The 56621-nt window shown below is 69.8% G+C and carries 54 protein-coding genes (2 of these 54 cut by a window edge); 36 read left to right on the top strand and 18 right to left on the bottom strand.

All coding sequences use genetic code 11. The features are described 5' to 3' along the window. The 4 genes from ACYQ78_RS31900 to hisG form a co-directional block, all read left to right on the top strand. Nucleotides 1–983, top strand: the 3' portion of a protein-coding gene (locus ACYQ78_RS31900) for a DEAD/DEAH box helicase (protein ID WP_459804662.1). It extends 859 nt beyond the left edge of the window; only the last 983 of its 1842 coding nucleotides appear in the window; the start codon falls outside the window, past its left edge; it ends in the stop codon at nt 981–983. A 155-nt stretch (nt 984–1138) separates the two neighbouring features. Then, nucleotides 1139–2488, top strand: coding sequence for an aminotransferase-like domain-containing protein (locus ACYQ78_RS31905; protein ID WP_459804663.1), 1350 nt, complete (start codon nt 1139–1141; stop codon nt 2486–2488). A gap of 123 nt (nt 2489–2611) precedes the next feature. Next, nucleotides 2612–2875 (top strand): phosphoribosyl-ATP diphosphatase, encoded by a 264-nt coding sequence (locus ACYQ78_RS31910; RefSeq protein WP_030452281.1) that lies wholly within the window; start codon nt 2612–2614, stop codon nt 2873–2875. A 62-nt stretch (nt 2876–2937) separates the two neighbouring features. Beyond that, the gene (hisG, locus tag ACYQ78_RS31915) at nt 2938–3783 is read left to right on the top strand and encodes an ATP phosphoribosyltransferase (protein ID WP_459804664.1); all 846 of its coding nucleotides are present in this window, start codon (nt 2938–2940) and stop codon (nt 3781–3783) included. A gap of 25 nt (nt 3784–3808) precedes the next feature. On the opposite strand, the gene ACYQ78_RS31920 is transcribed toward hisG, so the two are convergent. Next, nucleotides 3809–5065 (bottom strand): EAL domain-containing protein, encoded by a 1257-nt coding sequence (locus tag ACYQ78_RS31920; RefSeq protein WP_459804665.1) that lies wholly within the window; start codon nt 5063–5065, stop codon nt 3809–3811. Between the two features lie 121 nt (nt 5066–5186). Between ACYQ78_RS31920 and ACYQ78_RS31925 the strand changes: the two genes are divergently transcribed. The 5 genes from ACYQ78_RS31925 (at nt 5187) to ACYQ78_RS31945 (ending at nt 10750) form a co-directional block, all read left to right on the top strand. After that, on the top strand, nt 5187–5837 hold the full coding sequence (locus tag ACYQ78_RS31925) for an acVLRF1 family peptidyl-tRNA hydrolase (protein WP_459804666.1): 651 nt from the start codon (nt 5187–5189) through the stop codon (nt 5835–5837). Between the two features lie 114 nt (nt 5838–5951). After that, on the top strand, nt 5952–7550 hold the full coding sequence (locus ACYQ78_RS31930) for an ABC-F family ATP-binding cassette domain-containing protein (RefSeq protein WP_459804667.1): 1599 nt from the start codon (nt 5952–5954) through the stop codon (nt 7548–7550). Between the two features lie 114 nt (nt 7551–7664). Further along, complete coding sequence (locus ACYQ78_RS31935; RefSeq protein WP_030452286.1) at nt 7665–7880, top strand: helix-turn-helix domain-containing protein; 216 nt, start codon at nt 7665–7667, stop codon at nt 7878–7880. A gap of 143 nt (nt 7881–8023) precedes the next feature. Further along, nucleotides 8024–8830 (top strand): enoyl-CoA hydratase/isomerase family protein, encoded by an 807-nt coding sequence (locus tag ACYQ78_RS31940; protein WP_459804668.1) that lies wholly within the window; start codon nt 8024–8026, stop codon nt 8828–8830. Between the two features lie 39 nt (nt 8831–8869). Then, entirely contained in the window at nt 8870–10750 is a 1881-nt protein-coding gene (locus tag ACYQ78_RS31945) for an ABC transporter ATP-binding protein (protein WP_459804669.1), read from the top strand. Here the strand turns inward: ACYQ78_RS31945 and ACYQ78_RS31950 are convergent. Further along, the gene (locus tag ACYQ78_RS31950; protein ID WP_459804670.1) at nt 10728–11603 is read right to left on the bottom strand and encodes a sulfotransferase family protein; all 876 of its coding nucleotides are present in this window, start codon (nt 11601–11603) and stop codon (nt 10728–10730) included. The genes ACYQ78_RS31945 and ACYQ78_RS31950 overlap by 23 nt on opposite strands. A 31-nt stretch (nt 11604–11634) precedes the next feature. On the opposite strand from ACYQ78_RS31950, the gene ACYQ78_RS31955 reads away from it, so the two are divergent. Both ACYQ78_RS31955 and ACYQ78_RS31960 read left to right on the top strand, forming a co-directional pair. Continuing rightward, nucleotides 11635–12552 carry a S66 peptidase family protein gene (locus tag ACYQ78_RS31955; RefSeq protein ID WP_459804671.1) on the top strand — a complete coding sequence of 306 codons (918 nt, stop codon included), beginning with the start codon at nt 11635–11637 and terminating at the stop codon, nt 12550–12552. An 84-nt stretch (nt 12553–12636) separates the two neighbouring features. Beyond that, entirely contained in the window at nt 12637–13494 is an 858-nt protein-coding gene (locus tag ACYQ78_RS31960) for a hypothetical protein (RefSeq protein WP_459804672.1), read from the top strand. A 9-nt stretch (nt 13495–13503) separates the two neighbouring features. Here the strand turns inward: ACYQ78_RS31960 and ACYQ78_RS31965 are convergent, their stop codons facing one another. Further along, nucleotides 13504–15261: a glycoside hydrolase family 15 protein gene (locus ACYQ78_RS31965; protein ID WP_459804673.1), complete on the bottom strand. Its 1758-nt coding sequence runs from the start codon at nt 15259–15261 to the stop codon at nt 13504–13506. 4 nt (nt 15262–15265) lie between these two features. Beyond that, nucleotides 15266–15856 carry a membrane protein YczE gene (gene yczE / locus ACYQ78_RS31970; protein ID WP_459804674.1) on the bottom strand — a complete coding sequence of 197 codons (591 nt, stop codon included), beginning with the start codon at nt 15854–15856 and terminating at the stop codon, nt 15266–15268. Nucleotides 15857–16017: 161 nt separating this feature from the next. On the opposite strand from yczE, the gene ACYQ78_RS31975 reads away from it, so the two are divergent. Further along, entirely contained in the window at nt 16018–17745 is a 1728-nt protein-coding gene (locus ACYQ78_RS31975) for a macro domain-containing protein (RefSeq protein ID WP_459804675.1), read from the top strand. A gap of 60 nt (nt 17746–17805) precedes the next feature. Continuing rightward, the gene (yczR, locus tag ACYQ78_RS31980; RefSeq protein ID WP_459804676.1) at nt 17806–19221 is read left to right on the top strand and encodes a MocR-like transcription factor YczR; all 1416 of its coding nucleotides are present in this window, start codon (nt 17806–17808) and stop codon (nt 19219–19221) included. On the opposite strand, the gene ACYQ78_RS31985 is transcribed toward yczR, so the two are convergent. Beyond that, a complete protein-coding gene (locus tag ACYQ78_RS31985; protein ID WP_459804677.1) occupies nt 19205–19819 on the bottom strand; it encodes a trimeric intracellular cation channel family protein in 615 nt (204 codons plus the stop codon). The two genes, yczR and ACYQ78_RS31985, sit on opposite strands and share 17 nt — an antisense overlap. A gap of 81 nt (nt 19820–19900) precedes the next feature. Between ACYQ78_RS31985 and ACYQ78_RS31990 the strand changes: the two genes are divergently transcribed. The 3 genes from ACYQ78_RS31990 (at nt 19901) to ACYQ78_RS32000 (ending at nt 24497) form a co-directional block, all read left to right on the top strand. Next, nucleotides 19901–21724, top strand: coding sequence for an AMP-dependent synthetase/ligase (locus tag ACYQ78_RS31990; RefSeq protein WP_459804678.1), 1824 nt, complete (start codon nt 19901–19903; stop codon nt 21722–21724). A 157-nt stretch (nt 21725–21881) separates the two neighbouring features. Next, complete coding sequence (locus ACYQ78_RS31995; protein WP_459804679.1) at nt 21882–22844, top strand: hypothetical protein; 963 nt, start codon at nt 21882–21884, stop codon at nt 22842–22844. Between the two features lie 168 nt (nt 22845–23012). Continuing rightward, the gene (locus ACYQ78_RS32000; RefSeq protein ID WP_459804680.1) at nt 23013–24497 is read left to right on the top strand and encodes a PQQ-dependent sugar dehydrogenase; all 1485 of its coding nucleotides are present in this window, start codon (nt 23013–23015) and stop codon (nt 24495–24497) included. 3 nt (nt 24498–24500) lie between these two features. Here the strand turns inward: ACYQ78_RS32000 and ACYQ78_RS32005 are convergent, their stop codons facing one another. Then, nucleotides 24501–25274, bottom strand: a complete 774-nt coding sequence (locus ACYQ78_RS32005) for an alpha/beta fold hydrolase (protein WP_459804681.1) — start codon at nt 25272–25274, stop codon at nt 24501–24503. Nucleotides 25275–25439: 165 nt separating this feature from the next. Between ACYQ78_RS32005 and ACYQ78_RS32010 the strand changes: the two genes are divergently transcribed. After that, nucleotides 25440–26147, top strand: a complete 708-nt coding sequence (locus tag ACYQ78_RS32010) for a class I SAM-dependent methyltransferase (RefSeq protein WP_459804682.1) — start codon at nt 25440–25442, stop codon at nt 26145–26147. Here ACYQ78_RS32010 and ACYQ78_RS32015 read toward each other — a convergent pair. From ACYQ78_RS32015 to ACYQ78_RS32025, 3 genes are read right to left on the bottom strand one after another with little or no spacing between them, the layout of a single operon-like run. Next, entirely contained in the window at nt 26144–27160 is a 1017-nt protein-coding gene (locus ACYQ78_RS32015; protein ID WP_459804683.1) for an NAD(P)/FAD-dependent oxidoreductase, read from the bottom strand. The two genes, ACYQ78_RS32010 and ACYQ78_RS32015, sit on opposite strands and share 4 nt — an antisense overlap. Then, on the bottom strand, nt 27157–27672 hold the full coding sequence (locus tag ACYQ78_RS32020) for an isoprenylcysteine carboxyl methyltransferase family protein (protein WP_459804684.1): 516 nt from the start codon (nt 27670–27672) through the stop codon (nt 27157–27159). The genes ACYQ78_RS32015 and ACYQ78_RS32020 overlap by 4 nt, the downstream gene beginning before the upstream one ends. Further along, entirely contained in the window at nt 27672–28715 is a 1044-nt protein-coding gene (locus tag ACYQ78_RS32025; protein ID WP_459804685.1) for a type III polyketide synthase, read from the bottom strand. The genes ACYQ78_RS32020 and ACYQ78_RS32025 overlap by 1 nt, the downstream gene beginning before the upstream one ends. 153 nt (nt 28716–28868) lie before the next feature. On the opposite strand from ACYQ78_RS32025, the gene ACYQ78_RS32030 reads away from it, so the two are divergent. Beyond that, nucleotides 28869–29579, top strand: coding sequence for a UbiA family prenyltransferase (locus ACYQ78_RS32030; RefSeq protein WP_459804686.1), 711 nt, complete (start codon nt 28869–28871; stop codon nt 29577–29579). Here ACYQ78_RS32030 and ACYQ78_RS32035 read toward each other — a convergent pair. Then, on the bottom strand, nt 29576–30730 hold the full coding sequence (locus ACYQ78_RS32035; protein ID WP_459804687.1) for an RtcB family protein: 1155 nt from the start codon (nt 30728–30730) through the stop codon (nt 29576–29578). The genes ACYQ78_RS32030 and ACYQ78_RS32035 overlap by 4 nt on opposite strands. 138 nt (nt 30731–30868) lie before the next feature. Here ACYQ78_RS32035 and moaA point away from each other — a divergent pair, with 138 nt between their 5' ends. The 3 genes from moaA to ACYQ78_RS32050 all read left to right on the top strand — a co-directional run bounded on the left by moaA (nt 30869) and on the right by ACYQ78_RS32050 (nt 34327). Then, the gene (moaA, locus tag ACYQ78_RS32040) at nt 30869–31852 is read left to right on the top strand and encodes a GTP 3',8-cyclase MoaA (RefSeq protein ID WP_459804824.1); all 984 of its coding nucleotides are present in this window, start codon (nt 30869–30871) and stop codon (nt 31850–31852) included. Nucleotides 31853–32061: 209 nt separating this feature from the next. Further along, nucleotides 32062–32313, top strand: coding sequence for a DUF6457 domain-containing protein (locus ACYQ78_RS32045; protein ID WP_459804688.1), 252 nt, complete (start codon nt 32062–32064; stop codon nt 32311–32313). 112 nt (nt 32314–32425) lie between these two features. Beyond that, nucleotides 32426–34327 (top strand): WD40 repeat domain-containing serine/threonine protein kinase, encoded by a 1902-nt coding sequence (locus ACYQ78_RS32050; RefSeq protein WP_459804689.1) that lies wholly within the window; start codon nt 32426–32428, stop codon nt 34325–34327. Between the two features lie 210 nt (nt 34328–34537). Here the strand turns inward: ACYQ78_RS32050 and ACYQ78_RS32055 are convergent, their stop codons facing one another. Further along, complete coding sequence (locus ACYQ78_RS32055; protein WP_459804690.1) at nt 34538–34855, bottom strand: DUF3099 domain-containing protein; 318 nt, start codon at nt 34853–34855, stop codon at nt 34538–34540. A gap of 56 nt (nt 34856–34911) precedes the next feature. Here ACYQ78_RS32055 and ACYQ78_RS32060 point away from each other — a divergent pair, with 56 nt between their 5' ends. Further along, entirely contained in the window at nt 34912–35127 is a 216-nt protein-coding gene (locus tag ACYQ78_RS32060; RefSeq protein WP_030452318.1) for a dodecin, read from the top strand. A gap of 67 nt (nt 35128–35194) precedes the next feature. Here the strand turns inward: ACYQ78_RS32060 and ACYQ78_RS32065 are convergent, their stop codons facing one another. Both ACYQ78_RS32065 and ACYQ78_RS32070 read right to left on the bottom strand, forming a co-directional pair. Further along, the gene (locus ACYQ78_RS32065; RefSeq protein WP_459804691.1) at nt 35195–36562 is read right to left on the bottom strand and encodes a metallopeptidase TldD-related protein; all 1368 of its coding nucleotides are present in this window, start codon (nt 36560–36562) and stop codon (nt 35195–35197) included. Beyond that, the gene (locus tag ACYQ78_RS32070; RefSeq protein ID WP_459804692.1) at nt 36559–38052 is read right to left on the bottom strand and encodes a TldD/PmbA family protein; all 1494 of its coding nucleotides are present in this window, start codon (nt 38050–38052) and stop codon (nt 36559–36561) included. Before ACYQ78_RS32070 ends, ACYQ78_RS32065 begins: the two co-directional genes overlap by 4 nt. A 119-nt stretch (nt 38053–38171) precedes the next feature. On the opposite strand from ACYQ78_RS32070, the gene fabG reads away from it, so the two are divergent. Continuing rightward, nucleotides 38172–38876, top strand: a complete 705-nt coding sequence (gene fabG, locus ACYQ78_RS32075; RefSeq protein WP_459804693.1) for a 3-oxoacyl-ACP reductase FabG — start codon at nt 38172–38174, stop codon at nt 38874–38876. Between the two features lie 2 nt (nt 38877–38878). After that, nucleotides 38879–39643 (top strand): enoyl-ACP reductase FabI, encoded by a 765-nt coding sequence (gene fabI, locus ACYQ78_RS32080; protein WP_459804694.1) that lies wholly within the window; start codon nt 38879–38881, stop codon nt 39641–39643. Here the strand turns inward: fabI and ACYQ78_RS32085 are convergent. Beyond that, the gene (locus ACYQ78_RS32085) at nt 39640–40506 is read right to left on the bottom strand and encodes a hypothetical protein (RefSeq protein WP_459804695.1); all 867 of its coding nucleotides are present in this window, start codon (nt 40504–40506) and stop codon (nt 39640–39642) included. The two genes, fabI and ACYQ78_RS32085, sit on opposite strands and share 4 nt — an antisense overlap. Nucleotides 40507–40728: 222 nt before the next feature. On the opposite strand from ACYQ78_RS32085, the gene ACYQ78_RS32090 reads away from it, so the two are divergent. Continuing rightward, nucleotides 40729–41742 carry a cellulose binding domain-containing protein gene (locus ACYQ78_RS32090; protein WP_459804696.1) on the top strand — a complete coding sequence of 338 codons (1014 nt, stop codon included), beginning with the start codon at nt 40729–40731 and terminating at the stop codon, nt 41740–41742. Between the two features lie 40 nt (nt 41743–41782). Here the strand turns inward: ACYQ78_RS32090 and ACYQ78_RS32095 are convergent, their stop codons facing one another. Next, nucleotides 41783–42715, bottom strand: a complete 933-nt coding sequence (locus ACYQ78_RS32095; RefSeq protein WP_459804697.1) for an aldo/keto reductase — start codon at nt 42713–42715, stop codon at nt 41783–41785. Between the two features lie 43 nt (nt 42716–42758). On the opposite strand from ACYQ78_RS32095, the gene ACYQ78_RS32100 reads away from it, so the two are divergent. The 7 genes from ACYQ78_RS32100 (at nt 42759) to ACYQ78_RS32130 (ending at nt 48980) form a co-directional block, all read left to right on the top strand. Further along, nucleotides 42759–43577 carry an undecaprenyl-diphosphate phosphatase gene (locus tag ACYQ78_RS32100; RefSeq protein WP_459804698.1) on the top strand — a complete coding sequence of 273 codons (819 nt, stop codon included), beginning with the start codon at nt 42759–42761 and terminating at the stop codon, nt 43575–43577. Next, on the top strand, nt 43574–44254 hold the full coding sequence (locus tag ACYQ78_RS32105) for an MSMEG_4193 family putative phosphomutase (RefSeq protein ID WP_459804699.1): 681 nt from the start codon (nt 43574–43576) through the stop codon (nt 44252–44254). The genes ACYQ78_RS32100 and ACYQ78_RS32105 overlap by 4 nt, the downstream gene beginning before the upstream one ends. A gap of 9 nt (nt 44255–44263) precedes the next feature. Continuing rightward, on the top strand, nt 44264–44833 hold the full coding sequence (locus ACYQ78_RS32110) for a DUF3090 domain-containing protein (protein WP_459804700.1): 570 nt from the start codon (nt 44264–44266) through the stop codon (nt 44831–44833). Continuing rightward, nucleotides 44830–45576 carry an SCO1664 family protein gene (locus ACYQ78_RS32115; protein ID WP_459804701.1) on the top strand — a complete coding sequence of 249 codons (747 nt, stop codon included), beginning with the start codon at nt 44830–44832 and terminating at the stop codon, nt 45574–45576. The genes ACYQ78_RS32110 and ACYQ78_RS32115 overlap by 4 nt, the downstream gene beginning before the upstream one ends. Before the next feature lie 101 nt (nt 45577–45677). Continuing rightward, the gene (locus ACYQ78_RS32120; protein ID WP_459804702.1) at nt 45678–46418 is read left to right on the top strand and encodes an NRDE family protein; all 741 of its coding nucleotides are present in this window, start codon (nt 45678–45680) and stop codon (nt 46416–46418) included. A 9-nt stretch (nt 46419–46427) separates the two neighbouring features. Then, complete coding sequence (gene mshC, locus ACYQ78_RS32125) at nt 46428–47633, top strand: cysteine--1-D-myo-inosityl 2-amino-2-deoxy-alpha-D-glucopyranoside ligase (RefSeq protein ID WP_459804703.1); 1206 nt, start codon at nt 46428–46430, stop codon at nt 47631–47633. An 18-nt stretch (nt 47634–47651) separates the two neighbouring features. Continuing rightward, nucleotides 47652–48980: an LVIVD repeat-containing protein gene (locus ACYQ78_RS32130; protein ID WP_459804704.1), complete on the top strand. Its 1329-nt coding sequence runs from the start codon at nt 47652–47654 to the stop codon at nt 48978–48980. Here ACYQ78_RS32130 and ACYQ78_RS32135 read toward each other — a convergent pair. Both ACYQ78_RS32135 and ACYQ78_RS32140 read right to left on the bottom strand, forming a co-directional pair. Next, nucleotides 48958–50031, bottom strand: a complete 1074-nt coding sequence (locus ACYQ78_RS32135) for a GNAT family N-acetyltransferase (protein ID WP_459804705.1) — start codon at nt 50029–50031, stop codon at nt 48958–48960. The genes ACYQ78_RS32130 and ACYQ78_RS32135 overlap by 23 nt on opposite strands. Further along, nucleotides 50028–51080 carry a GNAT family N-acetyltransferase gene (locus tag ACYQ78_RS32140; RefSeq protein WP_459804706.1) on the bottom strand — a complete coding sequence of 351 codons (1053 nt, stop codon included), beginning with the start codon at nt 51078–51080 and terminating at the stop codon, nt 50028–50030. The genes ACYQ78_RS32135 and ACYQ78_RS32140 overlap by 4 nt, the downstream gene beginning before the upstream one ends. 93 nt (nt 51081–51173) lie before the next feature. Here ACYQ78_RS32140 and ACYQ78_RS32145 point away from each other — a divergent pair, with 93 nt between their 5' ends. The 4 genes from ACYQ78_RS32145 to ACYQ78_RS32160 are packed head-to-tail and all read left to right on the top strand — an operon-like array spanning nt 51174 to nt 55215. Beyond that, entirely contained in the window at nt 51174–52418 is a 1245-nt protein-coding gene (locus tag ACYQ78_RS32145) for a cytochrome P450 (protein WP_459804707.1), read from the top strand. Nucleotides 52419–52466: 48 nt separating this feature from the next. Next, a complete protein-coding gene (locus ACYQ78_RS32150) occupies nt 52467–53873 on the top strand; it encodes a GH39 family glycosyl hydrolase (RefSeq protein WP_459804708.1) in 1407 nt (468 codons plus the stop codon). After that, nucleotides 53870–54772: a glycosyltransferase family 2 protein gene (locus tag ACYQ78_RS32155; protein WP_459804709.1), complete on the top strand. Its 903-nt coding sequence runs from the start codon at nt 53870–53872 to the stop codon at nt 54770–54772. Before ACYQ78_RS32150 ends, ACYQ78_RS32155 begins: the two co-directional genes overlap by 4 nt. Continuing rightward, complete coding sequence (locus ACYQ78_RS32160) at nt 54730–55215, top strand: hypothetical protein (RefSeq protein WP_459804710.1); 486 nt, start codon at nt 54730–54732, stop codon at nt 55213–55215. Before ACYQ78_RS32155 ends, ACYQ78_RS32160 begins: the two co-directional genes overlap by 43 nt. Here the strand turns inward: ACYQ78_RS32160 and ACYQ78_RS32165 are convergent. Further along, on the bottom strand, nt 55212–56621 hold the end of the coding sequence (locus ACYQ78_RS32165) for a lipopolysaccharide biosynthesis protein (protein ID WP_459804711.1). 2358 nt of this gene lie beyond the right edge of the window; the window shows 1410 of its 3768 coding nt (coding positions 2359–3768); its start codon lies beyond the right edge, outside the window — the gene reads right to left on this strand; its stop codon occupies nt 55212–55214. The two genes, ACYQ78_RS32160 and ACYQ78_RS32165, sit on opposite strands and share 4 nt — an antisense overlap.

The raw sequence follows: 56621 nt of genomic DNA on the forward strand, positions 1-56621 counted from the left end.
TCGTGAAGCAGCTCGCCCGCGTCGGCGTGATGGCCGGTGGCCTCCACGGCGGCAAGCGGCAGAACCAGCGCACCCGCATCCTCGGCGAGTTCCGCGAGGGTGGCATCCAGGTGCTCGTCTGCACCGACGTCGCCGCGCGCGGCATCCACGTCGACGACGTGTCGCTCGTGCTCCACGTCGACCCGCCGGCCGACCACAAGAGCTACCTGCACCGTGGTGGCCGCACCGCCCGCGCCGGGGAGAAGGGCAGCGTCCTGACCCTGGTCATGCCGAACGAGCGCCGCTCGACCGACTCCATGGCCCGTCGCGCCGGCATCGCGCCGTCGCGTCACCGGGTCGTCCCGGGCGCCCCGGTGCTGGCCGACATCGCCGGCGCCCGTGAGCCCAGCGGTGAGTCGATCCCGGTCTGGGAGCCCGACATCCGCAAGCCGCTGCGCACCCGCAACGGTGGCGGCGGCCGCGACGAGCGTCCGTCCGGCGGCCGTGGCCGTGGCCGGTTCGAGGGTCGTCGCCGCAACGACGGCGACCGTCCCTTCGGCCAGGACGACCGTCCGCGCCGTGAGGGCGACGACCGTCCCCGCTACAACAGCGACCGCCCGCGTCGTGAGGGCGACGACCGCGCCCCGCGCCGTGAGTTCGGTCACACCGCCCCCCGCTTCGCCGCCCACGACGACCGTCCCCGCCGTGAGGGCGACGACCGTCCGCGTCGCGAGGGTGACCGTCCCCGCTACAACGACGACCGTCCGGCCGCCCGGGGTCACTTCCGTGACGACCGCGCGCCGCGTGCGTACAACAACGACCGCGCTCCCCGCGCGTTCAACAACGACCGCGAGCGTCCCGCCAGGGACGACCGCGCCGCCGAGCCCCGCACCTTCGGTGAGGACCGCGCCCGTGGCGGCGCCGGCGCCGGCAGCCGCGGCCGTTCCGGTGGCGGCTTCCGCGGCGGCCGCCCGAGCGGCGGCGGCCGGTTCAACGGTCGCTAAACGGTGTGAGGAAAGCGCCGGTCCCCTTCGGGGGGCCGGCGCTTTTCTCGTTCGTGGACGTCTCACGGCACGTCAAACGGCCGTTCCTTCGAATGGAACGGCCGGTGTCACGCCCAACGTGACAGAGATTCGCCGATACGACGGGGACACGAACCATGCGCAACCCACAAGGGCTCCGCGTGCCGATCCACCTGGGCCGCGCCGCCTCCGAACCCTTACCCGACCAGCTCGCCGGACAGCTCCGCCAGGCCATCGACTCGGGACAGCTCGCGGCGGGGATCCGCATGCCGTCCACGCGGACCATGGCCGTGGCGCTCAAGATCTCGCGGGGGGTGGCGCTGACCGCGTACCAGATCCTGCACTCCGAGGGGTACGTCACCAGCCGCCACGGCTCCGGCACCTACGTCGCCGCGCGGGCCCGGCAGACCGAGCGGGCGCCGCTGCGCCCGATGGCCCGGCCGAACACGGTCGACCTGCGGCCCGACCAGCCGACCGCCGACGCCTTCCCCCTGGCCGAGTGGCGGGCGGCCTGGCGCCGGGCCAGCCACCGGGTGCCCAGCGCCGCCGAGCCGCCGCGCGGCGGGCTGCCGGAGCTGCGCGCGGCCATCGCCGCGCACCTGCGTGACACCCGGGGGCTGGTGCTCGACCGCCACGAGATCGTGGTCACCACCGGCTGCGAGACGGCGCTCCAGCTCGCCCTGCCGCCGGGCCGACCGGTGGTGGGGATCGAGGACCCGGCGCTGCCCCGCCTCAGAGAGGCCCTGACGGGCCATACGGGTCATGTCGTGCCCGTCCCGGTCAGTTCCACCGGACCGCAGGTTCCGGCCGGTGTGGACGCTCTGGTGCTCACACCCGACCGGAACGAGCCGTTGGGGTACCGGCTGCCGACCGAGCACCGCAAGGCGCTGACGGCGTGGGCGGCCGAACGGGGGACGTACCTGATCGAACCCGCCTTCGACGGGCTGTTCACCACGAGCCTGAACCCGTATCCGTCGCTGCTGGCCCTGGGCGACCCGGACACGACGATCATGGTGGGCTCGTTCCGCGAGCTGCTGACGCCGGGGATGCGGCTGGCGTACCTGGTCGTGCCGCGCCATCTGGCCGACGGGGTGCGGGAGCGGGCCTGCGCGGTGCCGGAGACCTGCCAGCGGGCCGCCGCCGACCTGCTGAGCACGGGGGCGCTCACCCGGCGGGTCGACCGGCTCTCGGCGATCTTCGCCCGGCGCCGGATCATGGTCCGGCAGTCGCTGGCGGGCGTCCGGCGCGACACCAGGGTCATCGGCACCGAGACCGGCACCACGGCGACGCTCCTGCTGCCCAGGGCGATCCCGGCGCCGGTCATGGCCGAGCAGCTGCGGGCGCGGGGGGTGCGGGTGGCGACGCTCGCGTCCTTCCACCATCCGGCCGGGCGGGCCGGGAACGGCGTCGTGTTCGGGTTCGGCCACGTGGACGAGCCGGCCCTGCGCCGCGCACTGCGGATCATGGTCAGAACCCTCTCAGTGTGAGACCGGGAAACCCAGCGCCACTGGGCGCCGGGTCGGCCCCCGTAAGTGGCCCGGGGGCCGACACGGTCTCGCTCAGTGGACGCTGCCGTGATCCGACCGGTGGCCCCCATTAGGCTTGGGCGAGTGACGACGTTCGATGAGCTCTACGACGTGCTGTCCGAGAAGGCCCGCACCCGTCCCGAAGGGTCGGGGACCGTGAAGGCGCTCGACGCCGGGGTCCACTCGATCGGCAAGAAGATCGTCGAGGAGGCCGCCGAGGTCTGGATGGCGGCGGAGTACGAATCGGCAGACCGGACGGCCGAGGAGATCTCGCAGCTGCTCTACCACCTCCAGGTGCTCATGCTGGCCCGCGGGATCGGGCTCGACGAGGTCTACAAGCATCTTTAGGGCACCCCCGGGTGCCCGGACCTCGCTCCAGCCAGAGGCCATCCCGAAAGGTTCCAACGGAAATGCTCCGCCTTGCCGTACCGAACAAGGGCGTCCTGTCCGAGGCCGCCCAGGTCATCCTGAAAGAGGCGGGTTACCGCCCGCGCAAGGACAGTAAGGAGCTCGTGGTCGTCGACCCCGAGAACCAGGTCGAACTGTTCTTCCTGCGCCCCCGCGACATCGCCGTGTACGTCGGCGAGGGCACCCTCGACGCCGGCATCACCGGCCGCGACATGCTCATGGACTCCGGCGTCGAGGCCGAGGAGGTCGTGCCGCTCGGCTTCGGCCGCTCGACCTTCCGGTTCGCCGCGATCCCCGGCGTCTTCGCCAACGTCAAGGACCTCAACGGCAAGAGGGTCGCGACCTCCTACGCCGGCCTGCTCACCACCTATCTGGAGGAGCAGAGCGTCGACGCCCGCGTCATCAAGCTCGACGGCGCGGTCGAGACGGCGATCCGGCTGGGCGTGGCCGACGCGGTCGCCGACGTCGTGGAGACCGGCACCACCCTGCGCAACATGGGCCTGGACGTGTTCGGCGACCCGATCGGCACCTCCGAGGCGATCCTGATCAAGCAGGTCGGGGCGCCGGAGAACAACGGGTTTCAGCAGCTCATCCGCCGTCTGCAGGGCGTCCTGGCGGCGCGCGACTACGTGATGATCGACTACGACATCCGGGTCGAGCGTATCGACGAGGCCATCGAGGTCACTCCGGGCATGGAGGGGCCGACGGTCTCGCCGCTGCACCGCGAGGGCTGGGTGGCGGTCCGCGCGATGATCCGCCGCAAGGGCAACCAGCAGGTCATGGACAAGCTGTGGGATCTGGGCGCCAAGGCGATCCTGATCACCGACATCTACGCCTGCCGCCTCTAGGAACCACCGGCGCGGCCGGGCTCTCCTAGGAGCTCGGCCGGCTGGCGGCGACGTGCCTGATCAGGTCGCTGACGTGGACCGTGCCCAGGCAGCGGCCCACTTCGTCCACCACCACGAGGTCGTCGTAGACCCGCTTGGCGTCCTGCCCGGCGACCGACATGGCCGCTATGGCCGGCGTGGTCTTGGGCACCAGCCGGGCGCTGTCGGCGATCCGGTGGGCGGGCTTCTTGGCGTGCAGGGCGTGGCCGTACGCGCCGGCCATGTAGAGCAGGAAGCGGCTGCGGTCGATCATCGACTGGGGGCGCTGGTACTCGTCCACCAGGATCACGCTGCTGATCGAGTTCTCCGTGCCGAAGGCCTGCACGACCTCCTCCGACGTCGCCGTGATCGGCAGCGTCACGGCCGGCATCAGGAACTCCTGCACCCGCGGCCCCAGCAGGTGGGCGAGGTTCGGCGAGGTCTCGGTCGCCGGGACCGGCACGTGCACCCGCCCGTCGGAGGGACGCCAGTCGCCCGGCGCCAGCAGCGGCCCGGTGGCCAGCCTGACCCCCCACGCCCGTACCGCCGCGAGCTGCGTCTCGTCCTGGACGCCCGGCGCCAGGATGTGCGCCGCGACGCCCTTGGCCACGGTCACCAGCGCCTCGGCCACGGCCGCCCGGCGGGCGTCCCTGGGGGCGCGTTCCACGATGTCGGGGGAGATCACTATGACGTACGGCGAGGCGTCGGCCAGCACGTCGAGGGGGATGTTGCGGACCCCGCACCCGCCGAAGGCGATCAGGTAGCCGGCCGCGCGCAGGCCGTCGACCCCGGCCAGCATCCGCGACCGCTCGGCCGGATCGAGGTCGCCCTCGATGGCCAGGATGATCTCACGGGGGCGCCGTCCGGCCAGCCGCATCGCCTCGTGCAGCGGCGCCAGCCCCGCCGACCCCGCCGACACCGCGGCGATCGGGATGCCCAGCACCAGGGGGAGCCGCGCGTCGGCGTCCGCGGCGGCGCGCAGGCCCGCGACCGTGCCGCCGACGTCGGTGCGCTCCCCGGCGGGCGTCTCCGGGTTGACCTGGATGGCGATCACGCCGCCGGTGTCGAGGTCGACGACCGGGGCGAAGTTGGAGACGGGGCCGAAGACTCCGGGAGGCCCGCCGGTGAAGTGCTCGGTGGGGTGGGAAGGCGCGGCGGCCCACGCCGGCACGTACCCCGAAACGGTGAAGGGACCGGTCGTCGAGGACTGCTCACCCGGTGAGGTGGCCACGACCGGCGCCGGAGAGGGCATGGGAACCGACACGTTCTGATTCTTATGTGCGAGTCTCACCTCATTGGGTCCGGTGATTCGAAATTCACCCACATTTCCCCCTATCGACAACCGTGGACGCCTGCTCAGAGCACACCCGCTACGCTGAGCGTTCATGAGCGCACGCCCGGCCGCCGGGGGCGGACGGTGGGTGTCGATCCCCCCGTCCCGGCTGCCCCGCTGGCTCACCAATTTCGCCGCCCGCCACGGCGGCCCCCCGGCCGAAGACGGCACCCCCGACCTGGTGATCTTCACCGCTCCCGACGGCGCGGTGGCCGAGTGCCACGTCCCGTTCGGGCCGCTGCGCGGAACGCCCGGCGCCGAGCGGCTGATCGCCCACGTCTCCCTGGAACGCCGGATCGCCGTTCTCCTCGTGCGATTGGGCGGATACGCCGCCGGTGTGTTCGAGGGCGACCGGTTGGTCGCGTCCAAAGTGGGTTCACGGCTCGTTCACGGCCGCAGCGCGGCCGGCGGCTGGTCGCAGCACCGCTTCGCCCGGCGGCGGGAGAAGCAGGCCGACGAGGCGATGGGCGCGGCGGCCGACGTGGCGGCCCGGGTGCTGCTGCCGTCCCTGGAGAAGGGGCTCGCCGGCTTCGTCGTCGGGGGAGACAAGAAGGCGATCGACGAACTGCGGCCCGACCGGCGGCTCGCGCCGCTGTTCGCCCTGGAGACGGGGCCCTTCCTGACCGTGCCCGACCCCCGGCTGACCGTGCTGGAGAAGACGCCCGAGGAGTTCCGGGCGGTCCGCATCCGCGTCGTCGATTAAGACGTCGGGGATTTCGCCGGGCCCCCATACAATCGACTCATGCGCACTCCCGATTGATCGATTCCGTGTGCCCACGGTCCCCAAGCCATTTCTCAGCGGGAGTGTCCCCCAACCATGATCATCGCCACAGACATCGAACTCCGCGTGGGTTCCCGGCTCCTCATCGAGGGAGCCTCGTTCCGGGTCAACCCGGGCGACAAGATCGGCCTCGTCGGCCGCAACGGAGCGGGCAAGACCACGCTCACCAAGACCCTCGCCGGCGAGGGCGTGCCCGCCGGCGGCACCGTCACCATCACCGGCGCGGTCGGCTATCTGCCGCAGGACCCGCGCACCGGAGACCTCCAGGTCATCGCCCGCGACCGCATCCTGTCGGCCCGCGGCCTCGACGAGGTCATCCGCGACCTGCGCAAGGCCGAGCTGGGCATGACCTCGGCCGATGTGAAGACCCGCGACAAGGCCGTGAAGGCCTACGGCCGCCTGGAAGACCGCCTCCACGTGCTGGGCGGCTACGCCGCCGAGTCGGAGGCCGCCTCGATCGCCTCCAGCCTGGGCTTGGCCGACCGGGTGCTCGGCCAGCCGCTGGAGACCCTCTCCGGAGGTCAGCGACGCCGGGTCGAACTGGCACGCATTCTTTTCTCCGGATCGGAGACTCTCCTCCTCGACGAGCCGACAAACCACCTCGATGCGGACAGCATCGGCTGGCTTCGTGATTTTTTGCGTTCCCACCAGGGCGGCTTGATCATCATCAGCCACGATGTTGGTCTACTTGAAGCGACGGTAAACCGGGTGCTCCATCTCGACGCCAACCGGTGCGTGATCGACACCTACAACGTCGGGTGGAAGAACTACCTGCTCCAGCGGGAGACCGACGAGAAGCGCCGCAAGCGCGAGCGGGCCAACGCCGAGAAGCAGGCGGGCGTCCTGCTGGCCCAGGCCGACAAGATGCGGGCCAAGGCCACCAAGGCGAAGGCGGCCCAGGACATGCAGCGCCGGGCCGAGCGCCTGCTGCGCGGCATCGAGCCCGAGCGGCGCTCCGACAAGGTCGCCAAGCTGCGCTTCCCCGCCCCGGCGCCCTGCGGCCGCACGCCGCTGACCGCCGTCGACCTGTCGAAGTCCTACGGCTCTCTTGAGGTCTTCACCGACGTCGACGCCGCCGTCGACCGGGGCCACCGGGTCGTCATCCTGGGCCTCAACGGCGCCGGGAAGACCACCCTGCTGCGCATCCTGGGCGGCATCGAGACGCCCGACACCGGCGAGGTCCGCCCAGGTCACGGCCTCAAGATCGGCTACTACGCCCAGGAGCACGAGACCCTCGACCCCACCCGCACGGTGCTCGAGAACATGCGCTCGGCCGGGCCCGACATCCTCGATGTGGAGCTCCGCAAGGTGCTGGGCTCGTTCCTGTTCACCGGCGACGACGTCGACAAGCCCGCCGGAGTGCTCTCGGGCGGCGAGAAGACCCGGCTGGCCCTGGCCACGCTGGTGCTCTCCAGCGCCAACGTCCTGCTCCTCGACGAGCCCACGAACAACCTCGATCCGGCGTCCCGGGAACAGGTCCTCACGGCTCTGCGCTCTTACACAGGGGCGATCGTTCTGGTCACCCACGACGAAGGAGCCGTGGAGGCGCTGCAACCCGACCGTGTGATCCTGCTGCCCGACGGGGTCGAAGACGCGTGGAGCGAGGAATTTTCCGATCTCGTCGCCCTCGCCTGATCATAAATTTACCGGGTACGGATCTTTTCCCTGGGAGTAGGTAGCCGATCGAGCCGAAATGACTGATCATGGCGTGAGTAACGCTGCGGAAGTCTGGCACTACAGGAGGTACTCGTGGCCGAGACTCTGAAGAAGGGCACCCGGGTGACCGGGGCCGACCGTGAAAAACTGGCCAGCGATCTCAAGAAGCGCTATGCCGCGGGTGAGAGCATCCGCGCCCTGGCCGCTTCCACGGGCCGGTCGTACGGATTCATCCACCGCATCCTCAGCGAGTCCGGCGTGACTCTGCGGGGACGCGGCGGGGCGACCCGGGGCAAGACCAAGCGCTAGTTCCGCCTCGCTGAACCGCTGACCGCAGCCGCTCACGTACCTCAGATCCGGAGCGGTCCGCTCCCGGGCCGACCGGCCGGGGTCGGATAACCGAACAGGGTTCGGTAGGCTCGGGCGCTACCGCCAGGAAGGGGTTGCGCGCTGTGGAAGCGACACCAGGGGGGATAGCGGAGCAGATCTCTGCGAGCACGCTCGCCGAGGTCGGACTGCGCTACGAGGTGGACGGCGAGATCGCGACGATCACGCTGAACCGGCCGGACAAGCGAAACGCCCAGACGTTCGCCACCTGGTCGGCACTGGCCCGGATCGGGGACGACCTCCCCGAGGCCGTGCGGATCGTCGTCGTGAAAGGCGAGGGGCCGTCCTTCTCAGCAGGCATCGACCTGCGATTGTTCACATCCGAGGGTGTCCCCGGTGAGGGTTCGTTCGCCTCGGTGCTCGGTGAGGGCTTCGAGGAACGGATAGCCCAGGCGCAGAAGGCCTTCATGTGGCTGCGCCGACCGGAGATCATCTCGATCGCGGCCGTCCAGGGCCACGCGATCGGGGCCGGGTTCCAGCTCGCACTCGCGTGCGATCTGCGAATCGTGGCCGATGACGTGCAGTTCTGCATGAAGGAGCCGGCGCTCGGCCTGGTACCCGACCTGACGGGCACCAAGCCGCTGGTCGACCTCGTCGGCCTGCCCAGGGCCCTGGAATTGTGTGTCACCGCCCGGAAAGTCGGGGCGGAGGAGGCGCTGCGCCTCCGGCTGGCCGAGCTGGCCGTACCGGTTGAGGAGCTGGATACGGCCGTGGCCGACCTGACGGCGGCGCTGCTCGCCACGGAGCGATCCGTCGCGACCGCGACGAAGCGGCTGCTCCAGGGCGCGGGAGGCCGCACACTGGAGGAGCAGGCCGCCGCGGAGAGAGCCGAACAGGTGGTCCGCGTCAGGGCTCTGTTCGCCTCGGGCTGATGCTGGAATCGCCCTGTTCCGTAAAGGGTTGACCAGGACATGGCGATGATGGGTCCGAATTCGGGCTGGCAGATGATGCAGTCGATGCGGCGCGACGGCGACGTGATGAAGGAGCGTCTCGCGCCCGGCACGGTCCGGCGCATCGCCGGTTACGCCGCACCGTTCCGGTGGTCGATCGCCGGGTTCCTCGTCCTGATCATGGTCGGGGCGTTGATCGTGGTGGCCAACCCGCTGCTGATCAAGCAGATCATCGACGTGGCGATCCCGGCGAAGGACACCCGGCTCGTCATCTGGTTCGCGGTCGCCATCGCCGGGCTGGCGCTGTTCGACGCCGTGCTGTCGCTGGGCGAGCGCTGGTTCTCGGCCAGGATCGGCGAGGGGCTGATCTACAACCTGCGCACGGAGGTCTTCGACCACGTGCAGAAGATGCCCGTGGCGTTCTTCATGCGGGCGCAGACCGGCGCGCTGGTCTCGCGGCTCAACGGCGACGTCATCGGGGCGCAGCGGGCGATCACCAGCACCCTGTCGTCGGTCGTCTCCAACGTGATCAGCCTGGTCGTCGTGCTGGTCACGATGCTGGCGCTGTCATGGCAGATCACCCTGGTCGCGCTCGTGATGCTGCCGGTCTTCATCTTCCCGGCCAAATGGGTGGGCCGGCGGATGTCCCGCTACACCCGCGAGCAGATGGAACTCGGGGCCGAGATGAGCTCGGTGATGACCGAGCGGTTCAACGTCGCCGGCGCGATGGTCGCCAAGCTCTACGGCCGTCCGGCCGACGAGACGCGTCACTTCGCCGGACGCGCCGCGCGGGTGCGCGACGTCGGGGTCACGGTCGCCATGCTCGGCACGGTGTTCCGCGTCGCGCTGGGCCTGATCGCCGCGCTGGCCACCGCGCTGGTCTACGGGTTCGGCGGCGTGCTGGCGGTCGACGGCTCGTTCGAGCTCGGCACGCTGGTGGCCATGTCGGCACTTCTCATGAGGTTGTACGGCCCCCTCACCGGCCTGTCCAACGTCCACATCGACGTGATGACCGCGCTGGTCAGTTTCGACCGCGTCTTCGAGGTGCTCGACCTCAAGCCGATGGTCGACGAGAAGCCCGACGCCGAGGAGGTCCCGGCCGGGCCGGTCACGATCGAGTTCGACGACGTCCACTTCCGTTACCCGGCCGCCTCCGAGGTGTCGCTGGCCTCGCTGGAGTCGGTGGCCCGGCCCGACCAGGGCGAGTCGGCCGAGGTGCTCAAGGGCGTCACCTTCACCGCGCGGCCCGGCCAGATGGTCGCGCTCGTCGGCCACTCGGGCGCCGGCAAGACCACCACGACCTCGCTCGTCTCCCGCCTCTACGACGTCGACGCCGGCGCGGTGCGGCTCAACGGCCTCGACGTGCGCGACGCCACGATGGCCTCGCTGCGCGACACCGTGGGCGTCGTCATGCAGGATCCCCACCTGTTCCACGACACCATCGCCGCCAACCTCCGCTACGCCCGGCCCGAGGCCACCGACGAGGAGATCTGGGAGGCGCTGCGGGCGGCCCAGATCCACGACCTGGTCGCCTCGCTGCCCGAGGGGCTCGACACGGTGGTGGGGGAGCGCGGCTACCGGTTCTCCGGCGGCGAGAAGCAGCGGGTGGCGCTGGCCCGGCTGCTGCTGAAGGCGCCCCCGGTCGTCGTGCTCGACGAGGCCACCGCCCACCTCGACTCCGAATCGGAGGCGGCCGTCCAGCAGGCGCTGAAGGTGGCGCTGGCGGGCCGCACCAGCCTGGTCATCGCCCACCGGCTCTCCACCATCCGCGAGGCCGACGCGATCCTCGTCATGAACGAGGGCCGCGTGGTCGAACTCGGCCGCCACGACGAACTCATGGTCCTCGACGGCTCCTACGCCGAGCTGTACAAGACCCAGTTCACGAGTAGCCCAGCCGTTTGAGCTCCTCGCGGGCGACCTTGCCGACCAGTTCGGCGTCGCTGTAGGTGAGGCGGCGGTGGGCGCCGACCTTCGGGGCGCCGACGCCGTAGAGGGCGATCGTGGAGATCTTGGCGCCGAGGAAGTCGCCCACCTGGCCGAACGTCTCGGTGGGGGACTGGTGCAGGTCCTCGTACCGGATCGTCATGAGCTGGTCGGCGGGGAGCTCCTTGCGCAGCACCGCCGACAGGCGGATCGCGGCGCGCCAGCGCAGCGCGCTCTTGCCCGCGACGGGCATCTCCTTCCAGCGCAGCTTGTGCTCGGCGCTGTTGACGCCGAGGAACGGGCTGGGGAACTCGGTGTCGTCGCTCAGCATGTGGGGCTTGAACCAGGCCATCGTGGCCGGGTCGGCCAGCATGTCGGCCACGACGTCGCGGCCGTCGCGGATGACCTGGACGAACCGGGCGTCGGGGAAGGCCGCGAGCAGCACGGGGGCGGTGTAGAGCAGGTCGGGGCTGGCGTCGCCGAACCGGGTCAGCTCGGAGGCCGTCACGCACGGGCCCGCGCCGATGATGCCGCCGGCCTCCTTGCAGGTGCCGGAGCACTCGCCGCACGCGCCGGGCACCACCTGCCACGCCTCGGCCAGGACGTCGCGGATCACCCGGGGCGCCCCCGGGCTGCGCGCGATCGACGGCTTGCGCGCGAAGGCGTAGACGACACGGGAAACGGCGCCCCGGCCCATGGTGAGATGCACGCCGGGCGAGCGCTTGATGGCACGGGCGAGCAGGTCCGCGCCGGAGTGGGGGGCGGCGAGCACGAAGACCGGCTGACGGACCTTGACGCCGTTTACCACGAGAATGTGGGTCGGTGGTCGCATAGGTAGCGCCTAGTCTGACACTCTTTGGGGGGTGTCCGAACGAACTCCACCCCGCCTCCGGCACGGTGACACCGTGGCCGTCGTCGCGCCCTCCGGTCCGGTCGACCTCGACCGGCTCAACCGCGGCCGCCACGTGCTCACCGGCCTCGGCCTGAACGTCCGCTTCGGGGCCCGCATGCTGATCCGCCGCGGCTACCTCGCCGGACCCGACCAGGCCCGCGCCGCCGACCTGCAGGAAGCCTGGTGCGATCCGGAGATCGCCGCCGTGATCTGCGCCCGGGGCGGCTACGGCGCCACCCGGGTCCTCGACCACCTCGACTGGGACAAGATGGGAGCGGTCCGGCCCAAGCCGCTGCTCGGATCGAGTGACATCACCGCCCTCCACCTGGCCTTCCAGCGCCGTCTCGGGGTGGCCTCGCTGTTCGGCCCGATGCCGGCCTGCGCCACGATCAGCGACGAGGACGGGCCGGAACCCCGGTCGTTGTCGCACCTCAAGGCCTCGCTGATCTCCAGCCTGGAGCCCCGGCCGGTGAAGGGCGACCAGGTGCTGGTGCCGGGATCGGCCATCGGGCCGGTCACGGGAGGCAACCTGACCCTTCTCGCGGCGCTGTGTGGAACGCCCCATCAGATGGAGGCCCAGGGCCGGATCGTGCTCCTGGAGGACATCCGGGAGGAGCCGTACCGAATCGACCGTATGCTGACCCAGCTACTCCAGGCCGGGTGTCTCGACGGCGCCGTCGGCTTCGCGCTCGGGTCGTGGATCGAGTGCGGCGAGGCGCTCCCGGTGCTGGTGGAACGGCTCGGACCCCTGGGAGTGCCGATCATCGCGGGACTGCCGATCGGTCACGGGACACCACAGTTCAGTGTGTGGCTGGGGGCCGATGGGGTTATTGATACCGAATCGTGCTCTCTGACAGGCCTTATCGGCAACCAGGACAAGGCACCCTGAAGCTGGCAACACGCCACGTTTGTAAGGGGATGAGCCTTGGGTCTGTTGCGGCGACTCCGCAGCCGGATTCGGCCTGACCAGCCTGTGCAACCCGTAGCCCGGCCCGTCGAGGACGTCGATCTTGACTCTCTCCTCGCCCTGGTGGTCGAGACGATGGGGTACAGCTGCGCGTTCGAGGACGACGGCGCCACTCTGATCATGGGTGGCGATGAGATGTCCCGTACGGTCAACCTGGTCGGGCTCCGCCGAGAGGCGGCCCGCAGGACGCGCGAAGACTGGCCGATGCTGGTCTCCGAGCACCTGTCCCACGCCGTGTCGGGCGAACCTTTCGACGCCTGCAACCTGCCCCGGATCAAGCCGCTGCTGCGCACCCGCCTGCACGCGGCCGACGACCCGGCGATCCCCGACCCCTCGCGGATCATCGGCCGCCATCTGAGCGCCGACCTGATCGAGGTGCTGACGATCGGCGGCCGTCCGGTGCGGCCGGAGGAGGCCTTCTGCTGGCCGATCCCGCCCGCCGAGGCGCTCGACGTCGCCCTCGACAACGCGCTGTCCGACGAGCGGATCACCGCCGAGTACCTCCAGCTCGGCGGGGTGAGCGTGCGGATGATCAGCGCGCCCACCGCCGTCGCGCACCTGCGGCGGCTGCCCGGCCCGCCCGACGGCCTGCTTGTCGTGCTGCCCCACCCGGGCGCGATGGCGATCCACCCCATCGAGGGCATCGGCGTCGTCCGCGCCCTGGAGCGGATGCGGGTGTACGCCCAGCGCGAGTTCGACGACCGGGACGGCGGCCTGAGCCCCCACGTCTACTGGTGGCACCGCGACCGGCTGACCCGCATCCAGGCCGACCTGGTTCCCCAGGACGGCCAGGTCAGGCTCGTGGTGACCCCGCCCGCCGACTTCGCCAGGCTGCTCGCCCGGCTGGCCGGAGACGCGAACTAGCACCACGGGCTAACTGAGGGCCTGGGCCGTGTGGATCAGCGGCACGTGGCTGAACGCCTGGGGGAAGTTGCCCACCAGGCGGCCCTGCATCGGGTCGTACTCCTCCGACAGCAGGCCCACGTCGTTGCGCAGGCCGAGAAGGCGTTCGAACAGGTCGCTCGCCTCCTTGCGCAGCCCCATGCGGGCCTTGGCCTCGGCCAGCCAGAAGCTGCAGGCCAGGAACGCGCCCTCGCGGCCGGGCAGGCCGTCGACCGGGTTGCGCTCGCTGGTCGAGTAGCGCAGCACGAACCCCTCGGGCGTGGTCAGCTCCCGCTCGATGGCGTTGATGGTGCCGATGACGCGCGGGTCGTCGGCCGGCAGGAAGCCCATCGTGGGGATGAGCAGGGTCGCGGCGTCGAGCTCCTGCGACCCGTAGTACTGCGTGAAGGTGTTGCGCTCGGGGTCGTAGGCCTTCTCGCAGACCTCCTTGTGGATCTCCTCGCGCAGCGCCTTCCACTTGTCGATCGGCCCGCTGCGATGCTGGCGCTCCAGCGTCTTGATCGCGCGGTCGCAGGCGACCCAGACCATGACCTTGGAGTGGGTGAACTGGCGGCGCGGGCCGCGCACCTCCCACAGGCCCTCGTCGGGCTGGCGCCAGCCGCCTTCGAGGAAGTCCATCATCTTGCGGGTCAGCTTCCAGGCGTGGTCGTCGGGCGGCAGGCCGCCCTTGCCCGCGTGGTAGAGCGAGTTGACGACCTCGCCGTAGACGTCGAGCTGGAGCTGGCCGGCGGCGCTGTTGCCGATGCGGGCCGGCAGGGAGTTCTCGTAGCCGGGGAGCCAGTCGAGCGTCATCTCGGGGAGGCGGCGCTCGCCGGCGACGCCGTACATGATCTGGAGGTCCTGGGGACGGCCCGCGATGGCGCGCAGCAGCCACTCGCGCCAGGCCTTGGCCTCTTCGAGGTAGCCGCTGGTCAGCAGGGCGTCGAGGATCATGGACGCGTCGCGCAGCCAGCAGAACCGGTAGTCCCAGTTGCGGACCCCGCCGAGGTCCTCGGGCAGGCTCGTGGTCGCCGCGGCGACGATGCCGCCGGTGGGGGCGTAGGTCAGCCCCTTCAGCGTGATCATCGAACGGACGACGGCGTCGCGCCACTTCCCGGCGTGGGTGCCCTTGGACACCCAGTCCTCCCACAGCTCGCGGGTGTAGTCGAGCTCGTTCTTCGGGTCGATCTGCGGCGGCGCGGCGGCGTGGGAGGGGTGCCAGGCGAACACGAACGGCACCTTGTCGCCCGCCTCGACCCGGAACGTGCCCTTGTGGGCGTAGTCGCTGCCGTGCAGGTGGATCGGCGAGTGGATCCACACCGAGTCGGGGCCGCCGACGGCCTGGAGGCTGCCGTCGCGCTTGCGCACCCACGGGACGATGCGGCCGTAGTCGAACCGGATGCGGATCTCGCAGTTCATCTCGACCGACCCGGCCACGCCCTCGATGATCCGGACCAGGCGGGGATGTTCATGGCGTACCGGCATGAAGTCGATCACCCGGGCGGTGCCGGTCGGGGTGTCCCAGGTCGATTCGAGGACGAGCGTGTCGCCCCAGTAGCGGCGGCTGGAGGCCGTCTCCATCCCGGTGGCCCAGATCCGCCACGCGCCGTGGCGCTGGTTGCCCAGCAAGGCGGCGAAGCAGGCGGGTGAGTCGAAACGGGGCAGGCAGAGCCAGTCGACAGAGCCGTCACGGCCCACCAGGGCCGCCGACTGCATGTCGCCGATCAGCGCGTAGTCCTCGATCCGCATGTGATCAAGCTACCCACCGGGCCCTCATGAAGAACTGCGTGATCGGCCCGATCATCAGGGCGAACACCAGCGTGCCGACCCCGGCGACGCCGCCGAGCAGCCAGCCGACCGCCAGCACGGTGAGCTGGATGATCACCTGGGCGGACCGGATCGACAGGCCCAGCCGGTGGAGCCCGGTCATCAGGCCGTCGCGCGGCCCCGGGCCGTACCCGGCGCCGATGTAGAGCGCGGTCGCGCCGCCGACGGTGACCACGCCGACCAGCAGATAGGCCCACTGGACGATCCAGTGACCGGGCGTGGGGGCCAGCCAGACGGTCAGGTCGAAGAACCAGCCGAGCAGCAGGACGTTGCTGATCGTGCCCAGGCCGGGTCGCTGCCGCAGGGGGATCCAGAGCAGCATCACGGCCGCCCCGACGATGATCACCCAGGCGCCGATGCTGAGCCCGAAGTGGCGGGAGAGGCCCTGGTGGAAGACGTCCCAGGGGGCGCTGCCGAGGTTCGACTCGATCTGAAGGCCGGAGCCGGCGCCGTAGAGGAACAGCCCCGCGTAGAGCCGGACGAGCCGAGTAGAGGTAGGACGAGTGGATGTTTGCACCATAGTCGTCCCAGTCTGGCGACGGCCAGCCTAGGCGTACAGGGCCAATCTCGGAAATTGGCCTTACTTCGCGAGGTTGGTGAGTTTGATGGGTTGGATCGCGTCACTCGCGAATTCGGAGGTATTCTTTTCATCTGACCCACGTGATGAAAGTTCAATTCATGCGCATAACCTTGCGTGGCCTCGATATACGGATCGTCAGCCAGGCCGAAGTCTTCCATTCGATCACCGAAGCTCCTGGTGATCATGTAGTCCTTATGGGTGCAGGTGTTTCAAAGGAAGCCGGTGTTCCGCTGGCTCAGGAGATCGCCGAGGAGATCCGCGATAAACTCGCAGGTCACGAAGGGGTCACGGATGTCGCGGAATGGGCTCGACGAAACCTCGCATGGGACGACCCGAAACGGCGTTATCTAGTCAGCATCGAAAGCTACGGTTCGGTCGCTCAGCGACTCTCGTACTTCCGAAAGCTACTGGTAGGCCGTCGCCCGGCCTTCGCGCATCACGCCCTTTCCCTACTGATGGCCAAAGGTTTTCTGCATGGAACCGCCTTGACCATCAACTTCGACAAGCTGCTGGAGAACGCGTTCGTCGAGCAAGGTCTCAAAGAGTGCCAGCCCATCAGGGTTGAGGATGAGGTGCGACTGTGGCGCCCTGAGAAGGAAGTCGACAGTGTCTTCAAGCTGCACGGCGACTATGACACGCATAACATCGCCAACACTCGTGATGAGACCCGGAGCATAGAATCCTACTTCGCCAAGCCGACGGCCGACTTACTCCGAGGGCGTGGCCTGGTGGTCCTGGGCTCGGCCGGTCATGAGAAGAGCCTTGTGGACTTCATCCAGGGGTATCTCTTCTCTGAAGATCCGCAAGTGCTGGCGAGGGGGTTTCGCTGGGGGATACATCTTGGAGAGAGCATGCCTTCCGGGCTGACCCATTCCAAGTTGGAATCCCTAATGTTGGACGCCGTATCGAAGGGGGCGATCAACGCGGAGATTCTTACCCACATCGGCGATGCCAACAGAAGGTACCAAGATCGACGCCCGTGTGCTGTCTTCCCGATCTGGGGGGCCGGCAACTTTCTTCACGGACTCATCGGTGCCACCGGGGATCGTTGGCTCCAGGAGAGGGCCCACCTTTTCCTGGATCATGAGATGAGAGTCCGCGCCACTTTCGAGGCGCAGGGATTGACGGAGAAGGCGATCGAACGCCACCTCGAGCGGCTGAAGGAGGCCAGGCGCCGCACTTCTGCGATGGAGGAACCCCCCAAACGGCCAAGACTCGCGGTTACCGCTTCGCAGGGGCCGACCGAACTGCGGATGGTCTATGGCGATATCGGCAGCCAAACCATGATGGCTGACCCAGAGTTCTCCGGGCGTGTCCGTGCGGTCGTCAGCCCCGAGGACACCACGATCAGCGCCGGAGGCGGCGTCGCCTATGCGCTGCTGATGAAGGCCGGCCCTCGTTTCATTCTCAATGAGCTGGCCAAATATGGCCCCATCGACCACGGAACTTCAGCTGTGACCTCGGCTGGGGAGCTGCCGGTTCATTACATTTTTCACGCAGCCGCCTTGAAGGTCGACGCGCCGGGTGACTCCTATGTAGTGGATCCGGCAACCATCAAAGCGACCGTGCGGGACGTCCTCGACAAGGCCAACGCTCTGAAGGTCGAGACGATCTGGATCCCCTTGATCGGCGCGGGTGTTGCCTCCCTGCCGGCGCGTGACTCATTCGGCGCCATTGTCGATGCCATCGGTGCCGAGGCCAGGCCATGGCTGCGCACGATCATCGTTGTCGTGTACGACGAGGGCATCCTCAACCGCCACGCCGCTGCGGCTCAGGTGGAGTCTCTCCTGCCGGGCGCTTCGGTAAAGGTCAGCACCGTGGCCTGAAAGTGGTCCAATCCGTAGAATTGGCCTGATTGATCGAGGCCGCATGGAACGGTGCAAAACATGAGAACGAGTTCTAATGTGGTCGGCATGCCGCGCCACATCGCCCCGGAGCAGCTCGCCCGTCTCCTCGTCGTCCCGCCCGGGGCCCGTCCCTACTACCGCGCGCTGGCCGAGGCGCTGCGGGGCCGGCTGCACGACGGCGCCATCCCGGTGGGGGTGCGGCTCCCCGCCGAACGCCATCTCGCCGAAGTGCTCGGAGTCAGCCGGACCACCGTGACCGCCGCTTACGACCTGCTCAAAGAGCAGGGATACGTCACCGCGCGGCAGGGCTCCGGCAGCACGACCGCCCTGCCCGCCGGAGGTGACGTCCCGTGGACGATCCCGATCCCGGGCGACGGCATGATCCCGCTCCACGTCGCCTCGATGCCCGCCGCGTCCGGGGTCGCCTCCGCCGTGGAGAACGCCGCCGCCGGCTACCACCGCCACCTGCTCGGCATCGGCTACGAACCCGTCGGCCTGCCCGCGCTGAGGGAGGCCGTGGCCCGGCGCTACACCGACAGGGGAGTGGCCACCCGGCCGGAGCAGATCCTCATCACGCCCGGCTCCCAGCAGGCCATGCACCTGCTGTTCTCGCTGCTGCTGCGCGCGGGCGACCCCGTGCTGCTGGAGTCGCCGACCTACGCTCACGCGATCCAGTGCGTGCGGCTGCACGGCGCCAGGGCGGTCGCGGCGGGTCGGCTCATGGAGAGTTCGCTCGCCCAGGCCCGGGTCGCCTACGTGCTGCCCGACTTCCACAACCCGACCGGCGCCCTGATGGACGCCGAGGGGCGCGCCGCGCTGGTGGCCGCCGCCCGCCGGCACGACGTGACGCTGATCTGCGACGAGACCTGGGGCGAGGTGGCCGTCGACGACGTCGTGATGCCGCCGCCGCTGGCCCGCTGGGACACCGACAACCGGGTGATCACGATCGGCTCGGCGTCGAAACTGTGGTGGGGCGGCCTGCGCGTGGGCTGGCTGCGCGGGACCGCCGAGCTGGTGGAGAAGCTGTCGGTGCTGCGCGCGGGCGTCGACCTGGCCACGGCGGTGTTCGACCAGCTCGTGGTGGCCGACCTGTTCCCGCAGGTCGAGGAGTCGCGGGCCGAGCGCCGCGCCTGGCTGGAGACCTCCAGGAACGCCCTCATGACGGCGCTGTCGGAGCACCTGCCCGGCTGGACGTACCCGAAGCCGGTCGGCGGCGGGTCGATCTGGGCCAAACTCGACGTGCCCTCGGCCGCGCCGCTGGTCGCGGCGGCGGCCGCGCAGGGGGTCAGGCTCGCGCCCGGCCGGTGGTTCGGGGTCGACGGCGCCTGCGAGGGCCACCTGCGGCTGTCGTACTGCCACCCGCCCCACGTGCTGGCCGACGCCGTCAGGAAGATCGCCACCGCCCGGCCGGGGGCGGCGCCCGTGGCGGACAGCCGCCTCACGATGAGTCTGTGACGCCCCGCGCCAGCGGCGCCCGCCAGCCCCGCCGCATCGCCAGGAACCGGAACGAGAAGGCCAGGACCGCGGCGGCCAGGACGGCGAACGGGCCGCGTACACCGAACTCGAAGAGCATCGCGAGCACGGTCGCGCCCAGGAACGCGGGCACCGCGTAGAGCTGGCGGTCGTAGAGGAGTTTGGGCCGCTCGCCCGAGAGCACGTCGCGCAGCACGCCGCCGCCCACGGCGGTGACCACGCCGAGCAGGATGGCGTGCAGCGGGGACAGGCCGAACAGCAGCGCCTTCTCGGTGCCGGTCGCGCAGAACAGGCCCAGCCCGGCCGCGTCGAAGATCAGCATGCTCGGCATCACGCGGGCGACCTGCGGGTGCCAGAAGAACACGATCGCCGACGCCAGCAGCGGCACCAGCACATAGCCCGCCTCGTGGAGGGCGGCGGGCTGGATGCCGAGGAACACGTCGCGCAGGATGCCGCCGCCCACCGCGGTGAAGAACGCCAGCACGGCCATGCCCACGACGTCGAGACGGGTGTGGACCCCGGCCAGCGCTCCCGAGGTGGCGAAAACGAAGATCCCGGCCAGGTCGAGCACCCATGTCACCAGGACATCTTGTCAGCCTTGACTTACCGATGATGTGATGCGGGTCACTCTGTGCGTGAACACCCCTACAGGAGGCGCGGAATGGTCTTTGAAGAGCGGGCGGCGATCGAGGAGAGCATCGAGGGCCGGACCATCTGTTCGCAGCTCGACGAGACCGCCGAGAACCACCCCGACTCGCCGGCCTATTCCGACCCGGTGGAGGGCGGCTGGTCGACCCTCACCTACCGGGAGGCCCGGCAGCGGGTGCTGGAGATCGCGGCCGGGTTCGCCGCCCTCGGGGTCGAACCGGGCGACTCGGTCGCCCTGATGATGGTCAACCGCAGCGAACACGTCCTGGCCGACCTCGGCGCCGTGCACGCCGGCGCGATCCCGTGCTCGGTGTACGCCACCTTCGCCCCCGACCAGGTCGCCTATGTGGCCAACGACGTCGGCGCCAAGGTCGCCGTGCTGGGCGGCCCGGCCGAGCTGGCCCGCTGGGAGCCGGTCCTCGACCAGATCCCCGGCCTTGAGAAGATCATCCTGCTGACCGGCGCCACCGGCGACCAGCTCTCGTGGGACGACTTCGTCGCCTTAGGAGCGCAGGCGCTGGCCGCCGACCCGCAGTCGGTCGAGGAGCGCTGGCGCTCGGTCACCTCCGACGACACCCTGACCGTGCTCTACACCTCGGGCACGACCGGCATGCCGAAGGGCGTCCCGCTCACCCACCGCAACGTGCTCTTCGAGATCGGCGCGACCGACCGGATGACCTCGCTGCCCACTGAGGGCACCCAGATCTCCTACCTGACCTACGCCCACATCGCCGAGCGGGTGCTGAGCCTCTACCTGCCGCTGTTCAAGGTCTCCCACGTGCACTTCTGCACCGACCTGGCCAACCTCGGGCCGACCCTGGCCGCGGTGAAGCCGGTGCTGTTCTTCGGCGTGCCGCGCGTCTGGGAGAAGATGATGGCCCGCCTGTCGGCGCTGCTCGCGACGCAGCCCGAGGAGCAGCAGGAGAACGTGCGCAAGGCGATGACCGCCGGGCTCGCCTGGGTCGAGGCCGGTCAGGTCGGCGCCTCGATGACCCCGGAGGTCCAGGCCGCCTACGAGGCCGCCGACGCCGGGCTGCTGGCGTTCATCCGGTCGCTGATCGGCTTCGACAACGCGGGCTGGCTCGCCAGCGCCGCCGCGCCGATGCCGCTGGAGGTGCAGAGGTTCTTCGCCGGGCTCGGGCTCAAGGTCCTCGACGTGTACGGCATGACCGAGACCACCGGCGCCTTCACCGCCAACAGCCCCCATGCCTACAAGCTCGGCACCGTCGGCCGCGCCGAACCGGGCGTCGAGGTGCGCATCGCCGCCGACGGCGAGATCCTCACCCGCAGCCCGCTCAACACCACGGGTTACCTCAACCGCCCCGAGGCCACCGCCGACCTGTTCGGCGACGACGGCTGGCTGCACACGGGCGACGTCGGCTCGGTCGACGACGACGGGTTCGTCCGCATCGTCGACCGCAAGAAGGAGCTCATCATCACCGCCGGAGGCGAGAACATCTCCCCGGCCAACATCGAGAACTACCTGAAGGAGCACTCCCTCATCGGCCAGGCGCTCGCCTTCGGCGATTCGCGGCCCTTCCCGGTCGCGATCCTCACCCTCGACGGCGAGGTCGCCCCCGGCTGGGCCCAGGCCAACGGCATCACCTTCACCGACCTGGCCGACCTGGCCGCCCACCCCGACGTGCTGAAGGCCGTCGAGGCGGCGATCGAGACCGCCAACGAGAAGCTCGCCCGCGTGCAGCAGGTCAAGCGCTGGCGGCTGCTCCCGGTCGAGTGGACGGCCGAGACCGAGGAGCTCACCCCGAGCCTCAAACTGAAGCGCCGGGTCATCCACGCCAAGTACGCCGAGATCATCGAGGAGATGTACGCTCAGTGATCTTCTGACCCCGACGCGCGAGCGTTTGATCCCGTTGCCAAGTTGTGATCACTTTTTCCATGACTTACGCGCAACTTTTGGCCTCGATTTTCCGTCTATGACGTAGGCGCGCTTCATGCCGGAAGCGCGCGGTAACGGGGAGAGGAAGCACCCTCTTATGATCAAGCGCATTGCCACCGCTCTGGTGGCGGCCGCTGCGATGAGCGCCTCGGCGCTCGTCGGCGCGGCTCCCGCCTTAGCGAATCCGGGTCACGGACACGGTCACCACGACGGTCCCGACCCGAAGATCACGGGAATCGTGATCAACCCCAACCCGGTCGTCCTCAAGGGCAAGTGGGACTCCGAGGTCGTGTCCATCACGGTCAAGGGCGTCGACATCAAGCACGCCAAGATCGTGGTCGACCACAAGGGCAGCTGGGGCCGCGACGACTGGGACGGCCACGGCTGGGACGACAAGTCGGCGGACAGCACCACCTCCGACTCGTCGGACGAGGAGAAGAAGAAGCCCGAGTGGAAGCCCCAGTGGTTCTCCTACTCGGAGAGCGTCCGGATCGACACGAAGGACCCGAAGGGGTTCTACTCCGTGAAGGTCTTCGCGCGCGGCTTTGACGGCAAGCTCTACAGCAGCGCTTCGGGCTTCACCGTCAAGCACGACACGTACAACCCGCCGAAGCCCCCGAAGGGCCCCAAGGCGACGCGTATCGTCGACTTCAACGCCGGCCCCGAGCCGGTGAAGAAGGGCCGTAACCTCACCCTGACCGGGCAGCTTCAGGTCGCCCAGTGCTACGGCGACTGGTACTACGACTACAAGAAGCACGACCGCGCTTACGTCGAGCTCGACGGGAGCGTCAAGCCCGTCGACGACGGCTGGAGCGGCTGCTACGACTCCCGCGACTACTGGCACGGCTGGTACAAGCTGGGCTGGCAGGACATCGACGTCTACTTCCTCCCTGCGGGTTCGCACAAGTGGAAGTACGTGAAGACCATCGACACCAACCCCAACGGCTCCTTCTACACCAAGGTCAAGGCCTGGGGGAGCGGCACCTGGGGTGTCCGGTACGACGGTAGCCACGGTTTCGGCTCTTCTGAGGCGAGCGACTACGTGAAGGTCGTCAAGTAGTTTTCTCTACGAGCCCGGGCCTCCCCTCCACGGAGGCCCGGGCTTCCCCGTGCCGGGGGACGAAACGTTGCGGCTCACCGATGAAACTTTCCCTTTCAGTCGCAGGTCGGCACCCGGCGCGCCTGGTGATCGTTGTCAGAAACTTTCGGGCCTTCGTATGGTTCCGCAATGTCCAGACATGTCAGACACGTCATCGCCGCGGCGATCCTGCTCCTCGGAGTCATGATCGCCCTCCCGGCCCGGGCCGCCGTGGTCGGCGGCTTCGACTTCGACCGGGCCCAGGTGTCGGTCACCGGGCTGCAGGTCCCGTGGGGGTTCGCCTTCCTCCCCGACGGGAGTGCCCTGGTCACCGAGCGCAACACCGGCCGCGTCATGCAGGTGCGGCCAGGCCAGACCCCGGTCGCCGTGGCGACCATCAGCGGAGTGTCCGCCTCGGGTGAGAGCGGCCTGCTCGGCATCGCCGTCTCCCCGACGTACGCCTCCGACCAGTGGGTCTACGTCTACTTCACCACCGCCAACGACAACCGCCTGGCCCGCTTCCGCCTGAGCGCGCCCACGACCCAGAACGTGCTGCTGTCGGGCATCCCCCGCGCCACGATCCACGACGGCGGCCGCATCGCCTTCGGCCCCGACGGGATGCTCTACCTGGCCACCGGCGACGCCGGCACGACCTCCAACGCCCAGAACGCGAGCTCCCCCGCCGGGAAGATCCTCCGCATGAACCCCGACGGGAGCATCCCGTCGAGCAACCCGACCCCCGGGTCGCGGGTCTACAGCATGGGCCACCGCAACGTGCAGGGCCTCGCCTGGGACGGCCAGGGCCGCCTGTACGCCACCGAGTTCGGCCAGAACACCACCGACGAGGTCAACCAGATCGTGGCGGGCGGCAACTACGGCTGGCCGACGTGTGAGGGCGTGTGCAACAACCCGTCGTTCCGCAACCCGATCGTCACCTGGACGACCGCCGAGGCCTCCCCGAGCGGCCTCGCCTACGCCAACAACACCCTGTTCGTCGCCGCCCTGCGCGGCACCCGCGTGTGGGGTGTCTCGCTGAACTCCTCGGGCGGCTCGGCCGGCACCATCTCCCAGTTCCAGGGGCAGTACGGCCGCCTGCGCGCGATCGCCGTCGGCCCCGACGGCTGGCTGTGGATCGGCACCAGCAACCGCGACGGCCGGGGCACCCCGGTGGCGGCCGACGACCGCATCATCCGGGTCCCCCCGGTGAACGTGAACCCGTCGCCCTCGCCCAGCCCGTCGCCCTCTCCCAGCCCCTCGCCTTCGCCGTCACCCTCTCCTTCACCTTCCCCGTCTCCGTCTCCGTCGCCCAGCCCGCAGCCGGGCGGGCCGTGCTCGGCGACCGGGACCGTCCAGACCCAGTGGGGTAACGGCTACGTCGTGCAGCCGGTGACGGTGACCAACACCGGCACCTCGGCGCTGAGCGGCTGGCGGGTGACCTTCACGCTCCCGTCGGGTCACAGCATCTCGGGGTCGTGGAACGCCGCACTCACCGTCTCGGGCCAGACCGTCACGGCCACGAGCATGGGCTACAACGCCAACCTCGCCCCGAACGCGAGCACGACGTTCGGCTTCCAGGTCACCCGGCCCAACGGCAACACCTCGACGGTGAGCGGCTACACCTGCGCCTCGCCGTGACGATCAGTTCTTGAGGAACGCGGTCACGATCGGCCCGGTGATCTCCGGGTCGATCGTGTGGGTCTGGCCGTCGAGGGCGACCACATGGGCGCCGTCGACGGCCATGGCCAGCGCGCCCACCATGCCGCGCAGCCGGTCGGGGCTGGCGGCGCCGTCGAGGACCAGCGTGGGCGGCGGGCGCAGGGCGGCGAGCTGGCCGGGCAGGTCGCGGTCGGTGACCAGCAGCGCGTCGTAGACCGTCGACGGCGCCAGGGCCTCCAGAGCCTTCCAGAAGGGGGCGCGCTTGGCCTGCTCGATCATGGGGGGCGTCATGCCGATGATCTTCTGCTGGAAGTATTCGACCGCCTCTTCGCGCCGCTCCTGGGCGATCAGCTCGGTCAGGTGGCCCGCGTGGTCGGCGGGGGAGGGGTTGTCGTTCTGGTAGGGCGGCTCGTAGAGGGCCAGCCGGGTGATGGCGGCGCCGTCGATCACCGCTTTCAGCGCGAGCAGGCACCCCGAGGAGTAGCCGAACACCGCCGCCTCGCCGCCCGCGACCTCGATCATCGCCTTCAGGTCGTCGATCTCGTCGGCGATCTGGAAGGGCAGCGCCACCTCGCCGCTGCCGCCGCGCCCGCGCCGGTCGTAGGTGAAGACGGTGAAGTCGCGCGCCAGCGCCTCGGCCAGCGGGCGACCGGCCGCGCGCTCGTTGAACACGCCCACCACGACGATCACGGGCGGACCCTCGCCGACCTGGTCGTAGGCGATCGTGGTGCCGTCACGCGACGTCGTAATCATCATGACAACCGTTCTATCAGCCGGTACCGTCAGTTCCGGTTCGTCGAACCGTTCATCGAAACAGGAGTCGCCATGCCCGCCCACCCGGTGTGACCGGGGCGGTGGAACGCTGCCCCGGTCGAGACGCGAAGCAGGATCTTCCGTACTTCCGACTGGAGCATTTCTGACATGCCGTGGTACACGGATTTCTTCACCGAGCTGCCCAACACCTTCTGGCGGGCGGCCGTTCCCCAGGCGTCGACCGACGCCGAGATCGACTTCCTCATGAGGCTGCCGGGCGACCACGTCCTCGACGTGGCCTGCGGCAGCGGGCGGCACGCCCTCGAACTGGCCGCGCGCGGCCGCCGGGTGACCGGCGTCGACGTCTCGGCCGAGGCGATCGCCCACGCGACCGCCGAGGCCGCGCGGCGCGGCCTGGCCGCCGACTTCCGGGTCGGCGACATGGGGGCGCTGCCCGTCACGACCGCCGACACGGCGATCTGCATGGGCAACGTCTTCGGCTACCTCGACCACGACGAGACGCGGGCCTTCCTGGCCGGGCTCGACGTCCAGACGGTGGTCCTCGACTACGGCTTCGCGGCCGAGTCGTTCCTCCCGGGCGTGGCCCTGGAGGAGGAGCCGCTGACCATCGGCGGCGTCACCGCCGAGCAGATCAACGAATACGACGTGGCGAGGAGCCGCTGGATCACCCACTTCACCTTCACCCGAGGTGACGAGGTGCACCGGGGGACCTCGGTCCAGCACGTCTACACCGCCGCCGAGGCCGGCCGCATGCTGACCGAGGCGGGCTTCACGACCATCGAGATGTACGCCGGTCCCGACGGCGCCCCCTACGAGCTCAGGTCTCACCGCCTGCTCCTGGTGGCCCGCCGCTAGGCGAGAAGGGCGACGGCCGCGCGGAAGGCCCACGGGAGCCGCCGCGCGGCCGGCGCGATGAGGTCACCGGTGACCCGGTTGCCCCTGACGGCCACCAGCACCTCTGTGAGCGCCCGGTGGCGGCGGGAGAGGCGCCGCCAGTCACGTTGGTACATGTCTGGATTTCGCTGGCTTAGGGCGGAAATGAGGGCCTCGGCCGAGCGGACCGCCAATGAAATCCCCTCGCCGGTGAGCGCGTCGACGTATCCGGCGGCGTCGCCGACGAGCAGCACCCGCCCGGCCACTGGGGCTTTCGCGCTCTGCCGCAGGGGTCCCGCCCCTCTCACGGGGGTGCACGGTGGTCCGAGCCGCTCGCGTAACGCGGGGAAGGCGGCGAGATGGTCGTCGAACGGCACCCTCCGCGAACTCAGCACCGCCACCCCGACCAGCTCGGGCCCGACGGGGGTCACATAGGCCTCCGCGCCCGTCGACCAGTGCACCTCGACGTGGGGGCTCCAGGGGGCGACCGCGAAATGGCGGCGGAGACCATGGCGTCGTCCACGACCGGAAGTGACGGTCAGCCCCAGGGCGGCGCGCAGCGGGGAGTGCAGCCCGTCGGCCGCGACCAGCCAGCGGGCCCGGCCGAACCCGTCGGCCTCGACGGCGTCGGGGCCCTGCCGGAACCGGCCGACCCGCCCGGCGACCACCCGGACGCCCAGGTCGGCGGCCCTCTTGGCGAGCGCCTCGTGCAGGATCGTGCGGCGGACGCCGAGCCCCGACCGGCCACGCGGGAACGGCGCGGTCACCGATCCGGCGGCGTCGAGATAGGTGATGCCGCGTAACGGCCACCCCTCGGGATCCACGCCCAGCGACCGCAGCGCCTCGATGCCGGTGGGCATCAGCCCCTCGCCGCAGGCCTTGTCGACCGGGGCCGCCCGGGGTTCGACGACGACGGCCTCCATCCCGGCCAGCGCGGCGTGACAGGCGGTGGCGAGCCCGGCGGGCCCGCCTCCGGCGATCAGCACGTCGATCACGCGGTGCCCAGCCGGGCCAGCGCGGCCTCCTCACACCGGATCCGGACCACCATGAGCCCCGCGTTCAGCACGGTGAAGACCAGCGCGGTGACCCACGCCGAGTGCACCAGCGGGAGCGCCAGTCCCTCGACGGCGACCGCGACGTAGTTGGGGTGCCGCAGGAACCGATAGGGGCCGCCCGTCACCGCCGTCAGCCCCGGGACCACCACGACCTGGGTGTTCCACTGGTGCCCGAGGGTCCGGATGCACCACCACCGCAGCCCCTGGGAGGCGACCACGAGCGCCAGCATCGGCCAGCCCAGCGCGGGCACGAAGGGGCGGTCGGCGGCGTACACCTCGATCAGGCACCCGGCCAGCAATCCGGTGTGCAGGACCACCATGAACGGATAGTGGCCCTGACCGGCGACGAAGCCGCCTCTGGCCAGGCTCCAGCTCAGATTGCGCTTCGCGACGACGAGCTCGGCCAGGCGCTCGACCCCGACCAGGGCGACGAGAAGGGCGTACCAGCCCATCACCACTCCAGCAGGACGAGCTCTGAACAGAACCCGGGACCCATCGCGATCATCAGGCCCGGCGTGCCCTTCGGCGGGTCGAGGGCCATCGTGTCGGCCAGCACCCGCAGCACCGACGACGACGACAGGTTGCCCACCTCCGCCAGCGATCGCCAGGTCACGTCGAGGGCGTCGGGCGGCAGGTCGAGGGCCTCGATGACCGCCTCCAGCACCCGGGGGCCGCCGGGATGGCAGACCCAGGCGGTGATGTCCTTCCTGGTCAGGCCGTGATCGCCGAGGAAGCCGTCGACGTCGTCGGCCAGATAGGTGCGGACCACCGCCGGGACGTTGGCGTCCAAGACCACCCGGAAGCCGTTGTTGGTGATGTCCCAGCCCATGACCTGCTCGGAGTCGGGATAGAGGTGGGAGCGCGAGTCGATCACGCGGGGGCCGGGGCCCTCGGTCGTGGTGGCCACCACGGCGGTCACGCCGTCGCCGAACAGGCCGCCCGCGACCAGGTTGGCGATCGAACGGTCGTCGCGCTGGATGGTCAGCGAGCAGAACTCCACCGACAGCAGCACCGCCACCTGGGCCGACTTGTCGGACAGGTAGTCGTGGGTCCGGGCGACCCCGGCCGCGCCCCCGACGCAGCCCAGGCCGAAGATCGGCAGGCGCTTCAGGTCGGGCCGCATGCCCAGCCGGGACGCGATGCGGCTGTCGACCGACGGCGCCGCGATCCCGGTGACCGAGGTGAACAGGAACATGTCGACGTCACGGGGGGTGAGCCCGGCCAGGTCGAGCGCCTCGGCCACCGCCTGGGAACCCAGCTCGACGGCCGCCGCCACGAAGACGTCGTTGGACGCCCCGAAACCGTCGAGTTTGGCGTAGTCGTCGAGGGGCAGTACGAGATGCCGGAAGTCGACTTTGGCGTGCTGGTGGAGCCGTTCGAGGACCCGGCGTTCGGTGGAATCGAGGAAGCCGAACCGGGCGATCGCCTCGGTGATCTCGGCCTGCGCATAACGGTTCGGCGGCAGGACGCCCTGAACAGCGGCGATACGTGACATCGCACTCCCAGATCGGCAGAAGTTACCCCCTTCCGATCTCTGCCCACCCCTCACGGGTTCATGTGCGTCCCGCTGGGAACCCCAACCTCTGTGCTTCTCCTCGGCTTGGTACGGGCGTGTCATCCGGGGCCGACGCTGGCCGTCAGTGCTCTCGTGACCGCTTTGGCGGTGGGATCGGGCCGGGACGCGGCCGGGTGTCTGCTCGTCCTGGCGGCCGTGCTGGCGGGGCAGCTGTCGGTCGGATGGTGCAACGACGCGCTCGACGCGGGGCGGGATCTGGCCCTGGGGCGTACCGGGAAACCTGTGGTTTCCGGGCTGGTCACGACGCGGGCCTTATGGGTGGCGGCCGGGGTCTCCCTGGTGGCGTGTGTGCCGTTGTCGCTGGCCAACGGCCTGGCCGCGGGGGGTCTTCACCTGCTCGGGGTGGCGGGGGCGTGGTCGTACAACCTCGGCCTGAAGGCCACGGTCTTCTCGTGGGTGCCCTATGTGATCGGATTCGGGCAGTTCCCGGCGTTCGTGTCGCTCGGGCTGCCCGGCGCGCCGTGGCCGGCGTGGTGGTCGGTGCTGGCCGGGGCGCTGCTCGGAGTGGGCGCCCACTTCGCGAACGTGCTCCCCGACATCGACGGGGACCTGCGCACCGGGGTCCATGGACTACCCCAGCGCCTCGGCCCCCGCCGAACCCGCCTGCTCACCCCGGTCTTCCTGGTCACGGCCGTCGCCGTGCTCTGGTGGCCGATGGCCTTTCTCGCCGCGGTTCTGGCGCTGGCACCCCGTTGTGTGCGCCGTCCCGACGCCTCGTTCCTGAGTGCCATCGCCGTCGCCGCCTTGGCCGTTGCGCTGCTTCTCGTACGCGGAACCGGCTAGCCCTTGTAGTTGAAGATCTGGCGCAGCGTGTGCTGGACGGTCACCAGGTCGGTCTGGTCGGCCATGACCTGGTCGATCGACTTGTAGGCCTCCGGGTGCTCGTCGACCAGCGACGACGCCCGGTCGGCGTTCCAGGTCCGGCCCTCCATCGCCTTCTTCAGCGACGACGCCGTCAGGGTCCGCTTCGCCTGGCCGCGCGACATCCGGCGCCCCGCCCCGTGGGAGCACGAGTTGTAGGAGTCGGCGTTGCCCTTCCCGCGCACGATGTAGGACCGGGTGCCCATCGAGCCCGGGATGACGCCCTCGTCGCCGGTGTCGGCCTTGATGGCGCCCTTGCGGGTGATCCAGAGGTCCTTGCCCTGGTGCGTCTCTCGCTGGGTGAAGTTGTGGTGGCAGTTGATCGTCCGGACCCGGCGGCCCTTCCCGACCACCGAGAACAGCGCGTTCGACAGCACCGCGTCCATCCGCGCCCGCGAGGCCATCGCGTAGGCCTGCGACCACAGCATGTCGTCGATGTACGCCGCGAACTCGGGCGTCCCCTGGGTGAAGTAGGCCAGGTCGGGGTCCTCCAGCCCGATCGCCGCCTGCTTCATCGCCTTCTTCGCGTCGGCGATGTGGCGGGTCGCGAGCTGGTTGCCGATCCCGCGCGAGCCGGAGTGGAGCACCGTCCACACCCGATCGCGCTCGTCGAGGCAGACCTCCACGAAGTGGTTGCCCGACCCGAGGGTCCCGAACTGCACCGACACCGTCTTGTCCTGCTTCGGGGTCAGTTCCGTGTGCGGCCGCCCGAGCGCCTCCAGCGCCCGGTCGACGGTCCGGTCTTCGTGTCCCTTGCCCACTCCGGCCGGGATCCGCCGCTCGACCAGCGGCATCAGCGCTTCGAGGTTCTCGGGCAGGTCGCGGGCGGTCAGGTCGGTCTCGGTCGCGATCATCCCGCACCCGATGTCGACCCCGACGGCCGCCGGGATGATCGCACCCTGGGTGGGGATGACGGAGCCGACGGTCGCACCGATCCCGATGTGCGCATCGGGCATGAGCGCGACGTGTCCGGACACGAATCGCAGGCGCGCGGTCCTGGCCGCCTGCTCGATCGTTCCGTGGTCGATCTCGCTGGCCCAGGACAGCAGGTTGTGGGCGACTTCCTTCGGCATGATGATCTCCTGTTTCGGTGCGACCAGTGTGCCGAACCGAGGTGAAGCGTTCCCAATGGTTTTCGCCGGGAGGAATCCCCGTTGATCGGGGCTGGTTGTACGTGAATTAAGGTGGCATACAGAATGGGAGATGGTGACGTGCTGGTCGATTCGTTCGGGCGTGTCGCGACGGACCTCCGGGTCTCGCTGACCGACCGTTGCAACCTGCGGTGCAGCTACTGCATGCCGCCGGAGGGCCTCGACTGGCTGCCCAAACCCGAACTGCTGACGGCCGACGAGATCGTCCGCCTGGTCACCGTCGGGGTGCGCGACCTGGGCATCACCGAGGTCCGCTACACCGGGGGAGAGCCCCTGCTCCGGCGAGAGCTGGTCGACATCGTCGCCCGCACCTCCGCTCTGGGCGCCGAGATCTCCCTCACCACCAACGGCATCGGCCTGGCCCGCCTGGCCGCGCCGCTGGCCGAGGCGGGCCTCCACCGCGTCAACGTCTCCCTCGACACGATCGACCGCGAGACCTTCAAGACCCTCGCCCACCGCGACCGCCTCCCCGACGTGCTGTCCGGCCTGGAGGCCGCCGACGCCGTGGGCCTGCGCCCCGTGAAGGTCAACGCGGTACTGATGCGCGACATCAACGATCATGAGGCCGTCGACCTGCTGCGCTACTGCCTCGACCGCGGCTACCAGCTCCGCTTCATCGAGCAGATGCCCCTCGACGCCCAGCACGGCTGGAGCCGCAAGAACATGATCACCGCCGACGAGATCCTGTCGATGCTCGGCACCGAGTTCAAACTCTCCGACGCCGACCCCCACGACCGGGGCAGCGCCCCCGCGGAACTCTTCCTGGTTGACGGAGGCCCCGCGACGGTGGGCGTGATCGGCTCGGTCACGCGCCCGTTCTGCGGCGCCTGCGACCGCGTCCGCCTCACCGCCGACGGCCAGATCCGCAACTGCCTCTTCGCGACCGAGGAGTCCGACCTGCGCGGCGCGATGCGCTCGGGCGCGACCGACGAGGAACTGGCGGCGCGGTGGCTGGCATCGATCGCCCGCAAGAAGCCGGGCCACGGCATCGACAACCCCGAGTTCCTCCAGCCCGCGCGCCCGATGAGCGCGATCGGCGGCTGACCTCTCCGTGCCCTTTTCCTGTACGAGATCTCTGAGCCAGGGGTTGGAAATGGCTACCGGAACGGTGCCCGCGTGAGCCGATATGCCGAAATTTCGGGCGGCTGTAGCCGCCCGAAAGGGTTTGTGGTGGGGCGAGTAGGCAGTTCTTGATCGTTACGAAGCGCGATTGCTTGAAGGGCCGAAGGGCTCTGTTGTGACTGTGGCACCGGATGATCTGGAGGTTGCTGGTGAACGTGCTGGAGGAATGGACCGCGCTGGTCTGTCGTGAGCTGGGGATCGACCCGGCCGTCGTCGATCGGGACATGGTGCTCGATCTGACCAAGGACGTCGCCCACGGGGTCGCCCGCCCCGCCGCGCCGCTGACGGCCTACCTGCTCGGATTGGCTCAGGGCGCGGGCACCGCGCCGCCCGACGCGGCGGCGCTCCTTTCCGCCAAGGCGGCCGAATGGACGCGTGAATAGACGACCTCGCTGATCTTTTCGGGATACGGAGCGGGTCGTTTCTTGGAAGGATGCCGGGGACGGGCGCGAGCCAGGCCCTCGGATCGTTTCCGAGCTATTGCGAGAATTCACGATGGATGCCCTGCTGCCCGACGATCCCGACCGGATCGGCCCCTATCGGCTGGAGGGCCGCCTCGGCGCGGGCGGCATGGGTGAGGTCTTCCTCGCGCGCTCGCCGGGCGGCCGGATCGTCGTGGTCAAACGCATTCACGGCCACCACGCCACCGACCCCGAATACCGCGCCCGCTTCGCCCGGGAGATCGACGCCGCCCGCCGCGTCGGCGGCCACTTCACCGCCCAGGTGGTCGCCGCCGACCCCGACGCCGACCGCCCGTGGATGGTCACCGCCCACATCCCAGGCCCGTCCCTCCAGGCCTTTGTTTCGGGTCATGGCCCCCTAACGGCAGACACGGTCGTCGCGCTGGGGGCCGGTCTCGCGGAGGGGCTGGCGGCGATCCACGCATGCGGGCTGGTCCACCGCGACCTCAAACCGGCCAACGTCATCTGCGCCGACGACGGCCCCCGCATCATCGACTTCGGCATCGCCCGCCCGCTCGACGCCGGTCCCCTCACCGAGACGGGCGCGCTCCTCGGCACCTGCGCCTACATGTCACCGGAGCAACTCAACGGCCACCCGGCGACGCCCGCCGCCGACGTGTTCGCCCTCGGCTGTGTCCTGGGGTTCGCCGCGACCGGCCAGGGGCCCTTCCACGCCGTGTCGCTGCCTGCCATCGTCCGGCGGGTCACCAGCGAGGATCCCGACCTGAGCCGGGTACCCACCGCACACGGCCTCCGCGACCTCGTCGCCGCCTGCCTGGCGAAAACCCCCGCCGACCGCCCCGAGGTCACCGACATCCTGGCCCGGCTTGCCCGCTCGGGCGCCGGGCACCATCGGCCGGCCACACCCGATCGGCTCGAGTCCCCGACGCGCGAACCGGCCCGGACCGAGCAGGTGTCGAGCCGTTTACCCCGCCGCGCTCTGCTGACCGCCGGACTGGGCGTGAGCGGCGCGATCGCGGTCATCGCGATCTCCCACGCGTTCGGCGGCGAGAAGGCGGCGCCCAGCGCGACCCCGGTGGAAACGAAGGTGCAGGCCTACAACATCGGTGAGGTCGTGGCCCACGAGCAGGGGGTGTACGCAGTGGCGTTCGCCCCCGATGGGAAAGTGCTGGCCACCGGGGGCGGTGGGGGCGTGCGGCTGTGGGATACGACCGACCCGGCCCGGCCGGTCGCGCTCGATCCGCTCCGCTACGACGACTGGGTCGCCACCCTGGCGTTCAACCACGACGGCACCCTCCTGGCCACCGGCGCCCACGACGGGTCGCTGAGGTTGTGGGACGTCGCCGCCCGCGCGCCCGTGGCCGTCCTCGAAGGGCAGACCGGCCGGGTCACCACGCTCGCGTTCACCCGTGACGGCACCCTGCTCGCCTCCGGAGGCGACGACGAAACGGTGCGATTGTGGGATGTGGCGGGTCAGGCCGCCGCCGGCACGCTGCCCGGTCACCGGAGCGGGATCGACTCGCTGGCGTTCAACCACGACGGAACCATCCTGGCCTCGGCCAGCGGCGATCCGACCGTCTGGCTGTGGAACGTCGAGGAACGGGCCCGCCGGGCCGATCTCCTCACCACCGCGGGGATGTTCGCGGTGGCGTTCAACCCCGCCGGGTCGCTGGTCGCCGCCGGAGGCACCGATCCCTCGGTGCGCCTCTGGGACGTGGCCCGCCGCACCATCGTGGCCACGATGACCGGCCACACGAACGCGATCGGCTCCCTGGCCTTCAGCCCCGACGGCACCCTGCTCGCCTCCGGAGGCGACGACAGGACGGTCCGGCTGTGGAAGGTGGCCGACGGCGCTCTCGTGGACGTCCTCACCGGACCAGAAGACCGCGTCACCTCGGTGGCGTTCAGCCCGGACGGTCAGTTGCTCGCGGTCGGCAGCACCGACACGAAGCTACGGCTCTGGAAGATCGCCTGAAAAAATTTCGGCAAAGATCGGCGGAGTAAAGGCGCCGGGAAAAGGTCTGGGAATAGGGCGACGCCGGGTGGTTACGGGGGCAAACCACCCGGCGTCGCTTCATCGGCGTTCCGACGGGGGCCCGGAACGCCGGCACCAGCGCTCCGACGGGGGACCAGAGCGCTTGGCTAAACTGTACACCTACCACCCTTAGGATGCGTCAAGACTTAGTCACGACCCGATCTCGCGTCGATGCCGTGGTATCTCGTTTTGGTTAGCCTCACCCATGTCCTGAGGTGGCGGAAGGTCCTTTCCCCGCTCGTTGGCACCGATCACGGCAAGGTACGGCAAAAGGACCGCCCCGGCGATGAAGGCGACCCGTAGCCACACCGGCGCCCCGGGCCATGCCACGGCGAGGATGAGACAGACCACGCGGATCGACATCTTGATCACGTAGCTGATCTCGCGTTTGCGGATGTCGGCCGAAAGTGACGGTTGAGCGTCGGTCACCTGGTGGACGGTCGTCTTCCGCCGATGGAACAGGTTCACACCTCCACCCTAAGCCCGCGCGTTACGATCATCTTCGCGACGACAGGGGAGGCACGATGTCCGACCGCACCTACCGGGTGACCGAGATCGTGGGAACGTCAGGGGAGTCCGTCGACCAGGCCATACGCAACGGGATCAGGCGCGCGTCACAGACGCTGCGGCATCTCGACTGGTTCGAGGTGACGGAGGTCCGCGGCCACATCCAGGACGGCGAAGTGGCCCATTTCCAGGTGGGCATGAAGGTCGGATTCCGGCTCGAAGATTCCGAATAGCCCGCCCGATAGCACGGAGGGGCGGCCCCGCGCAAACGCGAGACCGCCCCTTGACAGCTCTGTCAGATCAGTTGGCCTGGCTCACGGTCGACATGTTGAAGTCGGGAACCCGCAGCGGCGGCATGATCGTCCGGGTGAAGTAGTCGTTCCACTCGCGGGGCAGGGTCTGCGCGGCCGCGCCGACCTCGGTGATACGGCTCAGCAGGTCGACCGGCGACTCGTTGAAGCGGAAGTTGTTCACCTCGCCCGTCACCTCGCCGTTCTCGACCAGGTAGACGCCGTCGCGGGTGAGGCCGGTGAGCAGGAGCGTCTGCGGGTCGACCTCGCGGATGTACCACAGGCAGGTCAGCAGCAGGCCGCGCTCGGTGGCCGCGATCATCTCCTCCAGCGTCCTGCCGCCCGCGGGGCCCTCCATGATCAGGTTGTCGATCGAGGGGGTCTCGGCCAGGCCGGTGACCTCGGCCGAGTGGCGGGTCTGGATCAGGTTGGCCAGCTTGCCGTCGGCGATCCACTTGGTCTGGCCCAGCGGGAAGCCGTTGTCGAATACCGACTGCTCGCGGCCGGAGGTGTGCGCGACGGTGAAGCCGCCGCACTCCACGCCCGCCCGAGCCGGGTCGCTGTAGAGGTCGATCGGCAGCTTGGCCAGCTCTTCGCCGACGCGGGTGCCGCCACCCGGTTTGGCGAAGACGGTGCGGCCGTCGAAGGCGTCGCGGGCGCCCGCCGACCAGTACAGATAGATCATCAGGTCGGCCACCGCGCCCGGGGGCAGCAGGGTCTCGTAGCGGCCGGGGGCCAGGTCGATCTTCCGCTTGGCCCATTCGAGGCGCTGCGCGAGCGTCGCGTCGAGGGCGGCGATGTCGACGTCGGTGAAGTCGCGGGTGGCCGCGCCGACCCACGCCGAGCGCTTCATGTCGGGCGACTTGGCGTTCAGTTCCAGGCGGCCGGTCGGCTGGTCGTGGCGGCGGCGCAGGCCGGTGCTGGTGCCGACGAAGACCGAGTTGACCAGGTGTTCGGCGAAGCCGTAGAGCCTGCGGCCACCGGCCTCGGCCGCCGCGAACGCCTCGCCCAGCGCCGGGGCCAGATCACGGAAGACCGCGATCGAGGTCTCCTCGGCCGGACGGTCCCAGTCGGGGGCCGTGTCACCGGCGACCAGCGGGCGGGCGTCTTCGGACGGCTGCGCGTCACGCGCCGCCCGGTCGGCCGCCGCGACGACGTCGGCGATCTGGTCGGGCGTGACGCCCGAACGGGAGACCACGCCGGTCGCGGCGCCGGCGATCGAGATGACGGTCAGCCGCGAACCCCGGGCGACGCCGTTGGTCGTCAGGGTGTTCCCGGCGAAGCGCAGGTTCGCGCTCGTGTCCTCGTCGACGATGACGACGCGCTCGTCGGCGCCCGGCAGCGCCAGGGCGCGCTCGACTACTTCCTGCGGGGTCACTTGCCGCCCTCCTGGACCGTGTTGAGGATCTTCACGCCGCGGAACCGGGCGGGTGGGCAGCCGTGGCTGACCGGGGCCACCTGGCCGGGCTGGCCCTTGCCGCAGTTGAAGGCGCCGCCGAGCACGTAGGTCTCGGGGCCGCCGACGGCGTCCATCGAGCGCCAGAAGTCGGTGGTGGTCGCCTGGTAGGCGACGTCGCGGAGCTGGCCCGCCAGCCGGCCGTTCTCGATCTTGTAGAAGCGCTGGCCGGTGAACTGGAAGTTGTAGCGCTGCATGTCGATCGACCAGCTCTTGTCGCCCAGGACGTAGATGCCGTCGTCGACGCCCGCGATGAGCTCCTCGGCCGACGGGCCGTTCTCGGCGGGCTGGAGCGAGACGTTGGCCATGCGCTGGATCGGCGGGTGACCGGGGGAGTCGGCGAAGGCGCAGCCGTTCGAGCGGCCCAGGCCCTTGAGCAGGGCCATCCGGCGGTCGAGCTGGTAGCCGACCAGGGTGCCGTCGCGGACGATGTCGAACCGCTGGCCCTGCACGCCCTCGTCGTCCCAGCCGACGCTGGCCAGGCCGTGTTCGGCGGTGCGGTCGCCCGTCACGTTCATGATCGGGGAGCCGTAGGTGAGCTTGTTCAGCTGGTCGAACGTGGCGAAGGAGGTGCCGGCGTAGGCCGCCTCGTAGCCCAGCGCCCGGTCGAGCTCGGTGGCGTGGCCGATCGACTCGTGGATCGTCAGCCACAGGTTCGAGGGGTCGACGACCAGGTCGTAGGTGCCCGCCTTCACCGAGGGGGCGGCCAGCTTCTCGGCCAGCAGGTCGGGGAGCTCGGCCAGCTCGGCGGGGAAGTCCCAGCCGGTGCCGGTCAGGTATTCGTAGCCCCGGCCGACCGGCGGCGCGAGGGTGCGCATGTCGTCGAACGCGGCGCCCTCGCTCTTCATCGCCGTCAGCGCCGGATGCACGCGGACCCGCTGCTGCGTGGTCACCGTGCCGGCCGAGTCGGCGTAGAACTTCTGCTCCTTGACCTGCATCAACGAGGCCGACACGTGGTCGACCCCCTTGGCCAGCAGGCCCGACGACCAGTCGGCCAGCAGCGCGACCTTCTCACGCAGCGGCACGTCGAACGGGTCGACGTCGTAGGCGGACACCCACACGCCCTCGTGGACCGGCTCGGCGGCCAGCTCGATGGGCTCGCGGTTCAGCGGCGCGCTCACCTCGGCCACCAGGACGGCCTGCGCCGTCACCTCGGCCACCGCCTCGGGCGTGAGCGTGATGCCGCCGGCGAACCCCCAGGTGCCGTTCTTGACGACCCGTACGGCGAAACCGAGGTCGTCGGCGTCGCTGGAGCCTTCGAGACGGGCGTCGAACAGGCGGAGCGTCTCGGCGCGGACCCGTTCGAGGCGGAAGGCGGCGAACTCGGCGCCCAGCTCGCGGGCCCGCTGGAGTGCCGCGTCGGCCAGTGGCCGCAGCGGCAGGGCGAGGAAGTCGGGATCGATCTGACGCATGGTGGCGATCCTAGTGCGCGGCGTACAAGATGATCTGGCGTAACCCCACCACGCCGCGGCCGCGATCTTGTGTCCGGCGGACAAGGGGCTACCCGGAAGTAACTAGTAACGTCGGGTACATGCCTCGTTCTGTACTCGTCACCGGCGGCAACCGCGGCATCGGCCTCGCGATCGCCCGGGAACTCTCGGCGGCCGGAGACCTCGTCGCCGTCACCCACCGATCCGGCCAGGCCCCCGAAGGGCTCTTCGGCGTCCCGTGCGACGTCACCAGCCAGGAGTCGGTCGACGCCGCCTTCGAGAAGGCCGAGGCCGAGCACGGCCCGGTCGAGGTCGTCGTGGCCAACGCCGGGATCACCAAAGACACCCTGCTGGCGATGATGAAGGAAGAGACCTTCACCGACGTCATCGACACCAACCTCACCGGTGCCTACCGCGTCGCCAAGCGCGCGGTCCGCCCGATGCTCCGCCTCAAGCGCGGCCGCATCATCCTCGTCTCCTCGGTCGTCGGCCTCCTCGGCTCCGCCGGGCAGGCCAACTACGCCGCGTCCAAGGCCGGCCTGGTCGGCTTCGGCCGGTCGCTGGCCCGGGAGCTGGGCTCGCGGAACATCACCGTCAACATCGTGGCCCCCGGTTTCGTCGAGACCGACATGACCGCCGCCCTCACCGAGGAGCAGCAGGCCGCGATCCAGAAGCAGATCCCGCTCGGCCGGCAGGCGAAGGTCGGCGAGGTCGCCCGCGTCGTCCGCTTCCTCGCGAGCGAGGACTCCTCCTACATCACCGGGGCCGTGATCCCCGTCGACGGCGGCCTGGGAATGGGGCACTGACCATGGGAATCCTCGAGGGCAAGCGCATCCTCGTCAGCGGCGTCCTGACCGACGCCTCGATCGCCTTCAACGTGGCCAAGCTGGCCCAGGAAGAGGGCGCCCAGATCGTCCTCACCGGGTTCGGCCGCCTCAGCCTGGTCGAGCGCATCGCCAAGCGGCTGCCCGAGCCGCCGCCGGTGCTGGAGCTCGACGTCAGCAACGTCGAACACCTCGACAGCCTGGCCGAGCGGGTCGGCGAGCACCTCGGCGGGCTCGACGGCGTCGTCCACTCCATCGGGTTCGCGCCGCAGACCGCCCTGGGCGGCAACTTCCTCAACACCTCGTGGGAGGACGTCGCCACCGCCTTCCAGATCTCGACCTTCTCCTACAAGTCGCTGTCGATGGCCTGCCTGCCGCTGATGAAGCAGGGCAGCTCGGTCGTCGGCCTCGACTTCGACGCCTCCAAGGCGTGGCCGGTCTACGACTGGATGGGCGTGGCCAAGGCGGGCCTCGAGGCGACCAACCGCTACCTCGCCCGCGACCTGGGCAAGCACGGCATCAGGGCCAACCTGGTGGCCGCCGGTCCGCTGCGCACGATGGCCGCCAAGAGCATCCCCGGCTTCAAGGAGTTCGAGGACTCGTGGCCGGCCAAGGCCCCGCTCGGCTGGGATCTGGCCGACACGATCCCGGCCGCGAAGGCGTGCGTCGCCCTGCTGAGCGACTGGTTCCCGGCGACGACGGGCGAGATCGTCCACGTCGACGGCGGCGTGCACGCGATGGGCGTCTAGGCGACGCTCTGGCGCCTGCGTGAGGTCGAGGGGAGCCCCGAGAGCGGAAGCGCCTCGGGGCAGAACTCTTCGAGCTCTTCGTGACGGGCCCGCTTGATCCACGCCACCCGGGCCGCCAGCACCGCCGAGACCAGCAGGATCGTGGTCAGGCCCGTCGCGACCGGGTCGTAGGCCTGCTTCGGCCGCACCTGCGGCTTGGGGACGTCGTCGCTCATCAGCTCGGGGATGAGCATGCCCGGCCACAGCAGCGGCGGGGCGATGTCGCCGACGCGCACCGGTTCGAGCTCCACGGGCTCGGCGGGCCGGGGCGTGGGCCCTGAGGCCGTCACGATCGGCTCGCCGGCGTCGATGAACTGGGGCCTGGGCTCGGGCCGGCGTTCCTTCCGCCTCTTGCGCTCCTCGGCCGTCGGGGTCGGCTTGACCCGCACCGGCTCGGCGTCGAGGGTGGGCACCGGGCTGTGGCCGCAACCGGTCGTGCAGACCTTCACCGAGTCGCCGCCGCTCACCCCGGTGTCGGCGCCCGAGACCGACGGACCGGCCGACGGCTGCTGCTGCGGGGGCGCGGAGGAGGACGAGGAGGAGGAGGGCGACGGCTTCGCCGAAGAGTCGCTTCCGGTGACCCCGCCGACCACCTTGTCGACCGTGTCGGTGACGTCTCCGAGGCCTCCGCCGGTCACGTCGTCGACCAGGTCGGTGGTGCCGTCGACGACCTTGCACAGGGTGTCGGTGATACCGGGAAGAAGGCCGCCCCGGTCGCAGTCGGCGGCCGTGGCGGCCTCGGCGGCCAGCAGGGGGAAGGTGGCGGCGATGGCCACGGCGAGAACTCCTGCTCCGAGGTTGGACGCGCGCCGTCCGATCCCCATGAGCCCTCCCCATTACCAGGCGCACCACTCCCGTTGGCGCGGTCCAGTGTCTCTCCAACGCGTGATGAATTTCGCGCTGCGTCGCCCTTCGGTATCCAGGTGTGATACGCGAGACCATTTCTCGTTCGGTTTGCTGAACCTTTCAAGGTCCACCTGCCCGGGGCCCGGCCCCTGAGGCGCCCTCGTTGACGGGGTACCCGGGCCGTCCGGACCATCGGAGCCATGCAGATCACCGCTGTGGTACTCGCCGCCGCTCTGCTCGTGGCCCCGGCGCCGTCGCCGGCGCCGTCGCCCACCGGGAGCCCCGGTCCGCTGGTGTGCCGGACCGGTCCGATCCCCCCGAGCCCGCCCGTCAACGCCCCGCCGACCGCGCCGGGCGCGCCGGTGGTCCTCTGGTCGTTCTTCAACGGCGCGTCACTGCGCTGGGAGCCGTCGACCGACGATCACGGCGTGGCCTGCTACGAGGTCTTCCAGGACGACGGCGGGAACGGGATCCTCCGGGCCGTCTTCCAGGGGGCCACCGAGGGCTGGGTCAACCTCCCGACCCCCACGGGGACCAGGATCTATCCCGTCTACGTGGTCGCGGTCGACCGCTACGGCGTACGCGGCCCCCGGTCACCGGTCACCCAGGTCCGCATCAGCAACGACATCGTGCAGCCGCAGCCGAGCCGCCCGATCGCCGCGCCGCTGAGCCCCACCAGCGTGCGCCTGTCCTGGACGCTGCCCTCCTACAGTGCACCCGCCTCGGCCTACCAGGTCATCTCGAACGGACAGCTGCTCACGACGGTCCCGGGCACCACCGCGACCCTCATCGGGCTGACGCCGGGCACCGAGTACTCCGTCACGGTCCGCCCCGTGTACCTGGACGGCAGCTGGGGGTACGACTCGCCGCAGGTGGTCTTCACCCCGAGCACGCCCGCCGTGTCGTGCCGGGTCACCTACTCGGCCGGTTCATGGGGCACCGGCATGAGCGCGAACGTCGCGATCAAGAACACGGGCGACGAGCCGATCGAGGACTGGGAACTCGCGTTCACCTTCCCCCACAGCGGGCAGCGGCTGGAGCGGGGCTGGTCGGCGGAATGGGCGCAGAGCGGCCAGCGGGTCACCGCCACGGGCGTGAACTGGAACAGGGACATCGCGCCCGGCCGGACCCTGTGGATCGGTTTCAACGGTGAGCACACCGGCGTGAACCCCGCGCCGGCGGACTTCACCGTCAACGGCTCCGCCTGCGCCTGACCCGCAGGCGGCGTTCACCCGAGGGGCCCTGGACGGTGTGTCAGGACGACACGTCGTCCAGGGCCTCGCGGATCTCCCACGGGAGCACGAGCTTCTCGCTCTCCAGCACGCCCAGCAGCTGGGCGTGGGTGCGCGCGCCCACGATCGCCGAGGCGACGCCGGGCCGGTCGCGGACCCAGGCCAGCGCCACCGCCAGCGGCGAGGCGCCCAGGCCCTCGGCCGCCGTCACGCACGACTCGACGATCCGGCGCGACCGCTCGTCGAGATAGGGCTGGATGAAGTCGGCGAAATGCGGCGTCGCGGCCCGCGAGTCGGCCGGGATGCCGGTGCGGTATTTGCCGGTCAGCACGCCCCGCCCGAGCGGCGACCAGGCCAGCACCCCCGCGCCGACGTGGCCGGCGGCGGGGATCAGTTCGTCTTCGGCCTCACGGGCCACCAGCGAGTATTCGATCTGCGCGGCCACGATCGGGGCCCGGCCCGCCGCCGAGCGCTGGTGCACCCCGGCCGCCGCGAGCTGCCAGCCCGCGTAGTTGCACACCCCGGCGTAGGCGGCCCGCCCGGTCGAGACCGCGATGTCGACGGCCGCGAGGGTCTCCTCCAGCGGTACGTCGGGATCGAAGGCGTGGAGCTGCCATAAGTCGACCTCTTCGACGCCGAGACGGTCGAGCGAGGCGTCGAGGGCGCGGATCAGGTGGCGGCGCGAGCCGTTCCTGCCACCGGGGGTGAGCACCCCTTTGGTGGCGATCACCAGGTCTTCTCTGGGGACGACCTCTTTGATCAACCGGCCGATCAGCCGTTCGGCGTCACCACCGGCGTAGACGTCGGCGGTGTCGATCAGCGTGCCGCCTTCGTCGGCGAACGTCATGAGCTGCGCGGAGGCCTCATCGGCCGACGTGTCGCGGGCCCAGGTCATCGTGCCCAGGCCGATGCGCGAAACGGACAGGCCGCTGCGCCCGACATATCGCTGATCCATTGTGAGTCAGAGTATCGTGTTCGAGGCTCTAAGCTGGCCGACCGTGAACGTCTTCGAGGCGGTCATCCTCGGCATCGTCCAGGGGCTGACCGAGTTTCTGCCGATCTCGAGCTCGGCGCACCTGCTCATCGTGCCGAAGCTGGCGGGCTGGGCCGACCCCGGAGCCGCGTTCACCGCCGTCATCCAGCTCGGCACCATGCTGGCCGTGCTGATCTTCTTCTGGCGCGACATCCTGCGGATCACCGCGGTGTGGCTGCGCAGCCTGACGAACAAGGAGCTGCGCGCCGACCTCGACGCGCGCATGGGGTGGTACATCATCCTCGGCACGATCCCGATCTCGGTCGCCGGCCTGCTGTTCTCTGACGCGATCGAGGGACCGGCGCGGAACCTGTGGCTCAACTCGGCCATGCTGATCGTGTTCGGCCTGATCCTGCTGGCCGCCGAGCAGTTCGGCAAGAAGGCCAAAGAGCTGTCCGATCTGGGGTTGAAAGACGGTCTCATCATCGGGGCCTGGCAGATGCTCCCGCTGATCCCCGGCGCCTCCCGGTCGGGCTCCACGATGACCGGCGCGATGTTCCTCGGCTACACCCGCGAGGCGGCGGCCCGCTACTCGTTCCTGCTGTCGATCCCGGCCGTGGTCCTCTCCGGCGTCTACGAGATGCGCCACGTCGGCGACGGCGGCGGGCCACCCCTGGTGGCGACCATCGTGGCCACCGTCGTGTCGTTCGTCGTCGGCTACGCCTCGATCGCCTGGCTGCTGAAGTGGGTGGCCAAGCACTCGGTGAACATCTTCGTGATCTACCGCGTCTTCGCGGGCACCTTGTTGCTGACCCTGCTCGGGCTGGGAGTGATCACGGCATGACGACCCTTCTGCTGCTGCGCCACGGGCTCACCCCGCTGACGGGGCCGGTCCTGGCCGGGCGCGCGCCGGGCGTCCACCTCGACGACCGGGGGCGCAAACAGGCCTCCGACGCCGCCGAGCGGCTGGCCGGGGTACGGCTCGACGCGGTCGTCTCCAGCCCGCTGGAGCGCTGCCGCGAGACCGTCGAACCTTTCAACGCCGAAACCGTCGAGATCGACGACCGATTCGCCGAGTGCGACTACGGCGACTGGACCGGCAGGAAGATCGGCGACCTCGCCAAGGAGCCCGAGTGGCGGGTGGTGCAGGCGCACCCCAGCGCGGCGGTCTTCCCCGGTGGCGAGTCGCTGGCCGCCGTGTCGGCGCGGGCGGTCGCGGCGGTCCGCGACTGGAACACCAGGCTGGGGGAGCGGGCGACCTACCTGGTCTGCTCCCACGGCGACGTGATCAAGGCGATCGTGGCCGACGCGCTCGGTCTGCACCTCGACCAGTTCCAGCGGATCAACGTCGATCCAGGATCGGTCACAGTAATCGAATACACCCCCATCCGCCCCTTTCTTCGCAGACTTAACGACACCCGAAATTTCGGGCTTCCGGAGCCGCCTCCGGAGCACAAAGATGGGGGAGAAAACATCGCCGGGAGCGACGCCGCCGTCGGCGGCGGAGCCGGGACCACGTAAGGTCGGGCTATGCCGGTCTTCGACTACGATCCGCCAGAGAGGTTCGTGGCCGGTGCCGTGGGGCAACCGGGCGCGCGCACCTTCTTCCTGCAGGCGAGGGCGCAGGGGCGCATCACCACGGTCTCGTTGGAGAAGTTCCAGGTCGCCGTTCTGGCCGACCGGCTCGACGAGCTGCTCGACGAGGTGCTGCGCCGCAGCGGCGGCCAGGCCCCCGTTCCGGCCGTGCCCGTCGGGGGGAGCTCCGACGAGGGGCCGCTCGACACCCCCATCGAAGAGGACTTCCGCGTCGGCACCATGGCCCTCGCCTGGGACCCGGACACCGCACAGGTGATCATCGAGGCACAGGAGGCCACCGCCGAAGAGGAGGAGGACCCCATCTTCGGCGACCCCGACCGCCCCGAGCCCGCCGTCCTGCGCGTGCGCATCAGCGCCGCCGCCGCGCGTGCCTTCAGCCGCCGCGCGCTCGACGTCGTGGCCGCCGGTCGGCCACCCTGCCCGCTGTGCGGGCAGCCCCTCGATCCCGAGGGGCACATCTGCGTCAGGCTCAACGGACACCACCCCGGGGGACTCACCGCATGACCGCTGAGAACGCGGAAGAGGGGACTCGACTCGACGACGCGGCGGCCATGCGCCTGCTGCGGGGCGGGCGGCTCGAAGTGGCCGGCCGTCTGGTCGAGGCCACCAACATGACCCTCTACTGCACGATCAGCCAGGGCGAACAGGTCGCGGCCTGCGTCTACAAGCCGGTGAAGGGCGAGCGCCCTCTCTGGGACTTCCCCGACGGCACGCTCGCCAACCGTGAGGTGGCCGCCTACGAGGTGGCCGTGGCCATGGGCTGGCGGCTGGTGCCGCCCACCGTCTACCGCGACGGCCCGTTCGGCCCCGGCATGGTGCAGCTCTGGATCGACGCCGACCCCGACGCCGACCTGATGGCCGTGATGCGCAGCCGCCAGCCCGCGCTGCGCCGCATGTCGGTCTTCGACGCCGTGATCAACAACGCCGACCGCAAGGGCGGCCACCTGCTGCCGCTGCCCGACGGCCACGTCTACGGCGTCGACCACGGCGTCTGCTTCTCCGTCGACACCAAGCTCCGCACCGTGCTGTGGCAGTGGAAGGGGCGCCCGCTCTCCCGGGAGGCGGTCGCCGTCCTGGTCCATCTCGACCAGGAGCTCGAGAAGGGGCGACTCGGGCGAAGATTGCGAGAATTGCTCACCTCCGCCGAGGTGGAGGCGACCTGGAACCGGGTACGCAGACTCCTGGACACCGGAATCCACCCTTACCCCTCGGGCGACTGGCCCGCGATCCCCTGGCCCCCGATATAACATCCCTGGAGCCTCACTGAGCTGGACGGAGCACATTATTTCCGGCACTCTGCATGAGTCTCTACCGATAGTGGAGGGAACGGGCATTGTGTACGGTCATCGTGAGCTTCGACCCCGATGCGGAGGCGCCGATCCTGCTCGCCGGGGTCCGCGACGAGTTCGTCGGGCGTCCCTGGATGTCGCCGGGCGCTTACTGGCCCGACTACCGGGGAGTTCTCGGCGGTCGTGACCTGCTGGCCGGGGGAACCTGGCTCGCCGTCAACCCTGCCGCCCGCCGCTGCGCGGCCCTGCTCAACGGCCAGGGCCTGCTGTCGACGGCCCGCAACCGCGCGACGCGCGGCGATCTTCCGCTGCTGGCCGCGTCCAACGGCGAGATGCCGCTGGTCGAGCTGGTCCGCTACGACCCCTTCCACCTCCTGCTCGCCGGGCTCGACGGCGTGCGGCTGTGGACCTGGACGGGCGACAAGCTGACCGAGGAGAAGCTGCGCCCCGGCACCTACGTCATCGTCAACGCCGGGCTGCCCGACGCCGACGAGAACCCCCGGGTCGACCGCTTCCAGCCCGCCTTCGCCAAGGCGCCCCGGCCCGGCCGCCCGACCGGCGGCAACCCCGAGCGCTACTGGGGCGACTGGCTCACCCTCGCCTCCGGCGACGGCCTGCCCTACGAAGACCCGGCCGCCCTGCTGGTCCGCCACGAGCTGAGCGACGGCCGGCTGTTCATGTCGCTGTCGGTCAGCCTGGTCGCGCTGGCCGAAGCGGGCCTGCGCTACGACTTCCTGCCGGCCCCCGACGACCCCGGGACCTGGCATCCCGTGGACATTCCGCGCGAGGCACGTGGATAGGCTCACACCATGCAATCGTGGTCTTCGTCGAACGTCCCCACCCTGCCGGGCCAAGGTCACCCGCTCCGCCTCTACGACACCGCCGCCCGCGAGATCCGGACCACGGAGCCCGGCCCGGTCGCGCGCATGTACGTCTGCGGCATCACCCCCTACGACGCGACCCACCTCGGCCACGCCAACACCTATCTGGCGTTCGACCTGGTGAACCGGGCCTGGCGGGACGCCGGCCACGAGGTGCACTACACCCAGAACGCGACCGACGTCGACGATCCGCTGCTGGAGCGCGCTGAGCGCGACGGGCAGGACTGGCGGGAACTGGCCGAAGAGCAGATCGAGCTGTTCCGCACCGACATGGCCGCGCTGCGCGTGCTGCCTCCGGCCGAATACGTCGGCGTCACCGAGGTCGTCGACCAGGTGGCCGCGCTGATCGAGCGGCTGGGCGAGGCGACCTACGCGATCGACGGCGACGTCTACTTCGCCCGCACCGCCGCCCCCAAGTTCGGCGCCGTCTCCGGCTACGACGAGGAGACCATGCTGGCGCTGTTCGGCGAGCGCGGCGGCGACCCCGAGCGGCCCGGCAAGCGCGACCCGCTCGACTGGCTGCTCTGGCGGGCCGAGCGTCCCGGTGAGCCGTCGTGGCCGTCGCCGTTCGGGCCCGGCCGTCCCGGCTGGCACATCGAGTGCACCACGATCGCGCTGAACAACCTCGGCCCCGGCTTCGACGTCTCGGGCGGCGGCAGCGACCTGATCTTCCCGCACCACGAGATGGGCGCCTGCGAGGGCCACGTGGCGACCGGCGAGTGGCCGTTCGCGAAGGCCTACGTCCACTCCGGCATGGTCGGCCTCGACGGCGAGAAGATGTCGAAGTCGCGCGGGAACCTGGTGTTCGTCTCCAGGCTGCGGCAGAGCGCCGACCCGATGGCGATCCGGCTGGCGCTGCTGAACCACCACTATCGCTCCGACTGGGGCTACACCGACGCCGACCTGACCGGCGCCACCGAGCGGCTGGCCCGCTGGCGCGCCGCCGCCGCCCGCCCGGCCGGTCCCTCGGGCGCCGAGCTGCTGGCGAGCGTCCGCGACCGGATCGCCGACGACCTCGACGCCCCGGGCGCGCTGGCCGCGATCGACGCGTGGGCCGCTTCAGAGGGCGACGACGCCGAGGCTCCGCGACTCATGCGGGATGTCGCCGACGCACTGCTCGGAATCGCACTTTGATGGATACGCTGCGTCGTAATGAAGCGGCTATTTGTTGCACTTCTCCTCATAGCGGGCTGCACGACCGCGCCGGCGCCCTCAACGTCCCCCGCGTCCCCGAAGAGCAGCGCTCCGGCGCCTGAGTTCACGATCACGCCCGGTCTGCGGCACGTCGCCAACGTGCCGCCCGGCGCCCCGTTCGACACCCCCGAGTCGTTCGGCACCGACCTGGCCTTCCAGGGGAAGTACGCCTTCGGCGGGAACTACGACGGGTTCACCGTCTACGACATCGGCGATCCGGCGAAGCCGTCGGTGGTGACCCGGGTGCTCTGTCCCGCCGGGCAGAACGACGTCTCGGTCTACAACAACCTGCTGTTCCTGTCGGTCGACGAACCCCGGGCCGGGGCCGACTGCTCCAGCGGGCCGGGCGACCCCGCGCAGGAGGCCTCGTTCGAGGGCATCCGGATCTTCGACATCACCGACGTCGCGCATCCGCGCTATGTCACGGCCGTCCGCACCCGGTGCGGGTCGCACACGAACACCTTCATCCCCGGCGAATCCGTCCATTACGTGTACGTCGCCTCGGCGGGACCGGCCCCCGGCACCGCCAACTGCCCGGCGCCGCACGAGATCATCTCGATCGTCGAGGTACCCGCCGCCGATCCGGCCGCCGCGAAGGTGGTCGCCACCCCGACGCTGTTCACCGACCGCGATCCCGGGCGGTTCGGCGGCTGTCACGACATCACCGCCTACCCGTCGGAGAACCTGGCGGTGGCCGCCTGCTACGGCGACGGCCTGCTGCTCGACATCACCGACCGGGTCGCGCCCAAGGTCCTCCAGCGGGTCACCGACCGCGAGAACTTCTCGATCTGGCACTCGGCGGCGTTCACCCCCGACGGCACGAAGGTCGTCTTCAGCGACGAACTGGGCGGGGGCACGACCGCGATGTGCGCGGCCGGGGTGCCGAGGAACAAGGGCGGCAACGCCGTCTATGAACTGAAGGACCGGAAGCTCACGCCGCTCGGGCTGTTCAAGATCCCGCGCGTGCAGACCGATGGCGAGAACTGTGTCGCGCACAACGGCAACGTGATCCCGGTCGAGGGCCGCGACCTCATGGTGCAGGCCTGGTACCAGGGCGGGGTCTCGGTGTGGGACTTCTCCGATCCCGCGCAGGCCCGCGAGATCGCCTCGTTCGACCGCGAGCCCCTGGAGCCGGGTGCCCTCGGTGGATCGTGGTCGGCCTACTTCTACAACGGCTACATCTACTCCAGCGACATCACCCAGGGCCTCGACGTGCTGCAGCTCACCGACCCCTCGGTCGCGGGGGCCAAGATGCTGCCGGGGCTCAATCCCCAGACGCAGGAGTAGGGCCGCGCCTGGCCGCGAGCCATTTGGCCGCGCGGTCGGCGGTGCCGTACAGGACCGGGGTGGAGAGCACCAGGTTCACGGCGCGGCGCCGCGGCTCGTGCGTCAGCCAGTGGCGGGCGGCGGTGAGGGAGGGCCGCGACAGGCGGCCCTCGGCGACCAGGAGATCGCCCGTTTTGAGGCTGTCCTTGTAGCCCTTCTCGCCCCGGCCCAGGTCCATCAGGGTCACGCCCGCCTCGGCGACGGCGCGGCACAGCCGCAGGCGGTGGATCAGGCCGGGGGAGTAGAACGCGAAGGCGGGGTCGTAGACGGGGAACCAGGCGATGATCGTCGTCTCGGTGCGGACCCCGAAGTTGCCCGCGATCAGGGTGTCCCCGGCGTAGAGCAGGCCGAGCGTGCCGGTGAAGACCGGGGTCCGCAGGTCGTGCAGGCGCTCGGTGACGGCGACGACCCACGGCTCGGCGAAGCGGTCGGGGCGGCCGGTGCGGCGATACTGCGCCGACTTCCACGCCTGGAGGGTGTGCAGGGCCGCGCGGTCGGGGGAGTCGAGGACGAACCGGACCTCGCCCACCTCACGGGCCAGCCGGCGCTCCTTCTTCAGGGTCGACTTGTAGATCTTGTTCGACCGCTCGGCCAGGCCCTTCGCGTAGACGTCGTAGCCGCCGGTCAGGTCGATGACCGGAGACGGGTGCCGCTCCTTCTGGCTCTGGACGAATTGAGCGGGGTCCAGATGGTCGAAGGCCCAGACCTTGAGGTCACAGGCCTTGAGCAGCGCCTTCGGGTCGGGGGAGAGGCCGGGTTCGGCCGCCATGCCCTGGAGGTCGGAGAGCACCGAGCCGATCGGGAGGCCGATCGCGCCCCGCTGCTCGAAGGGGAAGAAGCCCCGGCCTCCGTCGATCACCGCCACCCGGGCGTCGTCGCGGACCGCGCCGACGGCCTGGGTGTATTCGGGCGCCAGGAACGGGTTCGGGCGGCGGTCCAGCCGCTCCAGCGCCCGCCAGTCGCTCAGGTGCGACCCGGTCAGCTCCGACGGGCGCAGGACGTCGATCCTCACGCGCGGCCCCGCATCTTCAGCGCCCGGTCGGCGAGGGCGTAGAGCCGGGGGTTGCCGATGATCGTCTTCTTGATCCTGCGGGCCGGGGCGGTGCGCAGCCAGTGGAGGGCCGAGGCCGCGCCCGGCCGCCTCGCGACGCCCTCGGACAGGGGGAGGGTTCCGTTGCAGATGGTCTGCTTGTAGTCCCCGGCGGTTCCGGTGTCGATGTGCCGGATTTCTCGGGCGGCGGCGGCGTCGACCAGGCGTAAATGATGAATCAAACCAGGCGAATAGGACCCCAGTTCCGGATCATAAGCGGGGAACCAGCCCGCCATGACCCCCTCGCTGACCAGGCCGAAATGCGCCGCGACCGGGCGGTCGCCGATCTTCAGAACCGACAGCGGGGCGCTGAATTCCGGGGTCTGGACGTCGCGCAGCTTTTCGATCAAGGCGGCCACCCAGGGTTCGGTGGTGCGGTCGGCGCGGCCGATGCGGCGATATTGGTCGGACTTCCAGCGCAGCAGCGCGTCGAAATGATCATTTGACGCGTATTCGTAGGTCAGCGGGCCGAGGTCCCGCTGCAGCTTGCGCTCTTTGTAGACGATCGTCTTGTACGACTTCGGGGACGTCTCGCGAAAGAACTTGATATATCCGTCATATCCGGATTCGAGATCGAGCAGCATCGCCGTCCGATTCTCGTCCGTGCTGAACCAGGGCTGGCCGCCGACCAGATATTCGAACTCGAAGACGTCCAGACCACAGCCTTTCAGCAGGTCGGAACCGGCGCATTCGAATCCGGGACGGTGCACCACGCCCTGCGCCAGGGTGATCCACGCGGCCAGCGGACGGCCCGCCCGGGGGCCGCACGGCTCGAACGGCAGGAAGCCCGCCAGGTCGTTGTTATCCCAGATCACGGCCACTCTGGCGTCGTCGCGGACCGCGCCGACCGCCTGCGCGAACTCGGGTGCCAGCCACGGGCTGGCGAGGTGGGGCGAGGCCCGGCGCATCGACCGCCAGGCTGATAATTCCGGCTCGCCGAGATCACGGGGGCGTACAACATCGATCTTCATATGCGATGAATTCCGGTGACCTAGGGAGCGATGACCGCGCCATACTAATCACGCGAATACCGGCCCGTCCCCCGACCTGAGGTGCTGCTCCTTATGACCCTCGTGCAGAAGATCGACCTGGGCAGCCTCGACTTCTGGGGGCGGCCCCACCCCGAGAGGCTGGCGGCCTTCGAGCAGCTGCGGCAGATCGAGAAGCCGATGTACTTCGGGGAGCCGAGGGTGCCGGGCCTGCGGTCGGGCAAGGGGTTCTACGCGCTGGTCCGGCACCAGGAGATCACCGACGCGCTGCGCAACCCGGCCGTGTTCAGCAGCTATCCGTCGGTGTCGATCCCGCCGCCGCCGTTCTGGGCCAAATACATCTTCGGCAACTCGATGGTGAACCTCGACGACCCCCAGCACGGCCGCCTGCGCCGCATCATCGCCCGCGCGTTCACCCCCCGCATGCTCGACAAGAGCGAGCAGGACGTCACCGCCAACGTCAACCGCATCATCGACGGCGTCATCGCCGCAGGTCCGGGCGGTGACTTCATCACCCAGATCGCCAACCCGATCGCCTCGGGCGTCATCTGCGACATCGTCGGCGTGCCGGAACAGCACCGGAACCTGGTCATCGAACGGGTGCACACCTGGGCCGACTACACCGGCGTGCGGCCCGGGTTCGTGTCGTCGTTAGGGCTGGCGGCCAAGAACACGCTCGGCCTGGTGGGGCTGCGCCGCATGGTCATCGAGCTCGGCAAGGAGCGTCGGAAGGACCCCCGGGAAGACGTCATCTCGCAGCTCGTCACCGCTAACCTCGACGGCGAGAAGCTGACCAGCATGGAGCTCGGCGCCTTCTTCACCCTCCTGGTCACCGCCGGGATCAACACCGCCAGCAACGCCATGGCCCACGGCCTGCGGCTGCTCACCACCCACCCCGACCAGCGCGAACTGCTCGTGAACGACTTCGACAAGCACATCGGCACGTTCATCGAGGAGATCGTCCGCTACGTGACGCCGGGCATGCGCACCGGCCGCACGATCAAGGTCGAGCACGAGGTCGGCGGGCAGGTCTTCCAACCGGGCGACAAGGTCGTCCTCTACTTTCTGTCGGCCAATCGCGACGAAACGGTCTTCGCCAATCCCGACACGTTCGACATCACCCGTGACCCGAATCCACATGTCGGGTTCGGTGCACCGGGTATCCACTTCTGCCTCGGTGCGAATCTCGTCCGGAAAGAACTCACTGTCGCGTTCAGGGAACTTTTCCAGCGACTTCCGGAGATCCACGCCATCGGCGAAGGCCGCCAACTGCGTTCCAACTTCGAGAACGGCCTGACCGAGTTGCGATTCGGCTTCTAGATTCCGGGGTATCGGGCGATTCTTTGTTTCGCCCGATATCGTGACCGGGTGGCTCGAGAGAATCGGCGGCACTGGCGGCACGCACGCCGTTCCCTCCGCACCAGGCTCGTCATGCTCTTCGCGATCGTCACGGTCGCCGGCGCGGTCGGCGCCCTCATCATCGCGATGTCCGGGCCCCCGGCCGTCCCGTGGCAGCCGTTAGGCGACCAGGGGGAGTCGGCACCCGAAGCGGTCGCGGGCCCCGCGGCGGCCAAGCCGATCATCGTCGGCGGGGGGGCGCCCAACGGGTTCCCGGTCTGGGGCTTCTCGCACACCCGGTTCAGCGTCGACTCGGGCCCGCCCGAGGTCACCGCGATCGCCGAACGCAGCCTGGCCAAGGGCCGGATCATCCAGAACCAGCACATCATGGGCTTCGGCACCCTCAACCCCGAGCCCTCGCCCGGCAAGTACGACTGGGACACCATGGACAGCCGGATGGCCGCCATCAGGCGCTCGGGCGGCCTGCCGGTCATCACCCTCTGCTGCGCCCCCGACTGGATGGTCGGCGGCAAGCCCGGCGAGACCGACTGGGAGAACAACTTCACCCAGTCGCCGCTGCGCAAGCACTACAAGGACTTCGCGAAACTGGCCGCCGCCGCGGCCAAGCGCTACCCCTACGTCCGCCACTTCATCGTGTGGAACGAGTTCAAGGGCTTCTTCAACGAGGGGCTCAAGCGGTGGGACTACGAGGGCTACACCGAGATGTACAACCTCGTGTACGACGCCCTGAAGAAGGTCAACCCGAAGATCCAGGTCGGCGGCCCCTACATCAACGTCACCGACCGGCCCGGCTGGAAGTCCGAGGTCTCCGGCCCCTGGGGGAGCCAGGACCAGCGCGGCCTCGACGCCATCAGGTTCTGGCTGAAGAACAAGCACGGCGCCGACTTCATCGTGGTCGACGGCACCTCCGAGTCGTCCAAGGGCATGTATCCCGACGAGTTCAAGGCCCTGGCCAAGTTCTCGGCCGTCAACGCGTGGCTGAAGAAGCAGACCCGGCTGCCGATCTGGTGGGCCGAGTGGTACTTCGAACCCGCCGAGTCCGACTGGACGACCGGGCGCCGCCTGGCCGTCCAGGCCGCCGCGATGATCGAGTTCGCCAAGAGCGGCACCGCCGCCGCCCTCTACTGGTCGCCCCAGGGCGAGGGCCCCGAGTGCGACGGCTGCCTGTGGACCAACCTCGACCAGCCGAAGGCCGGTCAGCCGCTGCCCGCGCTGACCATGCTCCAGGAGTTCGCGCGGTCGTTCCCGGCCGGAACCCGGCTGGCGAGCGTGCCCGCGACGCATCCGGCGGTCCGGCTGCTGGCGTCGTCCAAGAAGCTGGTGGTGGTCAACACGCGCGGCGAGGAGACCAAGACCACGGTCGACGGCAAGCAGGTCACCCTCAAGTCCTACGAGGTCCGGTGGATCAACCGATGACGTGGCCCGCGGTCAGCGTGGTCGTCTGCACGACCGGCAACCGGCCCGAGATGCTCCGCGAGGCCCTGGCCTCGGTGCGCGCGCAGGACTACGAAGGTGACATCACCGCCGTCATCGTGTTCGACCGGTGCGAACCCGACAAGGAGGTCCTGTCGGACGACCCGCACCGCCGGGTGACCTGGACGACCAACGAACGGGTCCCCAACGTGGCGGGCAGCCGCAACAGCGGCATCCTGGCGGCCCCCGACGACCTGGTGGCCTTCTGCGACGACGACAACACCTGGCGCCCGTCGAAACTCCGGCTCCAGGTCGAGGCGCTCCAGGCCAACCCCGACGCGGCGCTGGTCTCCTGCGGGATGGTGTCGACCCAGGAACGCCTCTGGCCCGCCTCCCACATCACCTTCGACGACCTGCTGCGCTCCCGCATCCCGGCGGCGACGACGTCGTCGTTCCTGATGCGCAAGCCCCTGCTGACCGGGCCGGTCGGGATCTTCTCCGAGGAGATCCCGCGCGGTTTCGCCGAGGACTACGAACTGCTGCTCCGCTGCGCCCGGCACGCCCCGATCCCGTATGTGCCGGAGATCCTGGTCGAGGTGCCCCCGCACGAGGGCTCCCACTTCTACGGCCGCTGGTCGATGATCGCCGACTCCCACGAGTGGCTGCTGGAGAACTACCCCGAGTTCCGGCGCGACCGGCGCGGCTACGCCCGGCTGGCGGGCCAGGTGGCCTTCGAGAGCTCGATGGCGCGGAACTGGGGCCGGTCGTTGAAGTGGGCACGCCGGGCGTTCTTCACCTCACCGATGGAGCCTCGCACCTACGCCGCTCTGGCGATCACTTCTCGGCTAGTCTCCGGCGAGTGGATCATCAAGAAGGTGCAGGCGAGGGGGAGCGGAACTTAAAGCCCCTCTTCTGGTTCTGGGTCGTCGTCATCCTCGGCGTCGCCGGATGCGGCGTGTACGTGGTCGCGAATTTCGGCGACAAGGTCGTGGCCGTCGATGACTCCGTCCGGGAGGAGATCTCGGCCGGGCTCGGCATCGTCGACATGTACGAAGGCGGTCTCAACGGCGCGGGCAACGTCTTCTACGAGGGTGAGTTCATCGTGCTCAAGACCACCGTCGGCCGGCAGATCGACGCGATGAAGAAGTCCGGCTGGACCCAGGAGAGCCCCCAGCACGACCTGGTGTCCCACCGGCTGGAGGCCTGGGCCTCGGTCGAGCCCCTGACGGCGTTCATCGCGGCGCACAGGGAAGACTTTCTCGGGTATGGGCAGGCGGCAGACCGGTTCGCCGGGAGCATCGCCGATCCGGAGAACCACATCGTCGTGTCGCTCAGCTCGACCTAGACGCTGAGCAGCATGAACCTCTCCAGAATGACCCAGCCCGCCAGGAGCAGGAACGGGATCGACAGCCAGGCCAGTCTCCGGCTCCAATACCAGGTGCCCGGCCGGTCCCTGATCCGGATGACCTCCCGTGTGATCACCAGCAGGACGAAGATCCCCAGAGCGATCAGGCCGTAGGGCGTCCACGGGGTCTCGCCGATGCGGAACGGGGTGCCGCGCAGTTGCGGGGCGATCCGGCCGGTCGGCTGTTCCTTCAGGGCGTAGACGGCCGCGTCGTCGTTCCAGACCAGGGTCTTCAGGTCGGGGTGCTGGGCGAGGGACACCCGGATCTTCGGGCCCCAGTCGGCGGGGTAGTTGGCGTCGATCTCCAAGGACGCCTCCTGACTGCGGGTTGCCAGGATGAACGAACCCGGGCCCGCGTCGCGCAGCTGTTCCACCACGTTGTCGACCTTCAGCGGGTCGCGTCCGGCCGTCGCCCTGATCTGGCGGACCCGTTCGACCCCGGTCAGGCTCCACGAGATCGACGAACCGCCGTCGCCCTCGGGGACCAGGTAGAGGATGCGGGTGGTCTCCAGTTTCTGGTCGTAGATGTAGTCGATGGCGGCGCGTTCGGAGGGGGACGTCCACTCGTACTTCTCGTTGCCGAACCTGGCGAGCAGGAACGCGCCCGCGAGGCCGAGCACCAGGACGCAGGCGACGACCGGGCGCAGCTTCGTGAGCTTGGGGAAGCGGCGCTTCGGCGGGACCTTGCTCGGCAGGCCGGGGTAGAAGAGGTAGGCGACCAGGATGCTGGTGGCCGGCAGGGTGAACAGGTAGACGCGCAGGCCGAGTTCGCCGCCGTAGCTGAGCATGGCCAGCGACAGGACCGGTACGACCATCATCACGAAGACGACCCGGTCGCCGATGCCCTTCTTCAGCCGGCGCAGCAGGCCCAGCCCGGCCAGGCCGAGGATCACGCCGGTGATGGCCAGGCGGGTGTAGAGCACGACCAGGCGTTCGGGGTTGGTGGAGCTGATCCTGCCGGTGGTCTGCGAGGTGAGGTTGCCGCCGACCTGGCCGACCGAGCCGACCATCGCGTCGAGGTGGCCCGACCAGTAGGCGACGGCCATGTAGTTGACGTACGCCGCCACGATCGCGCCGAACAGCACGACCATCATGAAACTGAGGCGGGTGCGCCGGAACACCACGAAACCGAGCAGCACCCCGCACATCATGAACGGCGTGATCTGATGGGACGTCGCGGTCGCCACGAAGATCAGCACGACCAGGACCAAGATGATGATCTTGTCGGTGGTCGTGGTCTTCCGCGGCGCCCGCTCCCCGGGCCGCAGGGTCCAGCGGCGTTTCCAGAACGACGAGACCGGATCGACCCGGACGAACCAGGTCAGCAGGATCGCCACGAACAGCAT

The organism is Herbidospora sp. RD11066 (assembly GCF_054661255.1).

Excerpts from the sequence above, each read along its gene's own strand:
- ACYQ78_RS31925 (WP_459804666.1), top strand. The coding sequence starts at position 5,187 with ATGAGCGCACGCCCGGCCGCCGGGGGCGGACGGTGGGTGTCGATCCCC.
- ACYQ78_RS32090 (WP_459804696.1), top strand. The coding sequence starts at position 40,729 with ATGCAGATCACCGCTGTGGTACTCGCCGCCGCTCTGCTCGTGGCCCCG.
- ACYQ78_RS32130 (WP_459804704.1), top strand. The coding sequence starts at position 47,652 with ATGAAGCGGCTATTTGTTGCACTTCTCCTCATAGCGGGCTGCACGACC.
- ACYQ78_RS31945 (WP_459804669.1), top strand. The coding sequence starts at position 8,870 with ATGGCGATGATGGGTCCGAATTCGGGCTGGCAGATGATGCAGTCGATG.
- ACYQ78_RS31950 (WP_459804670.1), bottom strand. The coding sequence starts at position 11,603 with ATGCGACCACCGACCCACATTCTCGTGGTAAACGGCGTCAAGGTCCGT.
- ACYQ78_RS31930 (WP_459804667.1), top strand. The coding sequence starts at position 5,952 with ATGATCATCGCCACAGACATCGAACTCCGCGTGGGTTCCCGGCTCCTC.
- fabG (WP_459804693.1), top strand. The coding sequence starts at position 38,172 with ATGCCTCGTTCTGTACTCGTCACCGGCGGCAACCGCGGCATCGGCCTC.
- ACYQ78_RS32010 (WP_459804682.1), top strand. The coding sequence starts at position 25,440 with ATGCCGTGGTACACGGATTTCTTCACCGAGCTGCCCAACACCTTCTGG.
- fabI (WP_459804694.1), top strand. The coding sequence starts at position 38,879 with ATGGGAATCCTCGAGGGCAAGCGCATCCTCGTCAGCGGCGTCCTGACC.
- ACYQ78_RS32000 (WP_459804680.1), top strand. The coding sequence starts at position 23,013 with ATGTCCAGACATGTCAGACACGTCATCGCCGCGGCGATCCTGCTCCTC.
- ACYQ78_RS32020 (WP_459804684.1), bottom strand. The coding sequence starts at position 27,672 with ATGGGCTGGTACGCCCTTCTCGTCGCCCTGGTCGGGGTCGAGCGCCTG.
- ACYQ78_RS32035 (WP_459804687.1), bottom strand. The coding sequence starts at position 30,730 with ATGCCGAAGGAAGTCGCCCACAACCTGCTGTCCTGGGCCAGCGAGATC.
- ACYQ78_RS32110 (WP_459804700.1), top strand. The coding sequence starts at position 44,264 with ATGCCGGTCTTCGACTACGATCCGCCAGAGAGGTTCGTGGCCGGTGCC.
- ACYQ78_RS31995 (WP_459804679.1), top strand. The coding sequence starts at position 21,882 with ATGATCAAGCGCATTGCCACCGCTCTGGTGGCGGCCGCTGCGATGAGC.
- ACYQ78_RS32070 (WP_459804692.1), bottom strand. The coding sequence starts at position 38,052 with ATGCGTCAGATCGATCCCGACTTCCTCGCCCTGCCGCTGCGGCCACTG.
- hisG (WP_459804664.1), top strand. The coding sequence starts at position 2,938 with ATGCTCCGCCTTGCCGTACCGAACAAGGGCGTCCTGTCCGAGGCCGCC.
- ACYQ78_RS32155 (WP_459804709.1), top strand. The coding sequence starts at position 53,870 with ATGACGTGGCCCGCGGTCAGCGTGGTCGTCTGCACGACCGGCAACCGG.
- ACYQ78_RS32115 (WP_459804701.1), top strand. The coding sequence starts at position 44,830 with ATGACCGCTGAGAACGCGGAAGAGGGGACTCGACTCGACGACGCGGCG.
- ACYQ78_RS31905 (WP_459804663.1), top strand. The coding sequence starts at position 1,139 with ATGCGCAACCCACAAGGGCTCCGCGTGCCGATCCACCTGGGCCGCGCC.
- ACYQ78_RS32005 (WP_459804681.1), bottom strand. The coding sequence starts at position 25,274 with ATGATGATTACGACGTCGCGTGACGGCACCACGATCGCCTACGACCAG.
- yczR (WP_459804676.1), top strand. The coding sequence starts at position 17,806 with ATGAGAACGAGTTCTAATGTGGTCGGCATGCCGCGCCACATCGCCCCG.
- ACYQ78_RS31965 (WP_459804673.1), bottom strand. The coding sequence starts at position 15,261 with ATGCGGATCGAGGACTACGCGCTGATCGGCGACATGCAGTCGGCGGCC.
- ACYQ78_RS32060 (WP_030452318.1), top strand. The coding sequence starts at position 34,912 with ATGTCCGACCGCACCTACCGGGTGACCGAGATCGTGGGAACGTCAGGG.
- ACYQ78_RS32140 (WP_459804706.1), bottom strand. The coding sequence starts at position 51,080 with ATGAAGATCGATGTTGTACGCCCCCGTGATCTCGGCGAGCCGGAATTA.
- ACYQ78_RS32025 (WP_459804685.1), bottom strand. The coding sequence starts at position 28,715 with ATGTCACGTATCGCCGCTGTTCAGGGCGTCCTGCCGCCGAACCGTTAT.
- ACYQ78_RS31975 (WP_459804675.1), top strand. The coding sequence starts at position 16,018 with ATGCGCATAACCTTGCGTGGCCTCGATATACGGATCGTCAGCCAGGCC.
- ACYQ78_RS32045 (WP_459804688.1), top strand. The coding sequence starts at position 32,062 with ATGATCTGGAGGTTGCTGGTGAACGTGCTGGAGGAATGGACCGCGCTG.
- ACYQ78_RS32050 (WP_459804689.1), top strand. The coding sequence starts at position 32,426 with ATGGATGCCCTGCTGCCCGACGATCCCGACCGGATCGGCCCCTATCGG.
- ACYQ78_RS31990 (WP_459804678.1), top strand. The coding sequence starts at position 19,901 with ATGGTCTTTGAAGAGCGGGCGGCGATCGAGGAGAGCATCGAGGGCCGG.
- ACYQ78_RS32095 (WP_459804697.1), bottom strand. The coding sequence starts at position 42,715 with ATGGATCAGCGATATGTCGGGCGCAGCGGCCTGTCCGTTTCGCGCATC.
- ACYQ78_RS32105 (WP_459804699.1), top strand. The coding sequence starts at position 43,574 with ATGACGACCCTTCTGCTGCTGCGCCACGGGCTCACCCCGCTGACGGGG.
- ACYQ78_RS32145 (WP_459804707.1), top strand. The coding sequence starts at position 51,174 with ATGACCCTCGTGCAGAAGATCGACCTGGGCAGCCTCGACTTCTGGGGG.
- mshC (WP_459804703.1), top strand. The coding sequence starts at position 46,428 with ATGCAATCGTGGTCTTCGTCGAACGTCCCCACCCTGCCGGGCCAAGGT.
- ACYQ78_RS32085 (WP_459804695.1), bottom strand. The coding sequence starts at position 40,506 with ATGGGGATCGGACGGCGCGCGTCCAACCTCGGAGCAGGAGTTCTCGCC.